At 50.6% G+C, this 55215-nt stretch carries 55 protein-coding genes and 1 tRNA gene (1 of these 56 cut by a window edge); 33 read left to right on the top strand and 23 right to left on the bottom strand.

The annotated features are described in order from the left end of the window. Nucleotides 1–951 carry the 3' portion of a threonine aldolase family protein gene (locus PsW64_RS04350; protein ID WP_063302805.1) on the top strand. The gene continues 87 nt to the left of window position 1, outside the view, so only the last 951 of its 1038 coding nucleotides appear in the window; its start codon lies beyond the left edge, outside the window; the stop codon is at nt 949–951. Nucleotides 952–1575: 624 nt separating this feature from the next. Here PsW64_RS04350 and PsW64_RS04345 read toward each other — a convergent pair. Further along, a complete protein-coding gene (locus PsW64_RS04345) occupies nt 1576–2040 on the bottom strand; it encodes an Hsp20 family protein (protein WP_057461817.1) in 465 nt (154 codons plus the stop codon). 343 nt (nt 2041–2383) lie between these two features. On the opposite strand from PsW64_RS04345, the gene PsW64_RS04340 reads away from it, so the two are divergent. Further along, nucleotides 2384–2752 carry a hypothetical protein gene (locus PsW64_RS04340; protein WP_063302804.1) on the top strand — a complete coding sequence of 123 codons (369 nt, stop codon included), beginning with the start codon at nt 2384–2386 and terminating at the stop codon, nt 2750–2752. Nucleotides 2753–2833: 81 nt separating this feature from the next. Here PsW64_RS04340 and PsW64_RS04335 read toward each other — a convergent pair whose 3' ends face one another. Then, the gene (locus PsW64_RS04335; protein ID WP_063302803.1) at nt 2834–3472 is read right to left on the bottom strand and encodes a pyridoxamine 5'-phosphate oxidase family protein; all 639 of its coding nucleotides are present in this window, start codon (nt 3470–3472) and stop codon (nt 2834–2836) included. Nucleotides 3473–3588: 116 nt separating this feature from the next. Here PsW64_RS04335 and PsW64_RS04330 point away from each other — a divergent pair, with 116 nt between their 5' ends. Then, nucleotides 3589–4530: an alpha/beta fold hydrolase gene (locus PsW64_RS04330; RefSeq protein WP_063302802.1), complete on the top strand. Its 942-nt coding sequence runs from the start codon at nt 3589–3591 to the stop codon at nt 4528–4530. On the opposite strand, the gene hisN is transcribed toward PsW64_RS04330, so the two are convergent. Continuing rightward, nucleotides 4527–5318: a histidinol-phosphatase gene (hisN, locus tag PsW64_RS04325; protein ID WP_063302801.1), complete on the bottom strand. Its 792-nt coding sequence runs from the start codon at nt 5316–5318 to the stop codon at nt 4527–4529. The genes PsW64_RS04330 and hisN overlap by 4 nt on opposite strands. Nucleotides 5319–5758: 440 nt before the next feature. On the opposite strand from hisN, the gene catB reads away from it, so the two are divergent. Then, nucleotides 5759–6382: a type B chloramphenicol O-acetyltransferase gene (gene catB / locus PsW64_RS04320; RefSeq protein WP_063302800.1), complete on the top strand. Its 624-nt coding sequence runs from the start codon at nt 5759–5761 to the stop codon at nt 6380–6382. A 23-nt stretch (nt 6383–6405) separates the two neighbouring features. On the opposite strand, the gene PsW64_RS04315 is transcribed toward catB, so the two are convergent. Beyond that, a complete protein-coding gene (locus PsW64_RS04315) occupies nt 6406–7221 on the bottom strand; it encodes an N-formylglutamate amidohydrolase (protein ID WP_082596602.1) in 816 nt (271 codons plus the stop codon). Between the two features lie 485 nt (nt 7222–7706). On the opposite strand from PsW64_RS04315, the gene cpdR reads away from it, so the two are divergent. The 4 genes from cpdR (at nt 7707) to PsW64_RS04295 (ending at nt 9536) form a co-directional block, all read left to right on the top strand. Beyond that, the gene (cpdR, locus tag PsW64_RS04310) at nt 7707–8063 is read left to right on the top strand and encodes a cell cycle two-component system response regulator CpdR (RefSeq protein WP_008551455.1); all 357 of its coding nucleotides are present in this window, start codon (nt 7707–7709) and stop codon (nt 8061–8063) included. Nucleotides 8064–8196: 133 nt separating this feature from the next. After that, nucleotides 8197–8271 (top strand) — tRNA-Val (locus PsW64_RS04305). Between the two features lie 191 nt (nt 8272–8462). Beyond that, nucleotides 8463–8588: a type B 50S ribosomal protein L36 gene (ykgO, locus tag PsW64_RS04300; protein ID WP_054662728.1), complete on the top strand. Its 126-nt coding sequence runs from the start codon at nt 8463–8465 to the stop codon at nt 8586–8588. A 90-nt stretch (nt 8589–8678) separates the two neighbouring features. Beyond that, complete coding sequence (locus PsW64_RS04295) at nt 8679–9536, top strand: tetratricopeptide repeat protein (protein WP_208980566.1); 858 nt, start codon at nt 8679–8681, stop codon at nt 9534–9536. Between the two features lie 21 nt (nt 9537–9557). On the opposite strand, the gene PsW64_RS04290 is transcribed toward PsW64_RS04295, so the two are convergent. Next, nucleotides 9558–10097, bottom strand: coding sequence for a TetR/AcrR family transcriptional regulator (locus tag PsW64_RS04290; protein ID WP_063302799.1), 540 nt, complete (start codon nt 10095–10097; stop codon nt 9558–9560). 80 nt (nt 10098–10177) lie between these two features. Between PsW64_RS04290 and PsW64_RS04285 the strand changes: the two genes are divergently transcribed. After that, nucleotides 10178–11113 carry an oxidoreductase gene (locus PsW64_RS04285; RefSeq protein WP_208980565.1) on the top strand — a complete coding sequence of 312 codons (936 nt, stop codon included), beginning with the start codon at nt 10178–10180 and terminating at the stop codon, nt 11111–11113. A 123-nt stretch (nt 11114–11236) separates the two neighbouring features. On the opposite strand, the gene pyk is transcribed toward PsW64_RS04285, so the two are convergent. Both pyk and PsW64_RS04275 read right to left on the bottom strand, forming a co-directional pair. Further along, complete coding sequence (pyk, locus tag PsW64_RS04280) at nt 11237–12667, bottom strand: pyruvate kinase (RefSeq protein WP_057462049.1); 1431 nt, start codon at nt 12665–12667, stop codon at nt 11237–11239. After that, entirely contained in the window at nt 12664–13149 is a 486-nt protein-coding gene (locus tag PsW64_RS04275) for a DUF1036 domain-containing protein (protein ID WP_208860363.1), read from the bottom strand. The genes pyk and PsW64_RS04275 overlap by 4 nt, the downstream gene beginning before the upstream one ends. 1002 nt (nt 13150–14151) lie before the next feature. Here PsW64_RS04275 and PsW64_RS04270 point away from each other — a divergent pair. Further along, the gene (locus PsW64_RS04270; protein ID WP_057462047.1) at nt 14152–14418 is read left to right on the top strand and encodes a DUF2312 domain-containing protein; all 267 of its coding nucleotides are present in this window, start codon (nt 14152–14154) and stop codon (nt 14416–14418) included. A gap of 238 nt (nt 14419–14656) precedes the next feature. On the opposite strand, the gene PsW64_RS04265 is transcribed toward PsW64_RS04270, so the two are convergent. The 3 genes from PsW64_RS04265 to PsW64_RS04255 form a co-directional block, all read right to left on the bottom strand. Next, nucleotides 14657–16348, bottom strand: a complete 1692-nt coding sequence (locus PsW64_RS04265; protein ID WP_063302797.1) for a DUF882 domain-containing protein — start codon at nt 16346–16348, stop codon at nt 14657–14659. A gap of 243 nt (nt 16349–16591) precedes the next feature. Then, a complete protein-coding gene (locus tag PsW64_RS04260; RefSeq protein ID WP_208980564.1) occupies nt 16592–18244 on the bottom strand; it encodes a L,D-transpeptidase family protein in 1653 nt (550 codons plus the stop codon). A gap of 286 nt (nt 18245–18530) precedes the next feature. Next, a complete protein-coding gene (locus PsW64_RS04255; RefSeq protein ID WP_063301032.1) occupies nt 18531–20087 on the bottom strand; it encodes a sigma-54-dependent transcriptional regulator in 1557 nt (518 codons plus the stop codon). A gap of 228 nt (nt 20088–20315) precedes the next feature. On the opposite strand from PsW64_RS04255, the gene PsW64_RS04250 reads away from it, so the two are divergent. From PsW64_RS04250 to PsW64_RS04240, 3 genes are all read left to right on the top strand, one after another. Beyond that, nucleotides 20316–22163, top strand: coding sequence for a M3 family oligoendopeptidase (locus PsW64_RS04250; RefSeq protein ID WP_063302795.1), 1848 nt, complete (start codon nt 20316–20318; stop codon nt 22161–22163). Nucleotides 22164–22341: 178 nt separating this feature from the next. Further along, complete coding sequence (locus PsW64_RS04245) at nt 22342–22974, top strand: hypothetical protein (RefSeq protein ID WP_063302794.1); 633 nt, start codon at nt 22342–22344, stop codon at nt 22972–22974. Nucleotides 22975–23012: 38 nt separating this feature from the next. Then, complete coding sequence (locus tag PsW64_RS04240; RefSeq protein ID WP_153042335.1) at nt 23013–23624, top strand: hypothetical protein; 612 nt, start codon at nt 23013–23015, stop codon at nt 23622–23624. A 53-nt stretch (nt 23625–23677) separates the two neighbouring features. On the opposite strand, the gene PsW64_RS04235 is transcribed toward PsW64_RS04240, so the two are convergent. Beyond that, entirely contained in the window at nt 23678–24133 is a 456-nt protein-coding gene (locus PsW64_RS04235) for a PaaI family thioesterase (RefSeq protein ID WP_063302792.1), read from the bottom strand. A gap of 366 nt (nt 24134–24499) precedes the next feature. Next, nucleotides 24500–24877 (bottom strand): VOC family protein, encoded by a 378-nt coding sequence (locus PsW64_RS04230; protein WP_063302791.1) that lies wholly within the window; start codon nt 24875–24877, stop codon nt 24500–24502. Between the two features lie 333 nt (nt 24878–25210). Between PsW64_RS04230 and purB the strand changes: the two genes are divergently transcribed. Genes purB through PsW64_RS04205 form a run of 5 tightly spaced genes read left to right on the top strand, consistent with a single transcriptional unit; the run spans nt 25211 to nt 29290 of the window. Next, the gene (gene purB / locus PsW64_RS04225; protein ID WP_057462039.1) at nt 25211–26539 is read left to right on the top strand and encodes an adenylosuccinate lyase; all 1329 of its coding nucleotides are present in this window, start codon (nt 25211–25213) and stop codon (nt 26537–26539) included. Between the two features lie 29 nt (nt 26540–26568). After that, nucleotides 26569–26928 carry a VOC family protein gene (locus PsW64_RS04220; protein ID WP_063290260.1) on the top strand — a complete coding sequence of 120 codons (360 nt, stop codon included), beginning with the start codon at nt 26569–26571 and terminating at the stop codon, nt 26926–26928. A gap of 54 nt (nt 26929–26982) precedes the next feature. Continuing rightward, nucleotides 26983–27783, top strand: a complete 801-nt coding sequence (locus tag PsW64_RS04215; protein WP_063302790.1) for a metallophosphoesterase family protein — start codon at nt 26983–26985, stop codon at nt 27781–27783. Then, a complete protein-coding gene (locus tag PsW64_RS04210; RefSeq protein ID WP_063302789.1) occupies nt 27770–28321 on the top strand; it encodes an RBBP9/YdeN family alpha/beta hydrolase in 552 nt (183 codons plus the stop codon). The genes PsW64_RS04215 and PsW64_RS04210 overlap by 14 nt, the downstream gene beginning before the upstream one ends. Before the next feature lie 60 nt (nt 28322–28381). After that, nucleotides 28382–29290 carry a heme-dependent oxidative N-demethylase family protein gene (locus tag PsW64_RS04205; protein WP_063302788.1) on the top strand — a complete coding sequence of 303 codons (909 nt, stop codon included), beginning with the start codon at nt 28382–28384 and terminating at the stop codon, nt 29288–29290. Here the strand turns inward: PsW64_RS04205 and PsW64_RS04200 are convergent. Next, complete coding sequence (locus tag PsW64_RS04200; protein WP_063302787.1) at nt 29287–30105, bottom strand: helix-turn-helix domain-containing protein; 819 nt, start codon at nt 30103–30105, stop codon at nt 29287–29289. The two genes, PsW64_RS04205 and PsW64_RS04200, sit on opposite strands and share 4 nt — an antisense overlap. 89 nt (nt 30106–30194) lie before the next feature. Here PsW64_RS04200 and PsW64_RS04195 point away from each other — a divergent pair, with 89 nt between their 5' ends. From PsW64_RS04195 to PsW64_RS04170, 6 genes are all read left to right on the top strand, one after another. Continuing rightward, nucleotides 30195–30608 (top strand): DUF3224 domain-containing protein, encoded by a 414-nt coding sequence (locus tag PsW64_RS04195; RefSeq protein WP_063302786.1) that lies wholly within the window; start codon nt 30195–30197, stop codon nt 30606–30608. Nucleotides 30609–30721: 113 nt separating this feature from the next. Then, nucleotides 30722–32092 (top strand): ABC1 kinase family protein, encoded by a 1371-nt coding sequence (locus PsW64_RS04190; RefSeq protein ID WP_063302785.1) that lies wholly within the window; start codon nt 30722–30724, stop codon nt 32090–32092. A 136-nt stretch (nt 32093–32228) separates the two neighbouring features. Next, on the top strand, nt 32229–32513 hold the full coding sequence (locus PsW64_RS04185; protein WP_208980563.1) for an aa3-type cytochrome c oxidase subunit IV: 285 nt from the start codon (nt 32229–32231) through the stop codon (nt 32511–32513). 157 nt (nt 32514–32670) lie between these two features. Continuing rightward, complete coding sequence (locus PsW64_RS04180) at nt 32671–33984, top strand: hypothetical protein (RefSeq protein WP_063302784.1); 1314 nt, start codon at nt 32671–32673, stop codon at nt 33982–33984. Between the two features lie 140 nt (nt 33985–34124). Then, a complete protein-coding gene (locus tag PsW64_RS04175) occupies nt 34125–34895 on the top strand; it encodes an acetoacetate decarboxylase (protein WP_063290251.1) in 771 nt (256 codons plus the stop codon). A 74-nt stretch (nt 34896–34969) separates the two neighbouring features. Further along, nucleotides 34970–35830: an alpha/beta hydrolase family protein gene (locus PsW64_RS04170; protein ID WP_153042334.1), complete on the top strand. Its 861-nt coding sequence runs from the start codon at nt 34970–34972 to the stop codon at nt 35828–35830. A 45-nt stretch (nt 35831–35875) separates the two neighbouring features. Here PsW64_RS04170 and PsW64_RS04165 read toward each other — a convergent pair whose 3' ends face one another. Beyond that, complete coding sequence (locus PsW64_RS04165) at nt 35876–36736, bottom strand: tetratricopeptide repeat protein (RefSeq protein ID WP_063302782.1); 861 nt, start codon at nt 36734–36736, stop codon at nt 35876–35878. Between the two features lie 197 nt (nt 36737–36933). After that, on the bottom strand, nt 36934–37158 hold the full coding sequence (gene rpsU, locus PsW64_RS04160; RefSeq protein ID WP_057462062.1) for a 30S ribosomal protein S21: 225 nt from the start codon (nt 37156–37158) through the stop codon (nt 36934–36936). 724 nt (nt 37159–37882) lie between these two features. On the opposite strand from rpsU, the gene PsW64_RS04155 reads away from it, so the two are divergent. Both PsW64_RS04155 and PsW64_RS04150 read left to right on the top strand, forming a co-directional pair. Further along, nucleotides 37883–38638: a class II glutamine amidotransferase gene (locus tag PsW64_RS04155; protein ID WP_057462061.1), complete on the top strand. Its 756-nt coding sequence runs from the start codon at nt 37883–37885 to the stop codon at nt 38636–38638. Nucleotides 38639–38822: 184 nt separating this feature from the next. Further along, on the top strand, nt 38823–40223 hold the full coding sequence (locus tag PsW64_RS04150; protein WP_208980561.1) for an MATE family efflux transporter: 1401 nt from the start codon (nt 38823–38825) through the stop codon (nt 40221–40223). Between the two features lie 73 nt (nt 40224–40296). On the opposite strand, the gene PsW64_RS04145 is transcribed toward PsW64_RS04150, so the two are convergent. The 3 genes from PsW64_RS04145 to PsW64_RS04135 all read right to left on the bottom strand — a co-directional run bounded on the left by PsW64_RS04145 (nt 40297) and on the right by PsW64_RS04135 (nt 42312). Next, a complete protein-coding gene (locus PsW64_RS04145) occupies nt 40297–41385 on the bottom strand; it encodes a 5-(carboxyamino)imidazole ribonucleotide synthase (RefSeq protein WP_063302781.1) in 1089 nt (362 codons plus the stop codon). Between the two features lie 87 nt (nt 41386–41472). Further along, nucleotides 41473–41976: a 5-(carboxyamino)imidazole ribonucleotide mutase gene (purE, locus tag PsW64_RS04140; RefSeq protein WP_063302780.1), complete on the bottom strand. Its 504-nt coding sequence runs from the start codon at nt 41974–41976 to the stop codon at nt 41473–41475. A gap of 123 nt (nt 41977–42099) precedes the next feature. Further along, nucleotides 42100–42312, bottom strand: a complete 213-nt coding sequence (locus tag PsW64_RS04135; RefSeq protein WP_057462025.1) for a YdcH family protein — start codon at nt 42310–42312, stop codon at nt 42100–42102. Nucleotides 42313–42710: 398 nt separating this feature from the next. On the opposite strand from PsW64_RS04135, the gene PsW64_RS27000 reads away from it, so the two are divergent. Beyond that, nucleotides 42711–42881 (top strand): YdcH family protein, encoded by a 171-nt coding sequence (locus tag PsW64_RS27000; RefSeq protein ID WP_082596622.1) that lies wholly within the window; start codon nt 42711–42713, stop codon nt 42879–42881. A 62-nt stretch (nt 42882–42943) separates the two neighbouring features. On the opposite strand, the gene PsW64_RS04130 is transcribed toward PsW64_RS27000, so the two are convergent. Continuing rightward, the gene (locus PsW64_RS04130; protein WP_063302779.1) at nt 42944–44590 is read right to left on the bottom strand and encodes an acyl-CoA synthetase; all 1647 of its coding nucleotides are present in this window, start codon (nt 44588–44590) and stop codon (nt 42944–42946) included. A 468-nt stretch (nt 44591–45058) separates the two neighbouring features. Here PsW64_RS04130 and PsW64_RS04125 point away from each other — a divergent pair, with 468 nt between their 5' ends. Further along, entirely contained in the window at nt 45059–45631 is a 573-nt protein-coding gene (locus tag PsW64_RS04125; RefSeq protein WP_063302778.1) for a hypothetical protein, read from the top strand. 55 nt (nt 45632–45686) lie between these two features. Here PsW64_RS04125 and PsW64_RS04120 read toward each other — a convergent pair whose 3' ends face one another. After that, the gene (locus PsW64_RS04120) at nt 45687–46445 is read right to left on the bottom strand and encodes a sulfite exporter TauE/SafE family protein (RefSeq protein ID WP_057462022.1); all 759 of its coding nucleotides are present in this window, start codon (nt 46443–46445) and stop codon (nt 45687–45689) included. Between the two features lie 203 nt (nt 46446–46648). On the opposite strand from PsW64_RS04120, the gene PsW64_RS04115 reads away from it, so the two are divergent. Next, complete coding sequence (locus tag PsW64_RS04115; RefSeq protein WP_063302777.1) at nt 46649–48562, top strand: propionyl-CoA synthetase; 1914 nt, start codon at nt 46649–46651, stop codon at nt 48560–48562. Nucleotides 48563–48664: 102 nt separating this feature from the next. Further along, on the top strand, nt 48665–49456 hold the full coding sequence (locus tag PsW64_RS04110) for an SDR family NAD(P)-dependent oxidoreductase (RefSeq protein WP_057462020.1): 792 nt from the start codon (nt 48665–48667) through the stop codon (nt 49454–49456). Nucleotides 49457–49555: 99 nt separating this feature from the next. Here the strand turns inward: PsW64_RS04110 and PsW64_RS04105 are convergent, their stop codons facing one another. Beyond that, on the bottom strand, nt 49556–51358 hold the full coding sequence (locus PsW64_RS04105) for an ABC transporter transmembrane domain-containing protein (protein ID WP_208980560.1): 1803 nt from the start codon (nt 51356–51358) through the stop codon (nt 49556–49558). A gap of 262 nt (nt 51359–51620) precedes the next feature. Here PsW64_RS04105 and rpmE point away from each other — a divergent pair, with 262 nt between their 5' ends. After that, nucleotides 51621–51845: a 50S ribosomal protein L31 gene (rpmE, locus tag PsW64_RS04100; protein WP_008551475.1), complete on the top strand. Its 225-nt coding sequence runs from the start codon at nt 51621–51623 to the stop codon at nt 51843–51845. 117 nt (nt 51846–51962) lie between these two features. On the opposite strand, the gene rcdA is transcribed toward rpmE, so the two are convergent. Together rcdA and PsW64_RS04090 are read right to left on the bottom strand one after the other, a co-directional pair. Further along, nucleotides 51963–52487 carry a protease adaptor protein RcdA gene (gene rcdA, locus PsW64_RS04095; RefSeq protein ID WP_057462019.1) on the bottom strand — a complete coding sequence of 175 codons (525 nt, stop codon included), beginning with the start codon at nt 52485–52487 and terminating at the stop codon, nt 51963–51965. A gap of 444 nt (nt 52488–52931) precedes the next feature. Then, nucleotides 52932–53135 carry a DUF1192 domain-containing protein gene (locus tag PsW64_RS04090; RefSeq protein ID WP_063302776.1) on the bottom strand — a complete coding sequence of 68 codons (204 nt, stop codon included), beginning with the start codon at nt 53133–53135 and terminating at the stop codon, nt 52932–52934. Nucleotides 53136–53298: 163 nt separating this feature from the next. Here PsW64_RS04090 and PsW64_RS04085 point away from each other — a divergent pair, with 163 nt between their 5' ends. Both PsW64_RS04085 and PsW64_RS04080 read left to right on the top strand, forming a co-directional pair. After that, nucleotides 53299–54306, top strand: coding sequence for an NAD(P)H-quinone oxidoreductase (locus tag PsW64_RS04085; protein WP_063302775.1), 1008 nt, complete (start codon nt 53299–53301; stop codon nt 54304–54306). Nucleotides 54307–54491: 185 nt separating this feature from the next. Next, nucleotides 54492–55211: a DUF1013 domain-containing protein gene (locus PsW64_RS04080; protein WP_063302774.1), complete on the top strand. Its 720-nt coding sequence runs from the start codon at nt 54492–54494 to the stop codon at nt 55209–55211. The last annotated feature ends 4 nt before the right edge of the window (nt 55212–55215 follow it).

Below are 55215 nucleotides of genomic sequence, written 5' to 3'. Positions count from 1 at the left end.
TATGGGGTTGATCCATTGAGCCGCTCTATTGAGCAACAGTTCAATGATCTCTTTGAAAAAGAAGTTGCCGTGTTTCTGGTTTCTACAGGAACAGCAGCCAATTCGCTGGCGCTTGCGACCTATGCGAAGCCGGGCGGGGCAGTGTTTTGTCATGAAGATGCACACATCAATGTTGATGAGTGCCATGCTCCGGAATTCTTTACGGCTGGCAATAAGCTGATTGGTATTGGTGGCGAACATGGCAAACTTACGCCTGATGCGCTGCGTACAGCGATGGACAAGGTGCCGGATAATAATCCGATGCATGGCCGTCCTGCTGCGGTATCCATCTCTCAGGTGACAGAGTTTGGGACCATCTACCAGCTTGATGAAATTCAGGCACTGGCAGATGTGGCCCATTGCCGGAATGTGCCGTTGCATATGGATGGCGCCCGTTTTGCGAATGCGTTGGTGTCTCTGGATGTCTCTCCTGCGGAGATGACATGGAAAGCCGGCGTGGATGTTCTGTCCTTTGGCGGTACCAAGAACGGTTGTTGGTGTGCAGAAGCTGTTGTGTTCTTCAACCCTGAAGAGTCTGAGGGCTTTGAATATTTGCGCAAGCGGGCTGCTCAGGTCTTCTCAAAGGCGCGCTTTATTTCTGCGCAATTTGAAGGTTACCTGAAGGACGATGACTGGCTGGCTTCAGCGCGTCACGCTAACGCGATGTGTATGCGTCTTGCCAATGGTATGCGCGATATTGAAGGCGTGCGATTGCCGATCGAACCACAGGCCAACGAACTGTTCCCAGTGTTCACCAAAACACAGGTGGCACGTCTGGAAGCTGCTGGCGCGAAGTTTTATGATATTCCAGCGGATTTCGTCTCAGAAGATGAAGTGTTCCTTCGCTTGGTGACCTGCTTTGCGACCACACCAGAGATGGTAGACGAGTTTCTGACGCATCTGCGTGGGTAATTGCGTCAAACAGCCTGTATCGCGATTGCATCTTATGATTGCGGTGTGGAGCAGAAGGGCATAGAATGCTGGTCTGCGGAGGGATATAAATCCGCAGACCAGCGGGGCACCTGCAAGGGGTTAGCAAGGGTGTTAGAGGCTAACCCTTGCGGTGTCAGTCCAGTGGGTTCAAGGCAAGGCCTTAAGTGAACTAACCTACCCTTCTTATTTTGCGTGTAACTTACCACTCGATAATTCTTAAGTGGCTGTGTGGTCGTAGGGAACGCAGAAATTCCAGAAAATAGAAACAGATGCAGAGAGAGTATCTCTGTGTTTGCTGACACGCGCATAAAAGAACGCCCCGCTGGGGCAAGCGGGGCGTTGATTGTGTCTGGCCCTTACTGGGGGGAGAGGCAGCCAGACAAATCCGCATAGGAGGATTGCGGAGGAGGAACCTGTTGATTTGAGTGAGATTGATTGGCAGGGGCGTGCCAATCAATCTTGGAGAGACATTGGAAAATCTAGAATGTTACAAGGGTGGCCACTCGCGAGGGGGAGTTTGGGAGGAAGGTTCCTCGCGAGGGCTTTGGGTTTTGAAGGCGTATTCTTATCTGAAAACCGGTTTCCGTTTTTCAGGAATAGGCATCAGTGGGCTACTGTTTCACCTTCAATTTGTTTGTGTTCTTTTTTGTCTCCAGCCGTGATGTTGATTTTGCGCGGTTTTTTTGCCTCAGGAATTTCTCTGATGAGATCAATGTGGAGCAATCCGTGCTCCAGACTTGCGCCAATCACTTTCACATACTCGGCGATCTGGAAGCGGCGTTCAAAAGCGCGGGAGGCGATACCTCGGTAGAGAACTTCTTTTTCGTCGCTTTCAGGCTTTTTCTCGCCGGAAACAGTCAAGACATGTTCTTTAGCTTCAATCGTCAGTTCATCTTCCTTAAAACCGGCTACTGCCATGGAGATGCGGTATGCGCTCTCTCCTGTGCGCTCAATGTTGTAAGGAGGATAGGCTGAGCCCTGTTGTTCCGTTCCTGAATCCAGCATGGAGAAAAGACGGTCGAAACCAACAGTGGAACGGTAGAGGGGGGTAAGATCGAAATGACGCATTTTATGTGTCCTCTTTTGTGTGACCAACTGGCCATCTGAGCAACGTTCACCATTCGCCGCAAAGCGCGCAGACGATGAAATTTCCTTTTGCTTACAGTGCCTTCCCGTTCGTGGCGAAGGTTCTAAGCGGTGTCAGACCCACTCTGTGGCGCCTGTGATTTTGAGATGGGGACGGGGCGAATAAGTTTCAAGAGTTTTTTTCAAATTAGGTGTTTTTGCTGGAATGATGCCCGCATTTTCAGATTAACAGAACCTGAACAGGCGCTTCTGATCCCGTACATCCGCGCCTTGTTACGTTCTCCTTGTATTCAGGCAAACCCTATTGCCGACAAGGAGAGAACAGATGAATGCTTTGAAGAAAAAAGTAACCGGACTGGCCGCTGCAGCTGTTGTTGTTCTGGGAGTTTCTGGTGCGGCGGCTCCGGCAAATGCAGGCGCTCAATTCACCTACGATGGACCAAACGTAAGCGTTCAGGTCACGCAGGCTCACTATAAGAAGAACCGTCATTGGGGACATGGGCAACACCATGCATTGAACAAGAAGCAGGTGAAACGCCGTCTACGGGCCTGGGGTTACCGGAACTTCAAAAAAGTAAAGCGTAAGGGCGACGTGTATATTGTAAAAGCCAGCTGGCAGGGGCAACACCGGGCACGTCTGGTTGTTGATGCCTATAGCGGCTGGATCATCAAGTACCGTTATCTGGGGTACTAAGAAGCATTCCCGAGATCTTAATCTGTTTATCCGTCTGACCTGCCTCTTTGCTATCAAGGCAGGTCTTTCGGTGTTTAGGCTCTAGTATGCTGTCTCTTTAATGCGCCCGGGATAAGCCTTGTCATAGGCGTCGCCGTCAAACTCCACTTTTGACAGTGCTTGCGCCATTTGTCCGGCAGTTGGAACCGTTTTGCGGTCTACCTTCGCATCTTCCGTCCATAGGCCTGAGCGGTAGATGGCTTTCTGACACTGGTAGTAGATGGTTTCGACTGTGACAACCATGATAGATTTCGGCAGTTTACCTTCTATCTTATGAGCTTCCAGCCGGAATGGGTCTGCAGAGATTTTGGCTTTTCCGTTGATGCGGATGGTTTCACCGACACCAGGGATCATAAACAGCAAAGAGACACGTGGATCCTGAACGATGTTACGCAAACTATCGATGCGGTTGTTGCCGCGACGGTCTGGAAACTCGATGGTTTTTTCATCAATGACCTTTACAAAGCCTGCAGGGTCCCCACGTGGAGAGCAGTCGGTGCCTTCTTCAGAAACAGTTGTGAGTGCGAAGAAAGGAGAGGTTTCGATAAAGGTTTTGTAGTGCTGAGAAATATAGCCGACTTCTTTATCGATAGAGATTTGTTTCGGGCTTCCATAGAGCTCTTCGAGCTGAGCTAGGCTGGTAATCTCGTGGGAAACAGATGTTAGGTCTGTGTCTTGCATGTAAATATCCTTGTTACCGCGTACTGAGATGGAAAAACTTCCAGAAATTGCGGTTGCGGCCTGTTGCTTGGAAAGGCTATCAAATTGAGAGTGAGAGAACTAGAGGTTACGCGCTGATGGTACTGGTCAACACGGATTTCAATCGGGTTCCAGAGGGAACGGAGTCTGGTTTTATCCAGACAGAAGACAACGTGAAAATCCGTTGGGCACGCTGGGCTCCGACCGCGTCTCCGCTCAAGGGGACTGTGACTGTTGTCCAAGGCCGTACCGAGTTTATTGAGAAATACTTTGAGGTTGTTGAGGAACTGCGGGCGCGTGGGTTCTATGTGGTGGCTTTTGATCTGCGCGGGCAGGGTGGTTCTGAGCGTTTGTTGAAGAACGAGCGACGTGGCCACGTTGAGAGCTTTGATGAGTTTGCTCTGGATTTGCACGCTGTTTTGGACAATGTCTCGCTTTCTGATTGCCCTGGGCCGCACTTCCTTCTGGCGCACTCAACCGGTGGCGCTGTGGTTATGCATGCTAACCGGCGGCTGAAGACCAAGATTGACCGTGCGGTGCTAACAGCTCCCCTCGTCGGCCTTGCGATGAAGGGGCGTATGGTCAAGATGGCAGGTGCGCTTGCCAAGACGCTTGTCTGGGTTGGCATGGGGAACGCTTTTGTTCCCGGCGGCAATGACAAGATCCTTGTCGACTATGACGGCAATACGCTCACGTCTGACCCGGATCGCTTCAAGCGCATGAATGCTATTCTTGAAGAAGCGCCTCAATTGGGGCTGGGTTCTCCGACGGTGAGCTGGTTCCGTGCTATGGGATTGGCGACAGAGCGCTTCAGAGAGCCTGAATTCCAGATTGAGTTCGGCGTGCCATCCTTAGTCATCGGCGCGGGAAAGGATCAGATCGTCTCGACTGACGATGCAGAGGAAGTCTGCCGCTCTTGCCCAGGTATGAGTTTTCTGGAAATTCGAGGATCTCGCCATGAGATTCTTATGGAGCGAGATCCTTATCGTGAGCAATTCTGGGCTGCATTTGATGCGTTTATTCCGGGAAGCGCGGACTAAACAGCTGCTTTTGCCAGCTTGGTGAGTAGCTCATCGTGGAGGCGCTTGTCGCCTGTGGCAAGCACCTGTCCGCCGTCTGCTGCATTGCCTCCGGTCCAGTTAGTGACGAAACCGCCAGCGCCTTCGATGATTGGGATGAGGGCAAGGATGTCGTAGGTGTTCATGCCGGTCTCAATGACTGCATCAAAGCCTGCTGCTGCCACCATGGCGTAGCCGTAACAATCTGTGCTGTAGCGGGTGAGGCGAGCTTCTGCGCAGATCGTGTCCCATACCGGGCGCTCGACTTCATTGAACAAGGCTGGCTCGGTCGTGGTGATGATTGCCTCTGACAAGGATGCGCAGCTGCGGGTTTTCAGGGTGCGCTTGCCGAGCGGACCAGTCATGAAAGCTTCGTTGCAATCGCCCCAAAAGCGCTCGCTGTTGTACGGCTGGCTCATAATGCCTTGAGATGCTTTGCCGTTGGTTCTGAGGCCAATCAGTGTGCCCCACAACGGGGTGCCACAGATGAAAGAGCGTGTGCCGTCAACTGGATCAAGAACCCAGACATTCTCTGCCTCTTCGCGGACCTTGCCGTATTCCTCACCGATGATGCCGTGATCCGGGCGCTCTGCTTCCAGAACCGCGCGGATTGCTTCTTCTGCTGAACGATCCGCGATAGTGACTGGATCAAAGCCTGCTTCCAGTTTGTTGTCTACCTCGTAGCCACTGCGGAAGTGCTGCATGGTTTTAGCATCCGCGGCGTCAGCAAGTTTGTGAAGAAAAGCATAATCAGGACTGGGAGAGGTCATATCAATTTATCCGGTAGGAGCAGTCAATTGCATGCGCACCATAGTCAGGATTTAGAAAAGTGCAAATGTCTATGGCTCTGAGACCGGTTTTAGTTCGTAAATGCTCTTGTTGAAACCATGCGTTGGTGTCTACGACTTACTGCTAAACTATCGTGTGAAACTCATACCAACGGCTATGATCCCTGAAAAATCAGGGTGTTGTCTCAAGGATACAAACTGGCCAATTCGTATAGGAACAGCCCGATTACGGAGCTGAATGCTTGACGTGTTTGCGATGCGATGCGAGTTTTATTGCAGCGCGACATTCAGTGTCTGCGCCGCCCTTCGCGAAGGGCGTTTCCTCCCTAGACTAAGGGCCGCCTCCAGATGAGAGCGGCCTTTTTTTTGTCTGGTTGTTAATGTTCTCCGTCGTAGGGAGGTGCAGGCAAGGGGAGAACAAGGTGCCGAATTTTTTTGAGAGTCCGTTTAAGGGAACCCCGCTTCAGGAGCAGGTGACCAATCCCAACATTATTGTTGGAAAGCATTCCTACTATTCTGGTTATTATCACGGCCACAGCTTTGATGAGTGTGCCCGATACCTACGCTCAGATGAAGAGACGCAAGACAAGCTGATAATCGGTGCGTATTGCTCTATCGGTTCAGGGGCAGCGTTTATGATGGCCGGTAACCAGGGACACCGTCCTGAATGGGCCACAACGTTTCCATTTCACTATTTTGATGAGCCTGCTTTTGAAGGAGCTCACGACGGTTTCAAACCTGCAGGTTCAACATGTGTCGGCAATGATGTCTGGATTGGTTCTGAAGCGATGATCATGCCGGGCGTGCAGATCGGTAATGGCGCATTGATTGGCAGCCGTGCAGTCGTGACTAAGAATGTACCGGCCTATGCTGTTGTGGCCGGTAATCCTGCAACAGTTGTGCGCTCCCGCTTTTCTGAAGAACAAGTTCAGATGCTATTGGAGATGAAATGGTGGGATTGGACAGATGAAGTCCTGAAAGGGGCCATGCCTCTTATGTGTTCCTCAGATATTGAGAGGCTTTACGACTACTGGCTTGGTTTTTAGGCAGTATGGACTGGGGCTGCAGGTTATTCTGCAGCCAGAGTTTCTCTGGTAAAGCTTTCCGTTACCATCTCGACCAAGGCAGTAATGAACTCCATCAGGTCTTTGCGCAGGTCGTGGAAACCTGAGTGTGGCTGGTGGGTGTGCTCATCCATGTAGAGTGCTCGGTTGATCTCAACCTGCAGCGCGTGCACGCCGCGTTCTGGCTTGCCGTAGTTTTCTGTGATGTAGCCGCCAGCATACGGGCGATTGAGAGCTACGTTATAGCCCATGTTTTGCAATAGTCCGACTGCACAGGATGAAAGCCAGGCAGAACAGCTAGTCCCGAACCTATCCCCAATGACGAAGTCGGCTTTGGGGTCGTGGTTCTTGTTTGAGTTGGCGGACGGCATTGAATGGCAGTCTACCAGGACTGCGAGACCAAACTTGTCCTGTACGTTGCTCAAAAGGCCACGCAGGGTGTTGTGGTAGGGCTTGTAGACTTGCTCAATGCGATCCAGCGCTTCTTCCGCCGGAATACGCGTGTGGTAGATTTCTCTGCGCTCACCCACAATGCGGGCGATAGTTCCAAGACCTCCTGCAACACGCAGAGAGCGCGAGTTGATGTGCTTGGGGAGCTTGCCTTCAAACATCTTTGGATCGAGCTCATAGGCCTCTCTGTTCACATCAAGGTAAGCACGCGGGAAGTTGGCTTTTAGAACCGGTGCACCTAGCTGCTCGACATCCTTGATGAGAAGATCGACAAATGCATCCTCGCTTTGTCTGATCTGGGTGGTGTCCAATCGAGAGGCTTGAAGGAACGACGAAAGGTACGCGCGCCCGGAGTGGGGGCTGTTAAAAATAAAAGGGACAGAATGTTCATCTGGGGAGAGTACCTCAAATGCGGGTACCTGAACTCCGGTGTCAAGCGCACTGCTGTAGTTCGCTATCGCCTTAATCTGATGATCTTCCAAAACTGTCACAGAGCCTACATTCCTTAATCACCGCAATCCCGCTCACTATAGAACGAGATCTGCGTATGGGCTAGACATTAGAAAGTTTGCTTATGAAATAGGCAAGAGATGCGCGAGTTTTTGCGTAGTTTGAGGGGGCGGTGTGGCGCTGGACCCTCAAACTACGCAGAAGTCTCTTTAGAAGTGAACCTGTTTCATTTGTCCCTATTGTTTTGACAGGTATTCCCGAGTAGTTTCCTGTTCCTAACAGCGTACAGTATTCGGAATCTGTCGGATTGCGAGGGGCGAGTGCGTCTGACATATTCTATTTATTTACGGGAGTGCTCTGAAAAGAGAACCCCGTCGCTGCACCTGGAGTTTTAAGGTTGTCGAACATGTCTCGAATTCTGCTCGCGGAAGACGATAATGACATGCGCCAGTTCTTGTCCAAGGCACTTGAGAAGGCTGGGCACACTGTTGTTTCCTTTGATAATGGAAAGAGCGCATACGAACGTATTTGCGAAGAGCCCTTTGCCCTATTGCTAACTGACATTGTGATGCCAGAGATGGATGGTATTGAGTTAGCTCGTAAAGCTACTCAACTTGATCCGGACCTGAAGGTTATGTTCATCACAGGATTTGCTGCTGTTGCGCTTAATCCTGATTCCAAGGCACCTCAGGATGCAAAGGTTCTTTCCAAGCCTTTTCACTTAAAAGATTTGGTACGCGAAGTGGAAAAAATGCTTGTTTAGTTAGTTTTGAGGGGTGAATGTGGAAAGAGATAGCAAATTTCCATTTTTGGACTTGCACGTTCTCAAAATTCCTCTTATACGCCTCTCCACCGCAGCGTTTAAGCGCTGACGGACGAGCTTCTTTGAAAGTTTCGGGCGTGTAGCTCAGCGGGAGAGCACTACGTTGACATCGTAGGGGTCACAAGTTCGATCCTTGTCACGCCCACCATTTTTCGTCGGTTAACATCGTTGATGTATATCCGGCGGAGCGGGCCTCGATCTTGGTCCTGCGCCGCTTCGTAAGAATGCAGCGCGGCGAGATCAGAGGTTGTACTAATGAGGCGCTTAGCGCCTCTTTTCACTGGCGGATCGTGGTACTTCAGGATCCCTATAAAATTGACCCTAACCGGGGGTAGGATAATGAAGATTAAGAATTCTCTTAAGGCACTCATGGGCCGCCATCGTGATAACCAGATGGTACGCCGCAAGGGTCGTGTTTACATCATCAACAAAAAGAACCCACGCTTTAAAGCACGTCAGGGTTAAGTTTTCTGCGCTGATTTAAACTAAAACAGCGCGAAAAACCCTTGGTTCTAAGAGTTGCGAGCCGCATGGCAAAAGTGAGATGCTTTTGCCATGCGGTTTTTTTTGTTTGCTCGCCCAAACAGCTCCGTCACAGGGGCATCGACGTTTCCACAACTTCAGCTCTCCGGTTTCTCGGTAGGGGGCTCTTTTCCACGACAATCTGACAGGTTGAGGCGTTGTGTTGGCTCTTGTGGTGCTGTCGCGCTTGCGTGTTTCCTGCTGCTTGTGGTGGGGGTGGAGCGTTTAGGTGCTTCTGAGCGTGTTGTGGCTGTTGTGGGTCCCGTAGAGGTTCAGGTCACTCGTGGACTGCCAAAGGGGCATCCTAAGCTCAATACCGGCCCTGAGGCTGCTCTTAATGGTCCTGCTGGCGGTCCTGCTCAGATAGGGCGGTCTGCACCCGGGCATGGTGTACCCGCTCACTACACGCGTGGGCAGCTTCTGGATGCCTTGTTCCTTGAACTGAGGGATGCGGATACATTGGGTAATGCGCAATCGATCTCACGGCGCATACACAGCCTCTTCATGCAGTCTGGGAGTCATACGCTTGATCTGCTTATGATGCGTTCTGCTAAAGCTATTGAAGGGAAAGAATACGGTTTAGCGCTTGATTTGCTGGACGCGGTTGTTCGTTTAGATCCCGGATATGTGGAAGGGTGGAACCGCCGGGCGACCGTATATTTCTTGAAAGAGGATCTGGGGCGTTCACTTGCTGATATTGAGCAAGTGCTTCGGATCGAGCCGCGCCATTATCCTGCGCTCTCAGGTTTTGCCATGATCCTTCGGAAAACTGGAAAGAACGATAAGGCACTTGAAGTGTTTCAGCATGTGCTGAACATCTATCCGTTGCTGGAGAATGCTCAGGACGCTGTTAAAAGCTTACGTGAGGAGCTGTGGGGGCAGTATCACTAAGCTTTCAAAGACTACTGGTTCTTAGTCTAGTAGGCGGTTTACAGCTCTGGTGATGCCTGATTTATATTCTGCGTAGTTTGAGACCGTTAGAGAGAGCCCCTTGGCGAGGGTGTAGAGGATGAAGGCGTCGTCTTCTGCCTGTTCTTTGCTTCGGTTCTCATGCGTCTCCAGGATCACATCCGCAATTTTGAGCATGACCCGAGGCATGATGCCTTTACCAACGGCAGACATGACCTGCTCACCCATCTGAACCAGCTCAGCGCCGTGGACAGAATTTCTCATCAGATCGACATGCTGACCTATGATCGTGTCCAAAGCGCGTAGGATGCGAGATTTGGAATCATTGGTCTTTTCTTCAAGAATATCCAGTGCCTGGAGTCCAACCTCTTCAGAATATTCCTCGATTATGGTCTGGAACAACTCTTCCTTACTTCCAAACTTTTTGTAGAGCGATTGGCGTGAGAGGTCGACCGCGCTTGCTACGTCACCGACTGAGGTCTTTCGGAAGCCATATTGAGCAAAAACGCCCAATGCCTTTTTTTTATCAAAGTTTGTTTTCATGTTTACCCAGTTGACAATTTTAGTAATTATTGTCAACTTTATTATGCGGCACGAACAGGTGCCGCGCAGTGGAGAATTTAATGAGCACAGTGAACAAGAGCAGCGCAGTATCCAACTGGACTGCGGATAAACTGCCTTCTCTTGAGGGTAAAACTTATATCATAACAGGCGGTAACTCCGGTATTGGCCTTGAAGCGGTAAGGATGCTTGCGAAAGCGGGTGGTGATGTTGTTATTGCCTGCCGGAATGCTGAAAAAGGTTCAGCTGCCCAGCAAGCGTTGCGAACTCAGGCGAAAGGAAGAGTAGATCTGGTCCAACTGGACTTAAGCGATCTCTCGTCTGTTCGCCATGCAGCGGAAATCGTCGCTTCACGATACACCAAGATTGATGCTCTCATCAATAACGCTGGTGTTATGCAGACACCGGAGTTGAAGAGTGTTGATGGGTATGAGTTGCAGTTTGCGACCAATCATCTGGGGCACTTTCTATGGTCAGGCTTGCTCAAACCTAATGTTGAAGCTGCAAAGGGTAGATTTGTTGTAGTTGCCAGCCTTGTGCACAAAATGGGGAAGATCAACTTTAACGACCTGATGATGCGTGAAAATTATGCGCCTATGAAAGCCTACTCACAAAGTAAGCTGGCCACTTTGATGTTTGGGCTGGAGCTTCAGCGACGTCTGTCGGATGCGGGGAGTGCTTCATTTGTAGCTATGGGGCATCCAGGTTACTCAGCCACTAATTTGCAGAGTACAGGTCCGACAGGTTGGATGAGCATGGCGTACAAGTGGATGATTAGCATGTTCGCGCAGTCTGCTGAGCGAGGTGCATTGCCAACGGTGCTTGCTGCGGCTGGAGTGGAAGTTGAGCCGAATGGCTACTATGGCCCGACAAAGCGCATGGAGACTGTTGGACCGGTTGGAAAAGCGCAGATAGCAAGCCATGCGCTGAACCCAGAGGTTGCTCGCCGTCTTTGGAGTGAGAGTGAATGGCTCACAGACTTCAAGTGGGCGTTTTAAAGCAAGGCTGCATTTTGTGAAGTTCGTTGCGTTGGAGCAAGCTCATTTAATCGATTGAAAGAAAAAAGCCCGTGATACGAAATCACGGGCTTTTTATTGCTTTAAGATGTGTTCTTTGACGACTTAAGCGTCTTTGGAACCCACGAATGCGATACGCAGCATGTTTGTGGAACCCGGGGTGCCGAATGGAACACCAGCGGAAACCAGAACGCGCTGACCTGGCTTTGCAAAACCTTCGGTGTTTGCAAGGCAGCATGCGCGGTCGATGAGGTCTTCCTCAGTCGCAGCATCCTGATTGGCAACACAGTGCAGACCCCAACCGATGGTCAGACGACGAACTGTGGAGATTTCAGGAGAGAACGCAATGATTGGTGTTGCAGGACGTTCGCGGGATGCGCGCAGTGCTGTACCACCAGATGCGGTGTAGGAAATAATCGCTGCCAGATCCAGAGTTTCAGCGACCTGGTGAGCTGCTGCAGTGATTGCGTCAGCGCCGGTTGCTTCTGGTTCTGTACGTTGAGCGTGGATGATGGAACGGTAGTTTTCGTCCTGCTCAACTTCCACGGCGATTTTGTCCATGGTTGTAACGGCTTCTGTCGGGAAGTCACCTGCAGCTGATTCAGCGGAAAGCATCACTGCGTCCGCACCTTCAAACACTGCATTTGCCACGTCAGAAACTTCTGCGCGGGTTGGCACAGGAGACGTGATCATGCTTTCAAGCATCTGCGTTGCAACAACAACTGGCTTACCAGCTTTGCGGCATGCGCGGATCATACGCTTCTGAAGGCCTGGAACCTGCTCAAGTGGCATTTCAACGCCAAGATCACCACGGGCAACCATGATTGCATCGGACAGCTCGATGATCTCAGAGAGACGATCAATTGCCTGAGGCTTCTCGATTTTTGCCAGAACGCCAACGCGGCCCTGAGTGGTGTTGCGAACTTCGATGAGGTCTTCTGGGCGCTGTACGAAGGACAGTGCGACCCAGTCAACTTTTGCATCGAGAGCTGCAAGAAGATCTGCGCGGTCTTTTTCGGTCAATGCACCAACAGGGATCTCTGTATCTGGAACAGAAACGCCTTTACGGTTGGAGATCTTACCGCCCACTTCAACAGTGGTCACGCAGCGCTGTGGAGACGCTTCAGTTACACGCAGGCAAACTTTGCCATCATCTACAAGAAGGCGGTGGCCAACTTCGAGGCTGCCAAGAATTTCTGGGTGTGGGAGGTATACGCGGGATGCGTCACCTGGAGCGTCGTTTGCGTCTACAACAAAGGTTGCGCCATTTTCTAGAACTGGCTTTGCGTCATCTGCGAAAGTGCCAACGCGCAGTTTAGGACCCTGTAAGTCAGCGAGAATGCCGATTGGACGGCCTACTTCTGCTTCTACTTCGCGGATGCGACCAACCAAATTGTTGAGAACTTCGTGGGAGGAATGGCTCATGTTGATGCGGAAAACATCTGCACCTGCAAGCCATAGCTTTTTGATTGCTTCTTTTTCGGAAGACGCCGGGCCGAGAGTTGCTAGAATTTTGACCCGTCTATTACGCTTCATCGTCCACCTGTTCCTTGCTCTACCGGCTCCGTCAGCTGGACCGTCCAGCTGCTTTGCTCGCCTGTATCTATTTCAAAGAAACCTGTTCGCTCATAACCGCGAGCGACACAGTCTTCTATACCGCGAATGGTGAACTTTTTTTGACGTACACACATATACGCCTTGCCATCCCATTCGCCATTTTGATCCGTTTGTACTGCGTACAAGTAATAGTAGCGTGACGCCAAGTCCCCGGACACCAGTGTGTCGCAGGTGTTTTTGTCGATGGTCCACCATCCTTCGGTGATCCAATCGGCGCCATCGCGGTAGCCTATTGCGATGTTAACTGTGCTTTCGGTCTTATTGCATGCACGAAAGTCCGCTTTAGCAGAGGGGATCTGCTGAAAGCTCAGAACTCCAAAAGCAACACAGGCAAGAGCCAGTGAATTTTTCCGAAAACGGTTTATTACAGCAGATGCGAAGTCGTTTCTGGATGTTCTCATAACAGTCATATGTACAGCTACAAACGGCAGTTTAATGCGTTCAGTTGATGCCCTTGTCAACGTGGTTCAGCCCATGGCCGACGTGATTTCGAGCACGACTAAAGGGTAATACAGGTTGTTCTGAGTAAAGAACGTTGCCCCAGCTCACCATTGACCATGCAAAAACGGCAGGATGATGAATTGGCTTAAACCCGACATGTCATGCTTTGGTTGCGCCACCCTTACTCTGGATGAGTGTGGACGACCCCCGTCAACATTTGAAATATGATCCAAAAGTCGGACCTTACCTCTAGGAATCTGAATATCTTTATTGGCCTGAGTTCTACATGGAATCAAGCGAAAAGCCAAAAAACAGTGTTACCTCCCACAGTTCCTCCCTTTTTTGGCTGTGATTTTTTGAAAGATAAGACAAAGAGATAAACATCATTTCGGACAATTGTCCGGTTTGGACCGCTCAATAATGAGCATCAGGAGATTAGCAAAACTCGTATTACGTAGCGGAGCCGAAAGTTGTTTCTTGATGCTGCGACACTTTGTCGGGTTTTGATTGAGGCAAATGTTCCGCTGAATGGAAATCTCGAATTTGTTATCTTAAATTTCCGAGTGAAGACTTTTAGTTAGCAGGCTGGTTCGCTGATATATTTAGCTGGCGAATTTGTCGCGCAGATTTATCTTTGGACAATTGTGAGTATGTTTTGACTGCGGTATCAATGCGTACGTAGCGGCACTTATTTTTATGGCAACCTGTAGGGGCTACCTGACAATGAATGTCAGATAGAGAAAACAGGCCACAATGCTAAGGTGAATTTCCGTCAGGTGAGTGCCAATAGATTGTGCGGCAATTGAGGCAACTGTTTTATATTCCCATTGAAATTCAGTTCATCCCCCAGAACCTGTAAAGGTTGCTGAAAAGAGGTCGTGAGCGGTTGACCCGTGTGCTCAGTTCTGGCAGCAAGACAACAAGGTTAATGGTGTTTCGCACGAACGTAAGGTGGATTTCATATGTCAGATGCCGGTGGTGTAGCAGCAGATCAGCTGCGCGCATTTATTGAACGTATTGAACGTCTTGAAGAAGAGAAAAAAGTTATCGCGGATGACATCAAGGATGTTTACGCGGAATCTAAGGGTAACGGCTTTGACGTGAAGGTGATGCGCAAAATCGTTTCTTTGCGTAAGCGTAAGCCGCATGAGCGTGAAGAAGAAGAGGCAATCCTCGATCTTTACCTGCATGCGCTCGGCATGGCTGGCCCAGTAATGGAAGACGCATAAGCGCTCCAACTGGTGAGAGCAGCGCGTGTGTATGCGCGAGCTGCTTCTTAGCACGAATTCTGAAAGAGGCTCCTTACTGCGGTGAGGGGCCTTTTTTCGTGGTTTTGGAGTGGTGAGAGGTGCCCGAGCGGGCAGTGCTGATTGGCTTTGCTGATATAGGCTGAGCTAGCTGAGGGCAGGGGAATGCTTTCACGGCATTTAGATGCCGCGCTGCCGAGCATTCATTACAACGTGATGCCTATCTGGAGGAGACTTTCATCTCGCCTGTGTAGATTGAGTCCAGCCATGCGATTGCTGATCCGCGGTTGATCCGTTTGCGAATTGAGCGATATGGCGTTTGGGTCAGAGCGTCCTTTAAAACCGTTGTTACAGGGCTCATCAGAACTGCCAGTTGGTTCTGGTCTGGATGCTGCATGGTGATGGTACGACGGTTTCTTGCTGTCCATGTAGGATCAAGCATCAGCACTGCGTTTGGCTCTGGAGCTGAATGGAAACCTACCAACGGTGATCCGTAGACCGGGGCCTTTGTCACAACAGTCTGTTGAGCTGGTTGTGATTTCGGCATCAAATCTGGCAGACGCTGCTCTGCGAAGAGTGCCTGTGCGGAGAGCGCAGTTTTTTTGTTGAACTTGCTCTTTGGTAGATCTGCAGTCGCGGCAGGAGAGGCGTAGGCAAGCTGTGCGCCTACAAGAGGACGCAGGCTGTCAGGTGTTTGCTCGCCAGTTGCTGCAATGATCGCTGCAATGCCATCCTTTGGTGTTTCCACTTTTGGTGGAATGACTTGAGCCCGCTTTTGAGCTGCAGGGGTGGCCGCCGGCAAAGCGGCGACCTGAAGGATTTGTTGCGGTTTTATGCGCGGACGAGCGGAGGCAAACAGATTGAGATTCTGCTCCGTTGGTGCAGGCGCAACCTCACTCTCATCCTGTGGCTTTGCATATGGTGTTGCTGAAGCCAAAACAGCAGGAGAAGCTGCTTCTGGAACCGGGCTTGCTGCTGGCTGAGTTGCTAGCAATGCCACTTTAGGCTGCGGAATAGCGTTGAACTCGGTTTCTACCCGGCGGCTTGGATCTGGCTCACGCACTTTTGGTGCTTTTGTTGCCGGAGTTGGTGCCGGTTTGCTTTCTTCGTTACTGCCTGAATTGCTGAACAGGCGGGAGAAGAAGCTTCCGCCACTGTTGGGCGAGCTTGCCCGGGCACTTGCTTTTGAAGATGACGTGGAACGACTGGCAACGCTGGTTGAGCGGCCTGAATCTTTCCGTTTTACAGCAGCAAGTGTCTGCTTGTAACGCGCCATTGGTTTTCCATCGGAAGGGACATGAATGGTGTCACCCTTTGGAAATACCTTTGCCAGTTGAGAGCGACTCATGCGTGGCCAATGGCGTACAGAGCCGGTGTCCATGTGAACAAACGGCGTGTTTGAGCGCGGGTAGTAGCCAACGCCGCCAACATGCTGACGCAAACCAAGCGCACGTAGTTTGGCTGTGCTTACACCGGGAATGAAGAAGTCCATTGCGCGGCCTCTGGTGTGCTGGCTGTTTTTAGCCACACCGCTGGAGCGCTTACGGAGCATATTGTTGGTTTTAGGCGACCGATAAGCGGAGACAACATGGATGTACTTGCTTGTGCCTGCTTTCTGGTAAACTTCCCAGATGAGGTCAAACAGTTCAGGATCCATTTTCGTTGGCTCTTTTTGGCGCCAATCCCGAAGGAAATTGTTGAGCTTGCGAAGGCCTTCTTTGTCATAGCGGCCATTCCGCTTGAAGGTGATTTCCGCCCGCTCTTTCGTGTGGGTGAAGTACAGCTTGAGCGTGCGTGTGCTCGCACTGGCCGAAGCAATTGAGGTGAGGAAGAACGCACAAAGAACCGCTGCGACCAGCACTGAAATGCCAGGCAGACGTTTACCAAAGTCCGAGCGCCCGAATGCAATCATGTCACGCAATTGAATCTCGCTTTCGCGTTATCGGCTAAAACCTTACCCCAGAGCCCCACCTCTTTATCTAGTGCGGACAAGGTTAATGAGCCTTTACTTTAGTTACAATTAACGCGAACTAGTGACTTCACGGCAACAATCCAAGTTTTTTGCCAGAATCCGCTATTTACATGCGACAAATGCGCGCGAATCCGCACGCATAAGTCGTCATATTACTGTGGATACATGTGGATAGTGACAATTTTAAAGATTCAGAGCGTCGATCGTCGCCTGGTTATGTCCGTAGATATCCGGACGTCTTTGCAGCTTTCCAGCTTCATCCACAAATGCGGTGAAGTAGGAGATATGCACCGGGATATCCCTTTGCAAATTCACCTGGGTCTGCTTCTTGCCGACAAGTGAGCGGATGTAATTACCTGTCATCGTGTTTTGCGTGGCCATCAAGGCGTCAGCAAACTCAAACGGGTTCTGCACGCGGACACAGCCGTGTGAGAAGGCGCGCTCAGACCGGTTGAACAGCGATTTGGACGGTGTGTCGTGCAAGTACACGTTGTGCTTGTTCGGGAACATGAACTTGATTTTGCCTAGCGCGTTGCCGCGTCCCGGACGCTGACGGATGCGGATCTGCTTGAAGGTCACGGCATCCCAGTTCACACGGCGAGGATCAACGATCTTGCCGCCATACACGATCTCGTAGTTGCCCTTTTGCAGGTAGCTTTGTGGGTTGCTTGCGCGCAGTTCCGGCAAAAGCTCTTTTGATGCGATGGAGTATGGGACGTTCCAGTATGGATTTACGATCACATGCTGCATCTTGTCTGAAAAGACCGGTGTTTTGTTGGAGCGTTTTCCAACAACGACGCGGGTTTCATAAAGAACAAAGCCATCCATGTTCAAACGAACCATGAACTCTGGAATATTCACGCGCAGATGGGTTTCGCCCAGCTCGCGCGGCATCCAGCGCCAGCGTTCCATGTTTGCAATAACGTCATTGATTGGGTCACCGCTAACGCGCCCATTGAGGGCAAGCAGTGTGCGTGGGCCAACCGCGCCATCTGGATGCAAGCCGTTTGCAGCCTGGAAGGCTTCAACGGCATAAGCCAGATCCTGCGTATAGACGTTCATTTGAGATTCAACTGTCGGAACACTCAGGCGTTCGCGAAGAACGGCAACGCGGGAGCTTTTTACTCCAACTTTCAGGACTTTGCCGGCTGGAATGACAACTTGCTTTTCAAGGCTGCCATTTTCAGTGTGTTCTCTTAGTTCGGCAAGCTGCTTTTTCAGCGCTTTGTATTCTGGATGCGGAGGGTTGAAGGCCGCAAGAGTTTTTGCCGGAGCAACCGAGTGCGCTATGGATGTCAGCGCTTCAATCGGGTCTGGCCTTTCCGGACGAAGGGTAATGTCCTCGGAAATCGCATAGGGGCTGACGCGGCCAGCCTGGGCATCCTCTGCGTATTTGAGGATCGAGTGGGTCAGCTCAAGTTCTGCTTCCGCGATTTGCTCTGGGGTTGCTTTGCCATCTGCATTGAAGCCTGCTGCTGGCACCGGGTAGTCGGCGGCGTGCAGGCCTTCTTTATCGGCTGATTGCAGAGTTTCCATAACGGACAAAGCACTGGTGGAGAGCTTGCCTTTCAGGATCCAGGCGGGCTGGAAGCTTCTGTTTTCGTAGAACAGTTTTGCGGCAGCTGCTTCGCGTTTTGCATGGAAGTTCTGGCGGCGGTGTTTTTTGCTAAGCGCCTGCTGAATTTCCTGCGCAACAGGATTTGACTGAGCGAGGTTTACTTGCTCGAGCTGCTCGTCAAAATTGTCAGGAATTGCGGCTTGCGCAGAATACATAGTTGACGAAAGCGCAATAACTGCCCCTGCGAGCAATGCTGATGTGCTCGTTCTACCAAACATTTATGACTACCCACCTGATAACTCTTTGATCTTTATAGGCACAAGAAGAGTGCCTCAAAAATTAAGAGTGTTGTTTTGCCCAAACTTATATTTATTACGCATATACACTAATGCGTTTTGAGATAGCACGACAGCGTGATGTTTTAAATTCAAGGATCAGTGATATGAACTTAAACCCACGGTTTTTTGTTAGTCGCTATGCTTTATCGATTTATTGAGATGCACGCGTGCCTGTGGCTTGCGCGAGGCTTACTCATTCGCTTCCAACCATCCTGCAAACTAAGCTTTAGTGCGCAGTTTTGCTTTCCGGAGTTTCTTCCAGACCATATTCCTTCAGCTTGCGATAAAGCGTTGAGCGCCCGATGCCCAAACGCTTGGCAACCTCGGTCATGCGGCCTCCGTAATGGGAGATTGCTGTCCGGATCATTTCCTCTTCAACACTGATGAGCGTACGCACGTGGCCCTCGCCATCGAGTGATCGCATATATCCAAAGGGAGGTTGCTCCGCGTCGAAGGCTGAAACGGCCTCGACCTGAAGAAATCGTTCGTCCTGCTGTTCCTCCCATTTACTCGCTACACTTAGGGATGAAGAATAGACGTCAGCTTGCGGTTCTTTGTTTCCGGCAGGCGGTGCTGCCGCGTAACTCATTGGCGTATCAGTCGCTTGAGCTATTTGCGGGAAGTCATCGCATGTCAGGCTTGGACCATCGCACAGGACAACGGCGCGGAATACTGCGTTTTCAAGTTGGCGAATGTTGCCAGGCCAGTCATAACTCTTAAGCATATTGACCGTGTTAGATGTGATGCCCGTGACTTGAGGCTTGCTTTCTTCTGCAGCAAAACGCGCAAGGAAATGACGGGTAAGCTCAGGAATATCCTCACTACGATCTCGTAGGGGAGGGATCCAAATTGGGAAGACGTTGAGGCGATAATACAGATCTTCCCGGAACTTACCTTCTTTTACCTGATCGATCAGACGTCGGTTTGTTGCTGAGATCAGGCGGAAATCTACTTTTATCGGTTTGCGCGCACCAACTGGGTCAACTTCCCCTTCTTGCAGCGCGCGCAGGAGTTTTACCTGTACTTCCAGTGGGAGCTCGCCGACTTCGTCTAAGAAGAGGGTCCCGCCGCTGGCTTCCTGAAACTTGCCCATGTGTTTATCGACAGCGCCGGTGAATGCACCTTTCTCGTGACCGAAGAGAATGGATTCCACCAGATGATCTGGAATAGCGCCGCAGTTTACGGTGACAAACGGCTTGGACCGGCGCTCGCTGGAACCTTGAATAGCGCGCGCAATCAGCTCTTTACCAACACCAGACTCGCCTTCAATGAGGATCGGAATGTTGGAGGAGGCAGCTCTTTCGCCCAGCCGCAGGACACGATCCATCGGCTCAGACCGCGTGACGATATTATCGAAGGTGAGGGTGCCTTCTGTGTGCTTGCGGATGCGGGTGAGTTCACCTTCCAGCGTCGCAACTTTGAGTAGGTTGGTGATGGACACCTGCAAGCGCTCAGGACGGCTTGGTTTTACAACGAAATCCTGTGCACCAGCACGCATAGCTTCAATGACAGTTTCAATGCTGCCGTTGGCTGTTTGAACAATGACAGGTACTGCATTCTTAGCGTCGCGGGTTTCTTTCAGGACCTGAAAGCCGTCCACTTCTGGCATCATCAGATCAAGGATAACCAGATCGATTTCTGATTGGGCAGTTCCTGTAAGGATTTCCAGCGCTTCGCGACCATCGACACAGCTTTTGGAGCGGTATCCGAACCGCTTTACGGCTTCTTCCAGCAAGCGGCGTTGGACCGGATCGTCATCTACGATCAAAATGCGCTGTGCCATGGGAAATCCCTTCAAATCGATTGGGCAGTAATGCATAGTGTGCCAATTCAGGTCATCCTGCACCCAATTTGGTAAACAAATTGCTCACTTCATTTTGGGGATCTTGTTAAAAGACGCCATTGCATGTGTAAGGATTGGACGCATATTAAAACAGTGTACTGCAGAACTTGTTTTGCAGACCTCAGGTTTCTTTTCTGGCGCAATGCCATCCCATAATCGGACGCTCATATGACACTCAAGCACGTCACTCCATTTTCCATCACCTATCAAAGCGCTGATGCAGCCACGGCAGGCTCTGCCCTTGGTGAACTGCCGGAGTGGGACCTTTCAGTTTTTTACAGCTCTATTGATGATCCTGCGATTGATCAGGATATGGCGCGTGCGAAAGAACTGGCAGAGCAGTTTGAAGCAGACTGCAAAGGCAAGCTTGCTGAAATTGCAACACGTTCTGGCGATGAGCTCGCCGAAATTGTGCGTCGTTATGAGGAACTTGAAGATCTGATGGGGCGTATCGGCTCTTTTGCCGGTCTGGCTTACACCAGCATCACAACAGATCCAGCTCGTCAGAAATTTTATGGCGATGTGCAGGAAAAACTGACGACTGCGAGCCTTCATATGCTGTTCTTCTCGCTTGAGATGAACAAGATTGAAGACGAGGTTCTGGAAAAAGCGCTGAACTCTGAAAAGCTGGCGTATTATCGCCCCTGGCTGGAAGACCTGCGCAAAGAACGCCCGCATGAACGTAGTGAGGAAATTGAACAGCTGTTTCATGAGAAGCACGTGACCGGTGCTGCCGCCTGGAACCGGTTGTTTGATGAGACAATTTCTGGTTCTCGTTATGAGATTGATGGTGACGAGCTTTCTATTGAGCAGACCTTGAACTTGCTGCAAGGACCTGATGGGGACATGCGCAAGAAGGCTGCCGAAGCGCTTGCAAAAACGTTCGGCAAAAATCTGAGCATCTTTACGCTGATCATGAACACGCTGGCGAAAGATAAAGATACTTACGACCGCTGGCATAACTTTGATGACATTGCTGACAGCCGCCACCTTGCCAATCGTGTTGAGCGTGAAGTTGTTGATGCGCTGGTTGATGCAGTCCGCGCTGCTTATCCGCGTTTGTCGCACCGTTATTATGCGATGAAAGCCAAGTGGCTTGGCGTTGAGAAAATGAACTTCTGGGATCGTAACGCGCCATTGCCACAAGCTGATACGCGCGATATTCCATGGGATGAAGCAAAAGGCACGGTTCTGGACGCTTATGCGAAATTCTCGCCGGAACTTTCCGAAATTGCAGAGCAGTTCTTCGATAAAAACTGGATTGATGCTGCATCTCGTCCGGGTAAATCACCTGGTGCGTTTTCTCATCCGACCGTGCCAAGCGCACACCCGTTTGTGCTGATCAACTATCAGGGCAAAATCCGCGATGTGATGACACTGGCGCATGAGCTTGGACATGGTGTTCATCAGGTTCTTGCAGCGCCAAATGGTGCGCTGATGGCGCCGACCCCGCTGACACTGGCTGAGACCGCTTCCGTGTTTGGTGAGATGCTGACCTTCAAGGACCTGCTTGCAAAGGCTGAGACACCTGAAAAACGTCAGATCATGCTGGCTGCCAAAGTGGAAGACATGCTGAACACGGTTGTGCGCCAGATTGCATTCTATACCTTTGAACGTCAGTTGCATGAGCTGCGTAAGGAAGGCGAGCTGACCGCTGAGCAGATATCTGCGATCTGGATGGGCGTTCAGGAAGAAAGCCTCGGTGAGGCGATTGACCTAGAAGGCGGCTATGAGAACTTCTGGACCTACATTCCGCACTTCATCCATTCGCCGTTCTATGTTTACGCCTATGCCTTCGGTGATTGCCTCGTGAACTCGCTCTATGCGGTTTACAAAGAAGCCGAGGATGGCTTCCAGCAGAAGTATTTTGATCTGCTGAAAGCGGGCGGCACCAAGCACCACAGTGAACTGCTCGCTCCATTTGGCCTGGATGCAACCGACCCGGCCTTCTGGCAGAAAGGCCTTGCCGTGATCGAGCGCTTTATTGATGAGCTGGAAGAGATGGATAAGGCCTAAGCTAAACTGAGTTTGATATTTTTAAGAGGCGGGGGCTATTGCTCTCGCCTTTTTTTGTTGCGCGTTGGCGAGGGAGTTTTCCCAAGCTTACTTAGGTATTCAGTCAGATCTCATGGGCGCTGGCGCTCAATTTTTGGTTTTAGACTGATGCTTTAATATGGGTGAGTGGAGCGGAATCATGCGCATATTTATTGCAATGCTGGTAGTTGCATTCACCCTGAGTGCTTGTGGGGCGTATAAGCCCACCAGTAATCAATCGCATCTAGATAAGTTCCCGATAGATAAGACTAAGAATTATTTGATTTGGCGCTATGGCAGTGTTGAATCCGATCTGGCTTCGGTTTTCTGCAAGGTGAACGCTTCGGGTGAGGTTGACGATTGTGAAAATAAAGAAGCAAGCAATAAAAATAGGCTGACCTTTGAGGCGTTTGAAGGGCTATTTGGGTCTTATCGGGTCACTTTTAAGTATGATGACGACTACTTCCTGATGACTTACGCTGTGTCTGCGCGTTCTGGCAAATATGCGTTTGTCTCTGGAGACTCTGGTCAACGAAGTCGTATTTTCAAGATTGGTGATGCGACATTTGTAAGCAATTTCAAACCCGGCACGGTGACAGTTGTTCCCTATGGGTGGGAGCATCGGCGGAGCGCGTCTGACCTGAAACGTACTGTCGAAGCTGGCCTGAAACAAGCTTTCGGCGAAAGAGCGAGTGTACTTGATGTGCAGGTTGCCCGCAAAGTTCCAATCGATTGTACCAAAACTAGTAGTGGTTTCTGGGAGGGGACTGAAACTAAGTGCAAGTTGAAGTGATTTTTGCGGTCCGATCGTTCGTTGCTTGGAGAGGCTCTATGAGATTTAAAAGGATACCATTGCTTCTGACAGTGATCGTGCCTCTAAGTGCGTGCGGAGGCGGCTTTGATGCTGAAGACGTGGCATCGGAGACCGACTTGTGGAACTGGTCGATTTTTGAGAAGGCTTGTATTTCATCGAGCGCGAAGGGACGAGATAAGTATCTCAAGGCTGAAGGATGGAAAGTTGTTTCCTCTTCAGGTGGTGATCTCCCATTGGTTTCGATCGCTGAGAGCCGGAATTTTAATCGTAAGACTACGAAAGCGTATCGCTCTCGAAATGGCGACAGTGTGCTTGTTCTTGGAGAGTATAAGTCAACAGATGCAACTGAAGCTTCTCCAACATGTTATTTTGCTACAAGTATGAAGTACGGCTCTGTCAGGTTTTTTGACGATAAAATTAAAAGCTATGTCTTTGATGGTTATAAAAGAGATGCGGGTTCTTTCTCAAAGAGCGTAAGGATTTCTGGAGGCGTCAATCGAACCAGCTGGATTAATGAGTTAGAGACAGCCTCCGATGGAAAGCAATTATTTGACGTTGCTGGTGTCAGCTTTGTTTCAGGTGCGCAGGGAAGCATGGCACCTTCACTTGTTTTGCGCGTGAATAAATAACTCAGAGCATCAGGGCCTGCTCGGCGAGATCAGCCCGCTCTCGCCTCACTGATCTACTGTTGAACGTCGGCTCTTCCGCGGACGGACATCATGGTGCCCGATAGCGTGGCGACTTTCTTTTCACTGCCGTCTTTGCTTGCGTAGGCAGTGGCGTTGACGAAGGTGATTGTGCGGCCTGGTTTCTCGACCTTTGCGCGGAATACAAAATGCTCACCTGCAGCAGGGTTCATCAGATTGGTTTTGAGTTCGATAGTAAGTACAGCAGCATCTTCATCCATCAGAGAGAAAGCTGCGTATCCGGCTGCGCTGTCGAGGGCTGTGGTGACGATGCCAGCATGGAGGAAGCCGTGTTGCTGGGTAAAATCTTTGTTGTACGGCATGGTCAGCTCGACGATGCCGGGTTCTACTTTGGCGATTTCAATGCCCAATGAGGTCATGGCTGGCTGGCGGGCAAAGCTGTCTCTTACTTTCTTCTCATAGCCTGCAAACCGAGGCGTAAACTCACTCATTTTATCTCCGAAAATGTCTATCTGAATATGTCAGGTGGCGATTATGCCAAGTCTTAATGCGTTATGTTCGAACCACAGCGAAGCATAAGGAGAGGCGAAATTGCCCTTGCATTGGGCAGAGAGAGTTCCATCGTCGCGGAGGAAAAATGTACTTTCGATGAAATGCGCTTGCCTGTCTGGGGTGTCGAATTCCAGGTAACAGGCTCTGGTATTGGCTAATTCACTTGAAGGCACAGTCACTCGCAAACCTCACTGGATTATTGAGAGGAGTGTAGAGGGAACTGAGTAGCTTACTGAAGCTCAACGTTTGTCGGAGTTATAATATGACTTTGCTGGATCTCTTGTTTGCTGCTGACCCTTTGCCCACTAGCGGTGTTGGTCTATCAGGATAGGGTTTCCATCCGGATCAATCACAGTAAAGCTTGCCGGACCAGATGTGGTCTCGTCTGCTTCTTGTCCGTGAACTTCAATGCCATCAGCTTTCAAGCGCTTTTGGAGTTCCCTCACATCGAGGAACTTATCAAGGGCTTGTGCTTTCTGATCCCATCCTGGATTGAAGGTGAGCATGTTCTTTTCAAACATTCCCTGAAACAGCCCGATGATTGTCTCGCCATTTTTCATGATCGCCCAGCCATCTGTACCATCACAACCGGGATCGCATGCGAAGCCGAGCTTTTGATAGAACGAGATTGATGCTTTAATGTCTTTAACCGTCAGGCTGATTGAAAATGCACCCAGTTGCATGTGACTTCCCCCTCAAGAACCACTTTGAAACGTCTTAGATGCTCAGCATAAGGAAAGTTTTGCAGAGCTCAAGTTGGTCATAAATTAGTATGCAACAGATGCCACCCAAGGGGGATTTCCATTCTGGATTTGATTGTGTTTCGTTGCAGACAAGTTGACTGAAAATTACAGGTTCTTTTTTCGGGTGATGAAGAAATATTCATAGTGCGCATAGCAGCGTTGAATTCTCTAAAAAACGCGTTTTTTCGGCATTGCCGGAGCTTTCTGGCATTGTTCTAGGGAGCCTGTCCTGCTACATCCTGCGACAGAATTGTAACGCATACGAGGACTGGCATGATCCCGCGCTATTCGCGTCCTGACATGGTCGCTATTTGGTCTCCTGAAACGAAATTCCGCATCTGGTTTGAGATTGAAGCTCATGCTTGTGATGCTCTGGCAGAGCTGGGTGTGATCCCAAAAGAGTCTGCTGAGAAGATTTGGGAGAAGGGTGGTCCAGCTACCTTCGATATTGCGCGGATTGATGAGATCGAGCGTGAAACCAAGCACGATGTAATTGCGTTCCTGACGCATCTTGCTGAAATCGTTGGTCCGGAAGCACGCTTTGTGCACCAGGGCATGACCTCTTCTGACGTTCTGGACACCTGCTTCAACGTTCAGCTGGTTCGCGCTGCAGACCTTCTGCTGGCCGACATGGAAAAGCTGCTGGCCGCTTTGAAGCGCCGTGCTTATGAGCACAAAGACACCGTAACTATCGGTCGTTCCCACGGTATTCATGCTGAGCCAGTGACCTTTGGTCTGAAGATGGCGCAGGCGTATGCTGAGTTTGACCGTTGTAAGAAGCGTCTTGAGCTGGCTCGTGAAGAGATCGCGACCTGTGCTATTTCCGGTGCGGTTGGCACATTTGCAAACATTGACCCGCGTGTTGAAGAGCATGTTGCTGAGAAGCTGGGCCTTGGTGCAGAACCTGTTTCCACTCAGGTTGTTCCTCGTGACCGTCATGCCATGTTCTTCGCAGTTCTGGGTGTGATTGCGTCTTCCGTTGAGCGTCTGGCGACTGAAGTTCGTCATTTGCAGCGCACAGAAGTTCTGGAAGTTGAGGAGTTCTTCTCCAAAGGTCAGAAGGGTTCTTCTGCGATGCCGCATAAGCGGAACCCGGTGCTGACCGAGAACCTGACTGGTCTTGCTCGTATGGTTCGCTCTTACGCATTACCTGCGATGGAGAATGTTGCACTATGGCATGAGCGCGATATCTCGCACTCTTCTGTTGAGCGTATGATCGGTCCTGATGCGACTGTAACGCTGGACTTTGCTTTGGCGCGCCTGACAAACGTTATGGAAAATCTGATGGTTTACCCAGAGCGTATGATGGGTAACATGGATCGCCTTGGTGGTCTGGTGCACTCACAGCGCATTTTGCTGGCACTGACACAGGCCGGTGCGTCTCGCGAAGACAGCTATCGTCTTGTTCAGCGTAATGCGATGAAGGTCTGGGATAGCTATCAGGTTTCTGGCGATGCGAAGGTGGACTTCTTGACTGAATTGCTGGCGGATGAAGACGTTCGTAAGCATCTTTCTGAAGAGCAAATTCGTGAGCGCTTTGACCTTGGTTACCACACCAAGAATGTCGATGTGATCTTCAAGCGGGTCTTTGGCGAAGCCTAAGGCGTCCGTGCACAGCAGTGGAGGGGAAGATGAAGCTTTATGGTCTGCGGATTTTCGTGAGTGATATCGAAAAGGCCAGGGAGTTTTATGCCGAAACGCTCGGCCTTCCTCTTAACTGGGATATGCCAGAGCTTGGCGCGTTTGGTGCCAAGCTCGACAATGCAGAGCTCATCATCGAGCAGGCACACAACGAGGAAGACCAAGAATACATTGGTCGTTTTCTCGGTGCATCTCTTCAGGTTGATGACATTGTTGATACTTATGAGCGCCTTTGTGAAAAAGGTGTTGCCTTTACCAACCCGCCTGAAAAACAGGTTTGGGGCGGAGTTCTTGCACATTTTCATGATCCGTTTGGCAATGTTTTGACACTGCTGGGCGAACCTCGCTGACAACATGGTCCTTCTTGGTCTTAATGGGACTAATGCCGTTCAGGAGTCATGACTATGAGAATTGCGGTTATCTCGGACATTCACGGTAACCTGCCTGCTCTGGAAGCTGTTCATCGCGACATAAAGCGGAAGTCGCCAGATCTGGTGTTTAATCTGGGTGATTGTGTTTCGGGGCCGTTGTGGCCAGAGGAAACAGCTCAGTACCTCATTGCGGAAAACTGGCTGACTGTGCGCGGCAATCATGACCGGCATTTGGTGGACCATGTCCAATCCAAAATGGGGCTAAGTGATGCACATGCTTATTCGCTGCTTTCTGACGAATCCAAAGCGTGGCTGAAGCAACTGCCAACGCAAATGGAGCATGTCGAGAATGTGTTCCTGTGCCATGGGACGCCGTCAGCTGATAATGTTTATCTCACCGAAGAACTTTGTGGGGATCACACCAAAATTGCATCACCAGAGTATGTGTTAGAGCACGTTGGAAATGTAACCTCACCGCTGGTTGTTTGTGGGCACTCCCATGTCCCTCGGGTCATCTGGTTGGAAACGACCGGACAAATCGTGATGAACGCAGGCAGTGTTGGGCTGCCAGCCTATGATGATGACAAGCCTCATGCACATACGATGGAAGTTGGAAGCCCCCATGCGCGGTACATGATTGTGACCCGGGTTGGGACACGGTGGTCCTTTGAAGAGCGGATGGTGAACTACGATTGGGACCATGCCAGCAGAAAAGCTGCGCGTAATCAACGTGGAGATTGGGCTGGCGCTTTGAAAACTGGGTATTTTCGTCCTATTAAGCTGCCAGACTTTTTAGCACGACCACGTATTGAGGAACCTTATGAAGATTTCTGAGGCGGACATTCTCATTGTCCCCGGCCTGCATGGCTCCGACGCAAACCACTGGCAAAGCCGTTGGGAAACAAAATTCTCCACTGGTCGGCGCGTTGAGCAGAGCAGTTGGAGCAAGCCAGACCTTGAGGAATGGGTGAATGCCGTTGTGAAGGCGGTCGAAGAAGCCACGCGCCCGGTGGTGCTTGTTGCGCACTCTGCTGGTGTTGCTGCAGTGATTCACGCTGCACCTCGTATCAAGAATTGGGTGAAGGGTGCTTATCTGGTTGCGCCTGCAGATGTAGATGATACCTCATGTGTGCCGGCTGAGTTGCATAGCTTTGGTCCGTTTCCAACTTCCCCATTGCCGTTCCATGCCAAGGTTGTGGCAAGCCGCAATGATCCTTATTGCACCTTCGAGCGTGCGGAGCAGCTTGCCAAGCTCTGGAATGCACGTTTGCAGGATGCTGGTGAAAGTGGCCATATCAATTCTGAGAGCGGTCAGGGGCCGTGGCCAGAAGGCATTATTTCTTTTGCTCATTTCATGAAAGAGCTCGGGTAATCCGTATAGGTTGAAGAACGTCCTCCTTCCGGTGCATGTTTTGTATGGGGAGGGCGTTTTATGTCGCGATTTGCACATACACCTTATGATGGCTCTAAGAGACCGTTTACCGTTGGGCTCGAGCCTCTTGATTTGAGAGAGTGGATTGAGCCTGATGAGTTTTTAGCTGCGCACCTTGATGAAAAAGAGCGGCTCATCGCTGACCCTAAAGCCTTCGTGTTTGCTGCAGAGGCGGATACTGAGGCAGCACAGCGCGAAGTGGCAGACCTCCTTGTTGCTCATCTGCCTGCCCAGTTTCCTAACATTTATGAGCTTCACTCTGATCACTCTCTTATCGTGAAGAATACAGGGAAGTGCGTTGATCTATCGTCCTGTTCCGAGGCGCCATTACTCGCGATTTCCCGCCTTGTGCAGGAAGATCTAGTGCTGATGCGCAAAGGTTATGACGGGTATAGGCTTGTCGCAGCGAGCTTGTGTTTTCCTTCCAGTTGGTCATTGGCGGAAAAGTTTGGCGGCTCTATGAGTGCGATCCATGAAGGGGTGCCGGACTTCAATGGGCACCGTATGGGGCTCATGGTTCAGCGTATCTTTGAAAGGCTGGAGGTAGATAAGCCAGTTTGGCGACTGAACTGGTCTCTGTATACGGACACGGAGCTACACCATCCGGTTTCAGGTTTGCGCGATGAAGTTCTCTGCGAGCCCGATCTGGCATTTGAACAACTCTATGTGCGCGTCGAGAAGCAGACATTGAGGCGCCTGCCGGACAGCGGCGACATCCTCTTCACCATCAGGGTTCACCACGATCCTGTTCATAGCCTACTAAAACATCCGGATGGTGACCAGCTGGCCCAAGGCCTAAAAACACAGTTGCTTGGGCTGACCGCAGAGCAGCTGGACTACAAAGGCATCAAAGCGCATGCATCAACTATCGCACAAGCGCTTGATATGGTTGCAGAAGAACGTGTTTAAACTGGTTGAGACTCTGGCAAGTAATGGCTTGGTGTGTGGCCTGTCAGTTTCTTGAAGGCGTTGCTGAAGTGGGCGTGGTCGAAGTAGCCCAGGGAGTGGGCCAGATCTGTCAGGTTGAGGTCTTGCCCTTTGTTGATAGCGTCAACAGCAGCCAACATGCGGTAACGTTCGATCACCCATTTGGGATGAACGCCTACGTGGCTTTGGAAGAGGCGTTGGATTGTTCTTGGCTGGAAACCTGAAGTTCTGGAGAGGTCTTTCAGATTACTGACCTCGTCCGTTGTCGCGATGGTATCGACGAGTGCACGGGCATCCTTCGCTTTAGATGTCAAGGGATGCTTATGTGAAGTCAGGAGGTTGTCCATCTGAACAGCGAATGCGGTTGGCTCATCTGCAGATTCTAGCTGTGAAACTAGTTTTTGTTCGGAAATGTGGAGAAACGGCTCGATGTTCTCGTGGGTGTTGAGGAGCGAAGAGGGGTTGTATCTGAAAAAATCTGCGAAGGCTCCTGGACGAAACTTCACGCCAAACACCCGGCCTTTCTGCTGCAAGGAATAATGGAATACGCCTGTGTTGATGCCAAACACGCCTGTCGTCTGCAAGGTGTCGATGACAATATGTTGAGATGGGTGGGGCAGGTTAGCTTGCTTATATGGAGGCTTGCCTCGAAGGTCCCATGTGACCAGCCAATAGAATTCGATGGCATCTTGCAATGGTTCAGCTGGGGTGAGCCAGTCCAGATTGAAGTGCTGGAGGCTGCGTTGCTGGTTTAGCAGTCCGCTGATCTGAGTTGAGGTGTCATCCTGATTTGGCATAGGCGTAAAAGATAGCAGCTGTCGCGCTTTTACAAGCCCTTCTGATTTTGACGCAGTAGGTATTCCGCTCTGAATGCAAGGAGCTGAACATGGCAAAGATTAAATGCACCTACAAAGTTGAAGAATGGAAGGAAGAGACTGCAAAAAAACTTTCCAAGATGAGCAAGATCACGTCGGTTCGTGCTCATGGCCCCGTCAGCGGAGAAATTGTTGGGCAGGTGAACATGTTTTACCTTCTGGCCTATGTAGCTGAAAAAGAGGGCAAATACTCAGGGTACACACAGGTCTCCGGTCGATACGGTTCGCGTGAGGGCACGTTCCTCGTTGAGGAGAACGGGGTGTTTGCTGCGCAGACTGTTCGCTCTTCGATGACTGTGGTGCCCGGTTCCGGGACTGGAGGATTTGAAGGCGTTTCTGGTCGGGGGGAGTTTGTTACCTCTCATGGTAACGCCGTTGAGTGCAGGCTTGAGCTGGAGTTTGTGGAGAGTGTTGAGCAAGCCTGAGCAAAGATGTGATTAGGTAATCTCCAAAAGTGCCCTTGGGTTCTCTGCGTTTTCTGCTAGGTTTTGCAGTGCACTATATATTGCAATAAGAGTGTGAGCCGCAGGAACCCCATATGCCTTCATCTCGTGACCGGGAAGCAAACAGAATGACCGCCCGCCTTGGCCGCTATGCCAAGGTTGGTGGAAATATGAGTGGCATTGCAGCCAAGCTTGCAGCTGGCAAGCTCTTCGGCTGGGATCAAGACCCTGCGAAGAATGCAGCTTCCATCGCAGAATCCCTTGGCGAACTCAAAGGACCGTTAATGAAAGTGGCGCAGCTTCTTTCAACGATTCCTGATGCCGTGCCTCCTGAATATGCAGCAGAACTGGCGAGCCTTCAGGCAAATGCACCTCCCATGGGGTGGGCTTTTGTTAAGCGACGCATGCGGGCAGAGCTTGGCCCGGGCTGGCAAGGCAGGTTTGATAAGTTTGAGAAGGAGCCTGCAGCAGCGGCTTCTCTTGGTCAGGTGCACAGAGCGTATGATCAGGATGGGGCGATGCTGGCCTGTAAGCTTCAATATCCGGATATGGATAGTGCGGTTGAAGCTGATCTGAATCAGTTCGACATGTTGCTTGCTCTGCATCGACGATTTAGGCCTGCGATCGAGACTTCTGAAATTGCGAAGGAAGTTGGTGACCGATTGCGGGAAGAGTTGGATTATCGACGGGAAGCGCGGCATTCAAAGCTCTATGCCAATGTTTTTGCTGCAGATGAGCAGATCCAGATTCCAGAAGTGTTTGAAGATTTGTCAACGCGGCGGTTGCTTTCCATGAGCTGGCTGGAAGGACGTCCGCTTCTGGCCTATCGACAAGAAAAGCTGGAGGCGCGTAACAAGATTGCGCAAGTGATGTTCAAGGCATGGTGGCACCCGTTTGCGCATTATGGTGTGATCCATGGCGATCCCCATCTTGGTAACTACACGATCTTTGAGGATGGCGGAGAGCCGGCTGGTGTGAATTTGCTGGATTACGGATGTGTGCGCATCTTCCCTCCAGATTTCGTGCAAGGCGTGGTGGATCTGTATCACGGTCTGCTTGAAGATGATCAGGACCGCGTGGTTGCTGCTTATGAGACATGGGGTTTTGATGGACTGACGACTGAGCTTATTGAGACTTTGAATATCTGGGCGAGTTTTATTTTTGGCCCGTTGCTCAGCGATAGAGTACGCTCGATTGCCGATGGTGTTTCTCCAGCGGCTTATGGGCGGCAAGAGGCGTTTCGTGTGCATCAGTCCCTCAAAGAGCTGGGGCCGGTGAAAATACCTCGTTACTTTGTTTTTATGGACCGGGCGGCTATTGGGCTTGGATCTGTATTCCTTCACTTACGAGCTGAGCTTAACTTCCATCAACTGTTTAATGAGCAGATTGATGGGTTTGAGCTGGATGCGTTGAGTGCCTATCAAAAGAACCAACTGGACTTATGTGGTTTGACTGGCGAAGATTGAGGCACATACTCAGGCCGTTGGAATTATCCCCGGCACCTAGGTTATTTCCAGAGCGGTTCTTTAGGGAAGTTGCGTCACCGGACCATGTGATGTTAAAGACTCGTATCAGGAAAACTACTTGTTTCGAGGGGGAAGCATGGCTGACGGGAGCGCGTCTGTTATGGACTATGAGGAACACGAGAAGACCTACAAGAACTTTATCAACTTCTCAAAGGTTGGAATTCTTGCAGCTCTCACATTTGTACTCGTTATTGCAATGATTGGATTTGGTGGTACTGCCGGGACGGTTTGGGCAAGCATCACTACAATCGCAACAGTGATTGCAGTTGGCGTTGGCATGGCGTCTGGTGACAGATCGCACGTTGTACCGGGAATCGTATTCCTGCTTGCTTGTGTGGTAACAGCTGTGCTGACAATCTAAGAAACCTTCAGGTTTCAAAGGTTTTGAGAATCGCAGGAGCAGTGTGCTTCTGCGATTTTTCGTTTCAACCCCGAAATTTGCCAGAGGCGCTGCCCTTTTCTGATCATTATTGAAGAATAGAGCCTTTAGTAAGAGTTGTTCTGAGTTCGGGTATCATATGTCTACTGCGCAAACTGTTCGCGTTCTTCTGCGCTGTTCCTTGCTGCTTGCAATCTTTATCGTGGTTGCAGTTGTCTCATCACCATCTCATTCTGCCTCGACTGATCTTGGTTTCTCCCAGATCCTGAAGGAAGAAGGCGTTTCTGCGCGTGGTAGCAACTACGAGATCGTGCCGCCGGTGTTGCGGAATGGGACATTGCTTGTTTACAGCCTCAGGGTTCATGGCAAGACTTATAAGGTGCGTGGTACGGCGACATTGAAAAAGCGCATCAATGAACTGCATGCGCTGAAGGGTATTCAAGAACTGGATACGGTTTCTCAAGCGGGTGAGGGCGTTGTGACTGCCGTTGCCAAGCCTCTGACATTTCTCGGCAGTCTTGTAACCTCTCCCAAAGAGACACTGAGTTCCACTGCTGATGGCGTCGGCCTGTTGCTGAATGGGACTGTGAACACCATTACTGGGAATTCCGGAGCGACTGCTCCTTCCAAAGAAAGTGGTAAGAAGACTTCTGCGGTTGAGAGTGTTGCTGCGGCTGTAGTAGGGCGAGATAGAGCCCGGCGCTATATTGCTGTTGCAGCGAATGTAGACCCTTACACGACGTTTCCTCCACTCTCTGACGCGCTTGATAAGGCTGCCTGGGCCTATGCGACTTCCAACCGCCTGACCAATCTTGCAACTGTGTTTATTCCGGGTGGTGTTGGGACGGCGGTTAGTGGAGTTCTGGCGACAACCAACTTCAGTGAGGCCCTCAAGGCCAGCCCGACCGTTGCTGATGAGACGATGCGCGAGATGCTTGGTGAGATGGCTATTCGCCAGAGCAGCACACGAGCATTCCTGAGCGCTACGTCTATGACGCGCGGTGAAAAGATGATTTTTGTCGCAAGCCTACACTCTTTGAAAGGTGTTCGAGGGCGAAGTGATCTGGTTGATCAGGCAAGCCGGCAGGGGCTTTCTCAAGAGGCGGGATATTATTATCTGTTGGGTCTGATGATGATCGCTGATTATCATATTGATACAGAACGTCTTGCTTCTGTTGAGCTGTTTGAGGGAATTCCGATTGGTACGACCAGAACGGGGCGTAAGGTTGCCTTTGTTGCTGGTGACCGAGTTGGCTGGAGTGTTGATCAATCAACAACCACACTCAATATCGCAAGCCGTGTAAATCAAACCCATTCGGGCACTGGAGCGAGTGAACTGCGCGTGTTGGGATTGGTTCATCCGACGTTAAAAGCGGAGCTTGGTGCGTTGAACTGGGTTATCCGCGAAAAAGCTCCACTGGCTACTTTCAAAGAAATTGACGTAACAAGCTGATTAAAAAAGTGTTTGGGGTGAGCTCTGAAAGTGTCACCCCAAAACCCAAGGGGCAACATCCAAAATATCGGTGCTTATGGTGAGAGCGCGCTGGCTGTGATTTGGCCGCGGTTCACACTCTTTCATGATCGAGGTGGTCCATGAAAATTGCCGATATTCTTGAACAGGCTTCTATGCCGATTGCTTCTCCTGCTTATCCCAAGGGGCCATACAGGTTTATCGACCGCGAGTTTTTTGTGGTCTCCTATGAAAGTGACCCTGACGCTATTCGTGAAGCTTTACCTGAGCCTTTGGAGCCGGATGGTTCCAACACGGTGATGTTTGAAGTGATCCGTATGCCCGATTCTGCTGGATTTGGAGATTACACCGAGTCTGGCATCGTGATTCCAGCCAAGTTTGGAGATCACCCTGTGAACTTCACTCAGCAAATGTTTCTTGATGATACTCCGCCGATTTTTGGTGGGCGTGAGATCTGGGGTTTTCCGAAAAAGCTAGGCCATCCAGAGCTGAGTATATCGGGAGCAACATTGACCGGCCATTTGGTTTTTGACGATGTGACGATTGCTATTGCGACCATGGGGTACAAGTACCAGCACCTACTTTATGATGTTGAGCATGGTACGCAGTGTCACCCTGATGCGATCCTCAAGAAGCTTCAGAAAACTCAGGTGAATCTGAAACTTATCCCAGACGTTGACGGCTCTTTGGCTATCGCTCAGTTGGTTGCTTATGAGGCGTCTGATGTGACGGTGAAGGGCGCGTGGTCTGGTCCGGCGAGTTTGCAATTGTTCCATCATGCCAATGCGCCAGTGGCTGAGCTGCCAATGCTTAAGTCACTCGGCGGTGTTCATTTTATTACGGACCTCACGTTACCTTATGGCCGGGTAATGTATGATTACCTGAAACCTTAAGTGATGCGCTATTTCGGAGGTGCTGCATGCGAGGCCACTTCAGGATCTTTGAGTATTTGATTGGCAGCTTATTCATGTCAGCTCTGCTGGTCTCGCAGGCCGCCGGGTTTGAGCTGAAGCCTTATAAAGATGAGCTGTTTGCTTATCCGCGGGTTCTGGATCAGGCGATGGACGGGGCGTTCCTGCGGCTTGATTATCAGATCCAGCGTGATTTGCGGGACCGGGATGAAATACCAGAGCGGCGGGTTGAAGGCAGATATGTTTCCAGCAGGCCTTCCTGGTATGTGCGGGAGCGCTCAGTTGTGCTTGCGGGTAGTAAGCGTAAGCATATCCGAGTTGGGAAACCTGACGCTGATACCAAGCTGTTGCTGCTTTATCTACATGGTAAGGGGGGCAATCGAAAGCAGGGGAATGCTGATTGGACGTTTGGTGGTAACTTCAATCGCTTGAAAAACCTGATGGTGCGCAATAATGGCGTTTATCTGTCTCCTGATGTGAAGCTCGAAAGCCCCAGAGGCACCCAGGAAATTCGCGAGCTGATTGCGCGATACCGGACAGAAGCACCACAGGCCAAAGTGATTGTGGCCTGTGGTTCCATGGGGTCACAGGTCTGCTATGGGCTTGCGGATCAGGCCGGTGTTGTTGGGCCGCTATCCGGCCTCATATTATTGGGTGGAGCGACGGATCGGCGATTGTTGACCAGTGAAGCCTATAAAACAGGCGTGCCGATTGTGTTTGGCCACGGTAGTGCTGACAGGGTTTACAGCTGGGAGAAGCAATATCAGTTGTTTAAGGCAGCCATTGGCAAAACCCAGCGGTATCCGGTGCGCTTTCGACTGTTCGAAACGGGCTCTCACGGGACGCCCATTCGCATGATTGACTGGCGTGATGAGATTAATTGGATGCTGTCGATATCTTCGGGAACAAGGCAATAAAAAAGGCCGGAGTATCCGGCCTTTAGAAGCGATTTGTTTGCGAGCTTAAGCTTGCGGAACGCCTGAAGACGTTGACAGGCGCTGAGAGCCTTCCTTCGCAATCTGGTTTGTCGAAGAAATCTGCAGAGCTCTGCTGTAGGACTGGCGTGCTTCTGTAATCTGCCCCAGTGCTTCTTCTGCGCGGCCACGGTTCGCCCAGGCAGATGCGGACTTGCCGTTAAGCGCAATCGCTGCATTGAAATCTTTGAGTGCAGATTTTGGATCGCTCAGAGAAAGGTAAGTTACACCGCGCGCGATCAGAGGTGAATATGCGCGGGAGTTCAGGCCAACAGCCGACGAAAAGTCATTGAGAGCTGCTTCTTGCAGACCTTGTGCCTGATAGATGAGGCCACGGTTGTGATAGGCCTGCGCATCGCCGGAATTTAAGCGAATGACTTCGTTGTAATCACGAAGCGCTGCTGTGTTCTGACCGATAGAACGGTAGGTGTTGCCACGTCCGTTCAGGGCCTTCACGTAATCTGGTTTGATGGAAAGTGCTGAGCTGTAATCCTGAACTGCCTGAGACGTGTTGCCCTTGCGGCGTTCTACCAAAGCTCGGTTTGCGTAAGCCTGATAAGAGTTTGGTCTCAGCTGAAGAGATTTGTTGAGGTCCTCAATGGCCTGATCAAGGCGCCCAGCTTTTGCGTATGCAATGCCGCGCTTGTTGTAGGCGTCGGCATCGGTTGGATTTGCGTCAACAACAGCACTCAGACTATCGATGTTGGAGGAAGAGCCAACAGCTTTGTCGATGGGCACATTCTGATAAACAAGGCCAGATGAGTTGGATTGGCATGCTGCAACGCCAAGTGCGAGCAGACACGCACAGATGCCTTTAGCCAGTTTATTGTTCACGAGAATGTGCCCCATTCTTAAAGAGTCCTTGCAATGACACGATAGCCTACACTTTAGTGTGGCAAAAAAAGGTCAAATGAACCAGCAAAAACAACAAACGGACCAACCGATTTACCGGTTAGTCCGTTCTGAATTCTAGCTTCGGTCCGCTCACACGCTTTTCGTCAAACATAGTTGAGCCTTAGCTGTGTGATGTCCCGAGTGCCGCCGGATTAACGACGACCTTTGCCGACCAACAGGCCTTCACGCTGAGCGCGCTTGCGAGCCAGTTTGCGAGTGCGGCGGATTGCTTCTGCCTTTTCGCGAGCCTTCTTTTCAGATGGCTTTTCGTAGTGGCCACGAAGCTTCATTTCACGGAAGATGCCTTCACGCTGCATCTTTTTCTTAAGCGCTTTAAGCGCCTGATCGACGTTATTATCGCGAACGAGAACCTGCACGCGTTTATCCTTACCTTCGAGCATTCTGGATTACGTATCCAGAACGACATAGATGAAATGATTGATAGCAACACTTAGCGCATATGCACGGGTCACAAGAACTCCGTCGCCGCTGATGCGTCGCTTCTTGACGGGGTAACTAACAGACTGCGTGGGGGCTGTCTACCTCCTTACTTGAGAATCTATGTTAATTTATAGATGGGAAAGGGGGGAATACCTCTTGTGGGACAAGGCAATCTCAGCAGCGTTTGCTCATTTTCTTCAAAATGGCGCATTGGCACGCTCGTGTGTGAAGTAAAAGATAAGTAAAAAATGCTTTCAAAATGCATTGTAACTTCATCTGTAAAATTATTTTGAAAAAATACAACCCTTGATTGCGTATGGTTGAGTCTCTCTTTTGCCGCTGAAAAAAGTCACAGGAGCTTTTCTGAACAGTGGAAATCGAGGTGGAAATTTGAATGGAATTTGCTTCAAACGTCGTTCGTCATGTCCGACTTCGAAACTGAGTCGAGAGAGGCCATCCTACTCGCGAGAGCTGTGAGTGGAGGGCTCTCTTTAGATCCACGGAACGATCCCTGAGAAAACTCGTTACTCTAGTTATAGGGAAGGGGTTTATACGTGGTGATGGATCATGCATACTCTAGTGACCTCATTTGGGTAATCGACCAGAAGAAAGAATAATGTAATGTGCCGCTGGCTTGCGTACCGTGGAGCTCCCATTTTCATGGAAGAGCTGATTTCAATGCCCAATCATTCTTTGATTGCGCAGAGCTTGCATTGTGCGGAAGCCAAGGTAAACACTAATGGTGACGGCTTTGGGATTGGTTGGTACGGTCACAAATCAGAGCCGGGACTTTATCGTGATACGCAACCTGCGTGGGGTGATGAGAACCTTCTGAGTATTACCAAGCACCTCAAGTCCTCTTTGTTCTTTGCTCATGTGCGCGCATCTACGGGCACTGCGACCTCTCGTTCAAACTGCCATCCGTTTGCTGTCGGCAAATGGATGTTCATGCATAACGGACAGATTGGAGGGTATGATGATATCCGACGCCAGATTGAGAGTTTGATCAGCGACGACTTTTATCGTTACCGGCAGGGTACAACGGACAGTGAAGCGCTGTTTCTTGCCATGTTAAGTCATGGTCTGGATGTTGATCCTGTGGGGGCCGTGCAACAGGTGTTCACGAAAACACTTGAGATTATGCGTTGCAATGATGTCATTGCTCCATTGCGTGTAGCGATGGCCTTGACTGATGGTGAGCGCCTTTATGCTGTGCGTTGCTCTAGTGATAAGATTGTTCCAAGCCTGTATTACCGCTTACATAACAGCAACTTGAGTGTTGTCTCTGAGCCTTTGGAAAAGGGCGGGCAAGGTTGGTATGAAGTGCCTTGCGGACACATCATGGTCTATGGCGGTGATAATGCGCCTTGCTTTATTCCTCTGGACATTCCTGAAGAGTTTTGCAAAGTAGCGTAATCGACATTTTCACTAGCGGTATTGCTTAGGCAAGAAGCCACTGGGACTTTGTCGGTCTGTTTCTATGATAGGAAGTTTCCTCCCAGCGAGGCATTGCGGTCAATTGCAGGACCCAGCCTTGTTTATGTTCTTGAGAGGCTCAAGTTCTGGAGGGGCTCCATGCCCTTTTCTTCAGGAGCTTATGATGACGCGGGTTGAAAGCACCAGCGTTGCCAAACCCACATCCATGTCTGCATGGTGGGGGGAGTCCAATGCAACGCTTATTTTGGGATTGCCTTTGATCGGTGCGCAACTTGCGCAGATGGCAATTAATGCCACCGATGCATTGATGATCGGTTGGCTTGGCGCAACAGAGCTGGCAGCATCCGTGCTGGCTTTGCAGTTGTTCTTTCTGACATGGCTGGCAGGACTTGGGTTCTTGCAAGCCGTTATGCCATTGGCATCCAGAGCCGAAGGTAAAGGCGACGTGCGTAATGTGCGGCGTGCTTCGCGCATGGGCCTTTGGATTTCGCTCATTTATACGACTTTTGCGATGGTCGTGCTGTGGAACGGTGAGAGTCTCTTGCTGGCTCTTGGGCAGGACGCAGAAGTTTCTGCCATTGCTGCGGATTATCTGCGCATTGTGCAGTGGTCGATGTATCCATCTCTTTTTGTGGCGGCGCTGCGTAGCTTCCTTACCAGTATTGAACGTTCGCAGATTGTTTTGTGGGCGACTGTGGTGAGTGCTGTGGTCAATGCACTTCTCGATTATGTGCTGATCTTTGGCTATTACGGCTTTCCTCAACTTGGCATTCTAGGTGCCGGGATTGCGTCTGTAGTGACTGCGTTGGCATCCTGTGTGATTTTGATTGCCTATGTGTTTTGGGAAGAGAAGTCTCGCAAATATGAGGTGTTTGTTCGCTTTTGGCGTGCTGACTGGCCTGCGTTCTTCGAAATCCTGCGTCTCGGCTGGCCGATTTCCCTCATGTTGGTTGCTGAAGTGGGACTGTTTGCAGCTGCCGCTTTGATGATGGGGTGGATCGGGACACTGGAGCTTGCTGCTCACGGTATTGCGGTTCAGCTCTCTGGTATTGCGTTTATGATTCCGCTTGGCTTTGCAAACGCTGCTGTGGTGCGTGTTGGTATCGCATCTGGCCGTAGTGATGCTGATGCTATTACGCGAGCCGGTTGGGTCGCACTGATCTGGTCTATTGTTATTGGCCTGCTTGGTGCGGTGTTGTTTGTTGCGATCCCTGACACGCTGATTTCCTTCTATCTGGACACCAGCAATCCAGACGCAGCTGATGTGATCCGCCTCGGCGTGCCGCTGGTCTTTATTGCAGCAGTGTACATGGTTGTTGATGGTATTCAGGTGGTTGCTGGTGGTGTTCTGCGCGGTCTTTCCGATACGCGAATACCAATGGTGATTGCGGTGATTGGTTACTGGATTATCGGTGTGCCGCTTTCCTACGTGATGGCGTTCACCTTTAACTGGGGTCCAGAGGGGATCTGGGTTGGTTTGGCCAGTGGTCTCTTTATCACCGGCATCCTGTTGCTGATCCGGTTCCAGAAACGCGATCAACTTGGTCTGGTTAGGCTAGGATAGTCTGGTTTAAATAAGAAAAAGCCCCCGAAGATGAATAGATCTTCGGGGGCTTTTTCTTTGTAGGATGACGCGATCAGGATTTTGGAGAGAGGCGGTTGATGTGGCCCATCTTGCGGCCTTCCCGTGTCTCTGCTTTACCGTAGAGTGTCAGACGAGCGTTTGGCTCCAGCAGTGCTGATTCCCATGAGTTCACATCATCACCAATCAGGTTTTCCATGATGACGTTGTGTGCTCGGGTTGGCCTGCCAAGTGGCCAGCCTGCAACAGCGCGAACATGCTGTTCAAATTGAGAAACCGGACAAGCGTCTTCTGTCCAGTGACCTGAATTGTGAACGCGTGGCGCTATTTCATTGACCTTCAGCTCTGTAGCCTCGCCGTCTCTGACGACAAACAGTTCTACACCCATCACTCCGATATAATCGAGCGCAACGGCGATGCGGGTCGCCATATCGATGGCTTCCTGAGCGGTTTCTGCCGGGATGTCTGCAGGTACGCTGGAGGTCTTCAGAATGTGGTTCTTGTGGTAGTTGTCCGCCGGATCATAGCATTTGACCGTTCCATCCAGGCCACGAGCGACGATGATGGAGATCTCTTTTTCAAACGGGACGATGCCTTCAAGGATAGATGGCTGATTGCCAAGCTTGCTCATGGCGCCTTCGATATCCTCAGGTGTACGGATCATGATCTGGCCTTTGCCATCATATCCAAAACGGCGCGTTTTCAGTACACCCTGACCGCCCAACTCCATGAGCGCAGCTTCCAGCTCTGCCTGCGTGTCGACTTTTATGAAGGGAGCGACCTTTGTTGCCGCTTCTTCTGAAAGGAATGTCTTTTCTGCCAGGCGATCTTGGGAAACTTTCAGTGCACGTGGACCGGGGCGAACTGGAACAAACTGCTCCAGAATGCGGGCTGTCTCGCCGGGGACATTTTCGAACTCATAAGTGACGACTGAAACGCTTTTCGCAAACTGGGTGAGCGCCTTTTCGTCTTCGTAGGCCGCAATAGTCTTCTTTTCTGAGACCTCAAAAGCGGGGCTGTTTTCATCCGGGCAATAGATATGGCACTTCAGGCCTATCCTGCTGGCGGCTTGCGCGATCATGCGGCCAAGCTGGCCTCCACCCAAAATACCAATCGTGTCGCCAGGACGTAGTGTGGAACCCATTTCGAAAACTTTCCAGATGTTAGGGGCCAGATGTTAGGGGCGGCTTGATACAAATGAGGCGCCTGCAAGTGGGCGCCTCTGAAACTCTTACTCTTCCGGGTTGACTGGCTTCTCGGCCACAGCCTGACTTTGCTTTTCGCGCCAATCATCCAGGTTGGCAGCGATCTCCGGATTGTTGAGTGCCAAAACAGCAGCTGCCATTAATGCTGCGTTGACAGCACCTGCACGACCAATGGCAAGAGTGCCGACCGGAATGCCTGCTGGCATTTGAACGATGGAAAGGAGACTGTCCTGTCCCTTAAGGGCGCGCGACTCAATTGGAACACCAAACACTGGCAGCGGTGTCATGGATGCAGCCATGCCCGGAAGGTGGGCTGCTCCGCCAGCGCCAGCGATAACAACCTTGAAGCCCTTCTCTTTTGCTGTTTTGGAAAACTCTACCAGACGGTCCGGGGTGCGGTGAGCTGAGACGATGCGAGCATCATAGGAAACTCCCAGTGCTTCTAGCGTATCTGCAGCATTTTTCATGGTTGGCCAATCGGATTGGCTTCCCATGATGATAGCGACTTCTGGCTGGTCTGTGCGGTTCATAAAACGGGCACCCTCTGAGCGTCTGGGAAGAAAGCGCGGATTATAGAAATAACACGGCGTGTTTCAAGCCAATTACAACAAGAAATGCCAATAGTATACGAAGGTTAGAGCTCTGCCTCTAATTTAGGCAATAATGTCAGGTAAGAGCTGTGTTTCCAGTACCTGAATCTGGTCTCTTAGCATCAGTTTTTTCTTCTTTAAGCGTTGCAGCTGGAGAACATCTGCCCGTCCCGTTTCAATGAGCGCTTCGATGGAATGATCAAGATCCCGATGCTCCTGTCGCAACTCAGCGAGCTCGGAACGCTTGCTATCCTGATCGAGAGTATCTTCCGTCATCGTTTTGTCCTCACATGACACATATCGGTCTGTGTGCAACGAGACCCATCATTGATCAAATCTGGTGGGGCGCGTTGTCGCAATTCACCGCTCGGCAACAGTATACCGAATGTGCAGCGGTGATGAACAAGAGTCTCTCGATTTTTACAGGAAGTGTTGTCTCATGACGGATTTACGCAGCGTATATATAGGGTTGAATACTTAGTGAAGTTCTCTTTTGAGTGGAATATGAAACCCATTAAATTTACTGGGTCATTTATAAGTTCCCTAAGTTTTTCATGAATTAGCGATCTCGCGTTGTAGAGGCCCCAAAAAAACAGCTAATCATAGTTCGACAACTCAATAAAATGGTGCCATCATCCACCTGTAACAGAGACAATGTAGGAGGATCAAAACCTATGTCCATCCGTGAGCATTTGACTGAGCTGGAACGCCGCCATGCTACCATTGAGAGGGAGCTGGAAACAGCCAAGCACCATCCTTCGATGGATGAGATCGAACTAGGCAATCTAAAAAGGCAAAAGTTGAAGCTTAAGGATGAGATCTCGCGAATACGAGTGACAGGGTAGCTTCCTTTTTCTTAACCGAATAGAGAATGCGTCGCTTTTAGCGGCGCATTTTTTGTTTGGGGTCAGCCGATCTTTTTTGCTTCTTCGCGCAGTACGAACTTCTGGATCTTGCCTGTTGAGGTTTTCGGCAGGTCTGTGAAGACAACAGTTCTTGGTGATTTGAAGCTGGCCAGATGCTGTTTGCAGTAGGTTACGATATCGTCTTCCGTCACACTGCTGTTCTCTTTCAGCTCCACAAATGCACAGGGAGTTTCCCCCCACTTGTCATCGGGACGGGCAACCACTGCTGCTGATGAGATTTCCGGGTGTTTGTAGAGGACTTCCTCGATCTCAATGGATGAGATGTTTTCACCTCCTGAGATGATGATGTCTTTGGAGCGGTCTTTGAGCTGGACGTATCCGTCTTCATGCTGAACGCCCAAATCTCCAGAGTGAAACCAACCGCCGTTGAAGGCTTCCTGTGTTGCGGAGGGGTTCTTCAGATACCCTTTCATTACAACATTGCCCTTGAACATGACCTCGCCAATGGTTTCTCCATCAGCAGGGACTGGCTTCATGGTTTCGGGGTCGAGAACAGCGAGATCCTGCAAAGCGACGTAATTGACGCCTTGTCTGGCTTTCAATGCTGCTTGTTCTGATGCTGGAAGTTCATTCCAATGATCATGCCATTCGTTGACGACGGCTGGGCCATAGACTTCTGTCAGCCCATAGAGATGGGTAACATTGAAGCCTTCCTCTGCCATCGCTGCAAGAACAGTTTCAGGTGGTGGTGCGGCGGCGGTGAAAAACTCGACATCATGGGTGAGTTTGCGCTTTTGGTCCTCGGGGGTGTTGAGCAGCGTGGACATCACGATTGGTGCACCACAGAGGTGCGTGACTTTCTCATCTGCCAAGGCATTCCAGATAGGGGCTTGTCGTACTTGACGAAGGCAGACATGCGTTCCGGCAACGAGGGATAAGGCCCATGGGAAACACCAGCCATTGCAGTGGAACATTGGCAGTGTCCAGAGATAAACCGGTTTTTTGCCCATGGCTGCTGTGATGATGTTTGCTTGCGCGAGAAGATAGGCACCACGATGATGATAAACGACGCCTTTCGGGTTTCCTGTTGTACCCGACGTGTAGTTGAGTGTGATTGCATCCCATTCATCCGCGGGAAGTTGCCATTCAAAATCAGCGGAACCGCTGGCAATCAGCTCCTCGTACTCCAACTCTCCAATTGCGGGCGTTGATTGAGGGAATTCTTTGTCGTCGTAAAGCACCACTTCCGGCTTCACCGCTGCCAGCTCCAATGCTTCGGTCATGACTTTCGAGAACTCACGATCCACGATTACGAGCTTGCTCTCTGCATGGTTTAGCTGGAATGCGATGATAGCGGCATCGAGGCGGGTGTTGAGTGCGTGGAGAACGGCTCCAGCCATTGGTACGCCGTAATGAGCTTCAAGCATGGGTGGTGTGTTGGGCAGCATGACAGACACGCAGTCATTCTTGCCGATACCTCGCTTTTCCAGGGCGCTCGCGAGTTTAATAGAGCGCTCATAGAACTCCTTATAGGACCTACGAATCTTGCCGTGAATGATGGCTGTGTGGCTTGGAAAAACTTTTGCAGCTCTCTCCAAAAAACTGAGTGGGCTTAATGGCGTGTAATTTGCTTCAGTTTTTGGGAGGTCTTTGTCGAAATATGATGTGTTTGGACTACTGTTTTTCATGAAATTCCCCAGGCATTCAACTTCCGCTCAAGAGAACTGCGAAGATCCGTTGAACTGGCTATCAGCTTTCCCAAGATAGTTATTGGCTCCGATGAAGAGCTTGGAATTAAGAGTGTCGCATATTTTGATATATCTGAGTATAGGCGCAGGGGGTAGTTCAGATGACTTAGATGTTAGTCTGAGGATCTTCTTGTTATTAGACTTTCATCTATAAGTATTTTTGAGATGTTTTGTGGATTGGTGTCGATATATTCGGCGAATTTAAATGCGGTGGTTGCAACTGGCGCCTTAACTTAACGGCAAAGGTGAAATCTTGTTGCGTTTTTGGGCAAGACAAACGCTCGCGACAATTTGCAACACCTCAGAAGTCTTCCCCGTTTGCCTTTCGATTTGTAATGTAGACCTGTCTGATAAAAGAATAAATCGCGACCCGTTTGATACGGCGAGTGATGAACAAGCAGGGCTCGCATGACCGTAGTGACACCAAATCGACAGGGGAAAATCGCCTTATTCTTTGGCGTGGTTTTCTGCGCGATTACCGTGGCTCTGACGGGTTACATTTTCACCCTCGGACCACAGCGATCACAGGATGCGCAGTGGTTTGTTTTGTTGGTGGCGTTCCCTGTTCTGATCCAGCTGTATCTCAATCGTGCAGTCATTTTGAATCACTTCCGTGATCATTGGTATCTTTGGGCCATATCGACAGCTGTTTGTCTGGTTGTGGGGCTCCAACTCAACTTCGGTCAGCTCAATTCGACAGGCAGTATGGCAGATCAGCTGCGGACCTATTTCTTCTCGTGGGTCGAAGGGCAGCCGCCAAGCTCAGAATATGCAGGCAATCCATCAGATGCATATAATGCAAAGCAAGTTCGGTATCGGATTGTTTCGCCTGCGCGTGGTGATCTGGATCTGACCGATCCCTCAGGTTTCTTTCACAACCGAGTGACCTGGAAGACAATGCCGGATGCCGCTTTTGAGGTCGACGGGCCGTTTGGTCTGATCAAGCGCGTGCTTTATGATGGCTTGGGTGAGCGCGACTGATACTCAAGTCGCTGATGGCTTATCTACGCCCTATCTCTGCATAGTATAACATGTCTTAAAAGCCTGATGCGCCGTCCCAAATCAGCTTGAGTGCGATAACAAACAGGGCTGCATACGTGATCTTGTAGAACAGCTCTTTGTTGATGTGTTTTACGATCTTGATTCCCGCCAGTGTCGCCAGAGGGGCGAGCGGTAGCAATACAAGAGATGTCGCGATGTTTTTGGCGTCAAACTGACCAAGGGCGAAGTAAGGCAGCACTTTTGAGAAATTTACGACCGAAAAGAAGATGACTGCGGTACCTGCCATGACTGGTGGTGCCAGTCTGAGTGGCAAGACATACATTTGAAATGGGGCGCCGCCTGCGTGGGCGATGAAACTGGTGACGCCAGAAACTGTACCCCAGAACCCTCCTAAAAGAACATTCTGCGGCTTTGGCGGTTTGTTGGCTTTGTTGTTGAACCAATAATCGAGCACAAAGACCAAAGCGATTGCGCCAGTGACCAATCTGATGTGGGTTTCAGAGATGTAGGCTGCCGCAAAATAGCCGATCAGAGTTCCTGTCAGGCCAGCTGGTATAAGAATGGCCAGTGTTTTTCTGCAAAAGATTGCCCGGTAAGAGAAAAGACCGACTGCGTCCATGACCAGCAGGATCGGGAGGAGTATTCCTGCTGCCTGCACAGGTGGAATTGCCAATGACATAAGCGGCACACCGACAAGGGCGAGGCCGCCTCCGAATCCTCCTTTGGCCATGCCAACAATGAAAACAGCAGGTATTGCACAGAGGTAGAAGAAGGGATCAGTAATTGGCAGCATGATTTGTTTCCCGCAAGGGTGCAGGCAAGTCCTTTTTATTTAAGAGAAAACTAAGAAATAGGCGGGTTGAAAACTATATGGTCATCTTTAGTTATAAGCCGATTTTCTAATATAGCAAAACTTGCCTTTAGGGCATTCAGGGCTCAGTCTTAGCCGAACCTGTGGACAGGTACTATGCAGGGGTGCATGGGAGGAGAGCAGCTATGACAAGCCGATACCACGACATCTACAATGGATGGAAAGAAAACAAAGAAGCCTTCTGGGATGAAGCTGCTAAGGGCATTGACTGGTTCTCGCCCTACACCAAGACATTCGATGCTTCGCAAGGCACATATGGACGATGGTTTGTCGGCGGTGAGTGCAACACCTGCTACAACTGTGTTGATCGCCACGTAGAGCATGGCCGCCCAGGACAGCCAGCGATCATTTACGACAGTGCTGTTACTGGTGAGAAGCGCACCTACACGTATCTTGATGTGCAAGAGCAAGTGGGAGCTATGGCAGCGCTGCTGCGTGAAAAGGGCGTTGAAAAAGGCTCTATGGTGCTGATCTATATGCCCATGATCCCTGAAGCGACGTTTGCGATGCTCGCCTGCGCGCGGCTTGGTGCGATCCACTCTGTTGTATTTGGCGGTTTTGCGGCTCAAGAGCTTGCTGTTCGTATTGAAGATTGTAAGCCTCAGGCTATCATCAGTGCATCTTGCGGCATCGAGCCGGGGCGTGTGGTTGAGTATAAGCCGCTGCTGGACCGCGCCATTGAACTGTCCTCCCATAAACCTGATTTCTGTTTTATTCAGCAACGCGAGCAAAAGGTTGCTGGCCTCATTGAAGGCCGTGACTTTGATCTGGGCGCGCTGATGGAAACTGCGGTGGCCGAGAAGATGACCACTGAATGTGTTCCTGTTGCTGCGACTGATCCACTTTACGTGCTCTACACTTCCGGTACGACCGGACAGCCGAAAGGCGTGGTGCGTGACAATGGCGGGCATATGGTTGCCCTCAAGTGGTCCATGGAAAACCTCTACGGTATTGATCCGGGTGAAGTGTTCTGGGCTGCGTCTGATGTGGGTTGGGTGGTTGGCCACTCTTACATCGTTTATGCGCCACTGCTTCATGGGGCCGCGACTATTCTTTATGAAGGTAAGCCGGTTGGAACACCGGATGCTGGCGCGTTCTGGCGGGTGATCTCAGAGCATTCCGTGGTTTCACTGTTTACCGCACCGACCGCTTTCCGGGCGATCAAGAAAGAAGATCCGGAAGGTAAAGAGCTGGCGAAGTACAGCATTGCTGGCCTGCGGTCGCTGTTCCTTGCAGGAGAGCGAGCTGATCCGGATACAATTTTATGGGCAGAAAACCTGCTCGGTGTACCTGTCATCGATCATTGGTGGCAGACAGAGACTGGCTGGTGCATCGCTGGTAACCCTCTTGGCCTTGGTAAGCTGCCTATCAAGCTGGGTAGTTCCACTGTCCCAATGCCGGGATATGATATGCATGTGCTGGATGACGAAGGGAATGAGCTTGGAGCGGGGGAGCTAGGCAATATTGTCGTGAAGCTGCCGATGCCGCCGGGATCGCTGCCAACTCTTTGGAATGCTGATGATCGGTTCAAGGAAGCGTATCTCACAGAGTTCCCCGGCTATTACAAGACGGCAGATGCCGGTCTTATGGATGATGACGGTTATCTCTTCATCATGGCTCGTACCGATGACATCATCAACGTGGCCGGGCACCGCTTGTCTACGGGTGGCATGGAGGAAGTTCTTTCTGAGCACCCGGATGTGGCTGAGTGTGCCGTGATTGGGATTGCCGACAATCTCAAGGGCCAGTTGCCATGTGGTTTTGTCGTTTTGAAGAGTGGCGTTGAAAAACAAACTGCTGTGATTGAGAAAGAGCTGGTTGCTTTGGTGCGCGAAAAAGTTGGTCCTGTTGCTGCCTTTAAGCTGGCGATTACCGTTGAGCGCCTTCCCAAAACGCGGTCTGGCAAGATCCTTCGAGCGACCATGCGGAAGATTGCAGATGGCGAAGAGTTCAAGATGCCAGCAACAATTGATGACCCTGCTATTCTCGAGGAAATTGCTGAAGCGATCTCTGTTCGTGGGGTGGCATCTGTTAGCTAAATTCAGAGGAACTAAGCAGTTTTACTGGAGAAGTGCATCGACATGTTTAGGCTTTGAGATTATGGTCGGCGAAATTTCGGCATTGCCAGAGGTATCTTCAAAGTGAAACTAGAGAAGAAAGTTGCGATTGTAACCGGTGGCGCTCAAGGCATCGGTTACGCTATTGCGCAGCGTTTTTTGCAAGATGGCGCCAAAGTCATGATCTCCGACTCCGATGAGCGGGCCGGTGAAGCGGCTCAGGAAGCTCTTTCCGAGTTTGGGCATGTGGCGTTCTGCCATTGCGACGTCAGCGTTCGCCTTGATGTGCGCAATATGGTTGCAAACACTCTGGATGAGTTTGGCGACATTGATGTGCTGGTTAATAACGCTGGCATTACAGCAGCTGGTGATTTTCTTCAGCTTTCTGAAGATGATTTTGACCGGGTTTTACGTGTCAACTTGAAGGGGGCATTCCTGTGCTCTCAAGCTGTTGCACGGCATATGGTCGAGAAAGTTGAAGAGGGCGGTTCTGCTGGCTCAATCATCAATATCAGCTCCGTAAACAGTGTTTTGGCGATCCCTGATCAAGTTCCTTATACGATCTCCAAGGGTGGCTTGAACCAGCTGACGCATGTTTCGGCTGTGGCGTTGGCAAAGCACGGCATTCGTGTAAACGGTATTGGGCCTGGTTCCATTGAGACACAGATGCTCAAGAGCGTTGTGCAGGATGCGAGCAAGATGGAAACGGTTCTTTCCCGGACGCCGCTTGGTCGTTTGGGACAACCTGCTGAAGTGGCGAGCATTGCTGCGTTCCTCGCTTCAGAAGATGCAAGTTATGTTTCCGGGCAGACCATTTTTGCTGATGGTGCGCGCATGCCGCTGAACTATACAGTGGATGTGAGTGAGCCTGAGTAAGCTTCGCAGATAGAATTGAAAAAGCCGCGCTTGATGCAAGCGCGGCTTTTTTTATGAGTGTTTTGTCTGAAAGCCAGATACGCTTGTCTGGAGTGCGCTCTAGCTTGCTTTTTCCTGAGAGTTGAGCGCTTCTGCTCCAATCTCAAATTGCATTCTGGCGAGTTTTGCATAAAGGCCGTTTTGAGCGACCAGTGTGTCGTGGGTGCCTTCTTCCACGATTTTTCCGCCGTCCATCACAACGATACGATCTGCTTTGAGGACCGTTGCCAGACGATGTGCGATAATCAGTGTGGTTCGGCCTTCCATAAGCTTATCGAGGGCTTTTTGGACAATGGTCTCGCTTTCGGCATCCAGTGCGCTGGTGGCTTCGTCCAGCAGCAAAACAGGGGCGTCTTTCAGAATGGCACGAGCGATCGCTATGCGCTGTCGTTGGCCTCCAGAGAGAGTTACTCCGCGCTCGCCAATGAGTGTGTCATAGCCGTTTTTCATGTTGTTGATGAAGTCATCAGCCAACGCGAACTTCGCAGCTTCAACAATTTGCTCTCTGGACGCGATCTCTTTGCCAAATGCGATGTTTTCTGCAATTGAGCTACCGAAAATAGCGGTGTCCTGAGGGACCAGAGCGATGTGCTCGCGTAAGTCTCTTGGATCAGCAGAGTTTAGTTCGATGCCGTCGAGTGTGACCTTACCTGCAACCGGATCGTAGTATCGCATCAAGAGCTGGAACAGCGTGGACTTGCCTGCGCCACTTGGGCCGACAATAGCAACTGTTTCGCCCTTCTTGACGGAGAGGTTCAAGCCCTCCAGGACGCCAGCTTCTTTTGCTGTTGGGTAATGGAAGTCGATATCATCAAACTCAAGCTCGCCAATGGCAGGAGAGGGGAGAGTGACTGGATTGGCTGGTGCATTGATTTCGGATGGGACATGCAACAGTCCTGTAATGCGGTCTGCTGCGCCAGCGGCTTTTGCCAGTTCGCCCCATACCTGAGAGAGTTCGCTCATAGCCCCGGCAGCAATGATGGAATAGATGAGGAACTGTGTGAGCTGACCGCCACTCATACGGCCATCAATCACGTCCAGTGCGCCAACCCAGAGTACTGCCACAATGCTTGAGGCGATGATCAGGATGATTGTAGCGATCAGGAATGCGCGGGCGCGGGTGGCAATGAGAGCAACTTCATAGGTTGTCTCGATATCTCCTGCAAAGCGATCTGAAACGCTCTTTTCATTGGTGAAAGCCTGCAGTGTGCGAATGGAACCAAGTGCTTCTGTTGCATAAGCAATTGCGTTTGCCAGAGTGGATTGCGCATGGCTGGTTCTGTTGCGAACCGCACGGCCAAAGCCAAGCAGAGGCAAGACAATGAGTGGGATCGCAAGCAGCACAAACAAGGAGAGGCGCGGGCTGGTGATGACCATCAGGGTCGTCGAACCAGCGAACATCAGCAAGTGTCGAAGAGCAATAGATGCGCTGGCTCCGAATGCTGACTGAATGAGGGTTGTATCGGCTGTCAGGCGCGAAATGATCTCACCGGACTTTGTTTTGTCGTAGAATGAGGGGGATAAATAAGTGAGGTGACGGAACACGTCAGAGCGTAAGTCCGCTACGACTCGCTCACCAATCATCATGACCATGTAGTAACGAAGAGAGCTGGTGAGGGCGAGTAGCGCGATTACAAAAATAATGACAATGAAATAATCGTCAATCAAGTTGGGGTTGTCGCCGGTAAAACCGTAGTCAACCATGTAGCGGACGGCAATTGGCAGTACCAAAGTGAGGCCAGCTGCCGCCAGCAGAGCAAAGGTTGCCAGAACCAGACGGGCTTTGTGCCTTAAAAGATAAGGGAAAAGTGTTGCGAGTGGACGCAAGGTCTTTTCCCGATTGTTTGAGTCCTGCTGGCTCATGCCACCCCCGGATATCTGCGAAATCATTTAAGTTTATCGTATGATGCAGTAGATGTGTCCCGATAGTTTTAATTGCAAGCGCTTTCTCTGGTTTTCTGCGGGCTGTACCCTCTTGTTTCCTCGGTTTGGATGGGGTATAGACGCCTTCACAATTGTGCCGTTCTTGGAAAAGCGCGGCTTCTTTCTACCGATGCTTCAGGCCAGCCCTAAGCCCATCTTTTGATTGAGGCGGCTCAGCCGTTGCTGACAGGACAGTTTAGTCATGAAACAGGACATTCATCCAGATTACCACACCATCACTGTAAAACTCGTTGATGGTTCCGAATTCACCACCCGTTCTACTTACGGTAAAGAAGGTGACACCCTGCAGCTCGACATCGATCCGAGCTCCCACCCAGCATGGACTGGTGGTGACCGTCAGCTCATGGACCGTGGCGGTCGCGTGTCCCGCTTCACCAACAAGTTTGGTGGCTTCCTAGGCAAATAATTGCTCTGAAGTTTGCGAAATTAAAAAACCCGAAGCGTTTGCTTCGGGTTTTTTTGTGCGCGTTTGAGGAGTGCGCAGGGTTGCTAGCGGAGTTTGGCGCTAGCGAAACTTATCAGGCTATTTAAACGCTGCTGTGATTTGAGAGAGCTGATCACCTACTGGATTGGAGGTGTTTGCCGCTTGCTCGCGCAGGAGCTCCTCCTTGAGCATGCTATCGACGTGCTTGATGCGTCTTTGCAGGTGGAATGAGGTCTCGATCAGGGTGCGAAGTGTTTCAGGCAGGTCTGGCCAGGCCGGGTTCTGCATTTCCTTGGTCGCATTATCGACGCGGATCTTGTTTTTCTCATTCTGAGCTTCTGCTTGTACAATCTCACCGTCATTTACTGCCCGTTGCAGCAGAAGCCAGGAGGCCATCTGCATGAGGCGGGTGGTGAGGCGCATGGACTCGGTTGCGTAAGCGAGAGAAGCGGCGGAGCCAAGAGCTTTGCTCTGTTTTCTTCCCGGACCATCAAGATAGGATGCAGTGTCTTCAATAAGGCCCATCCCTTCGCGGAAAAGCTCCGTGAAGTTTTGGGAGGACATGAGCCGTTGAGCGAAGTTGAAGGTGTTCTCTGGCCCTGTTTCAGTTTTGAATTCACCCATCTTAAAAATCCCTTCAATAACTGCGTTAGGTTTCTCTCACTCGCGTCCTTTAAAATCCCAGTCTGAAACAATTACGGCTCGAAAATTGAAGTGAGCCTTTTGGAAAGAATAAAACTGTCTCGAAATGGAGCAAGAGATCTTACTTCAATCTGAGCGGAGCAAAGCCCGTGCCAACTCATGGTTGTGAATAGAGTGATTAAACCGGGGCAGGGTGTTGCCTGAGCAGAAAAAAAAGAGCCGCATCGGTGCGGCTCTGAGGTGTTTTAACAGGGAGGCGTCAAGCAGAGTGAATGTTCACTCTGGTTCCAGATCAACTGGAATAACTAAGTTCTAATTTAAAATGGTTAACGATACGTAAACTATAAGTATCCAATTCATTTATTTGCAATTTGTAGCTTGCATTTATATGAATTTGAGTAAGTTTTTGTTTTAAACTTTGTTTTATTACTTAAAGAAGCTTTCGGCTGATGAGTTGGCGCTTGATTTTGTTTCGATCTCATTCTCAACGCGCACGATCTCTGCCTTAAGCTGCTCAAGATGCTCAAGATGCTCATTTAATTCGTGGATTGAAAGGTTCGTGAGGGGCTCTCCCACCATTACCCCGGAGGTTGCTGGGCGAGGTGTGTCATCATCATCGAATAAACCCATAGCGTTATGTACTCCTTGTGTTTGCCTTGGGGTATTCTCGGTATCAAAAGAGCGAGAATTCACCTTTGGTGGGGTAGACGGGCACTTGTTGACTACTATTCTTTACCTAATTGAGAAGGTGAGCAAGCAGCAGTTTCGCTATTTGCAAAAATCGAGGCAGCTTATGACAATAGATGATCGTTCAGCACAAATGAAAGCCGTTGTAATGAACGGTGTCGGAGGTTCGGAAGTCCTTGAAATCGCAGAGGTTGAAGTCCCCAGGCCTGGTGTTGGTGAGGTGTTGATCAAGGTTCATGCGGCGGGGGTAAATCGTCCGGATGTCATTCAGCGGACGGGAGCATATCCGCCTCCTCCTGGGGCTTCTCCTTTGCTGGGATTGGAAGTTTCTGGTGAAATTGTGGAGTTGGGAGAAGGTGTTGCTTCTCACAGCTTAGGGGAGCGGGTTTGTGCGCTGACGCCGGGTGGTGGGTATGCGCAGTATTGTGTTGCGCCTGCTGCGCATGTTCTGCATGTGCCTGCGGGGATATCTATGGAGGAAGCTGCCGGCATTCCGGAGACTTTCTTTACGGTGTGGTCCAATGTGTTTGACCGTTTGGGGCTTCAGTCTGGTGAGAAGTTCCTTGTTCATGGCGGGTCTTCCGGGATCGGGACAACGGCTATTCAGTTGGCAAAGGCCTTCGGCGCTGAGGTGTTTACGACGGTCGGGTCTGATGTGAAAGCGCAGGCTGTTCGCGAGCTTGGGGCGGACTATGTGATCAACTACCGGACGACCGATTTTGTGAAAGAGATTGGTAACATTACAGCTAAGCAGGGGGTTGAAGTGATCCTTGATATGGTTGGTGGTGATTACGTTGAGAAGAACTGGATTGTTGCAGCAGTTGATGGACGTATCTGCCAGATTGCGACGCTTCATGGGCCTTCGGAAAATGTCAACTTTAGCCGATTAATGATGAAGCGGCTGACGCACACCGGTTCAACACTGCGACCACGGACCAACGCGTATAAAGGTCAGATCGCTGAGGCTCTTCGTGAGAAGGTCTGGCCATTGCTGGAAACCAGCCGCGTCAAGGTGGTTTTGGATAAGGTCTTTGATATCAGCGATGTAAAGGCCGCGCATGACAGGATGGAAGGTTCCGGCCATATCGGAAAGATCATCCTCAAGGTTGGCTAGGGAAAGTGCATAGGCCGGTTTTGAATTCTCACAGGTTTCCTAAAGATGGTGGAGGCCCGTGTTGATCTGGTTTGCTTTTGGGAAAATGTGAGCGTATAGTGCGCTCAAGTTTCCCAAAAACTCTTATGGAATTCGGCTTCGCCACCTTTGATTAGGCTGTGGAGCACTCAGGAGGGATTTATACAATGTCCAACGCGCCGCTTATGCCAAAGGCAACAGCCGTATGGTTGGTAGATAACACCGCTCTTGGCTTTGATCAGATTGCTGCGTTTTGTAAGCTGCATCCGCTTGAAGTGAAGGCGATCGCTGATGGTGAAGCTGCTCAGGGCATCAAGGGTATGGACCCTGTTCTGGCAGGTCAGCTGACCCGTGACGAAATTGAAAAAGCGTCAAACGATCCGCGCTACCGTATGCAGATTTTCGAGTCCAAAGTGCGTGTTCCAGAGAACAAGCGCAAAGGTCCTCGTTACACCCCTGTTTCGCGTCGTCAGGATCGTCCGAACGCAATTTTGTGGCTTGTACGCTACCATCCTGAGCTGCTTGATGCTCAGATCATGCGTCTTGTTGGCACAACCAAGCCGACGATTGAAGCAATTCGTACGAGAACGCATTGGAACTCTGCGCATCTTGATCCGATGGATCCTGTTACTCTGGGTTTGAGTTCTCAGATTGAGCTGGACATTGAAGTTGAGAAAGCTGCGAAGAACGCTCCGAAACCGATTGAAGGTGAAGAGCCGCAATCCCTTCTGCCTGTTGATGAAACAACAAGCGAAGAAGCAATGGCTGCTGCGTTTGCGACACCTGCGCCGAAGACCCGTGAAGTTGAAGAAGCCGTGGATGCAGATGCTGTGTTCGCGAACTTCAAATCCACTGGTGACGGTGATGAGGACGAAGACGAGCGCTAGAGCC

It is taken from the genome of Pseudovibrio sp. W64 (assembly GCF_001623145.1).
Taxonomy (GTDB): domain Bacteria; phylum Pseudomonadota; class Alphaproteobacteria; order Rhizobiales; family Stappiaceae; genus Pseudovibrio.
Note: the sequence above shows the minus strand (reverse complement) of the source record. Positions and strands in the feature narration are given on the sequence as shown.

Excerpts from the sequence above, each read along its gene's own strand:
- PsW64_RS04295 (WP_208980566.1), top strand. The coding sequence starts at position 8,679 with ATGCGGTTTTTTTTGTTTGCTCGCCCAAACAGCTCCGTCACAGGGGCA.
- PsW64_RS04165 (WP_063302782.1), bottom strand. The coding sequence starts at position 36,736 with ATGGGGCACATTCTCGTGAACAATAAACTGGCTAAAGGCATCTGTGCG.
- PsW64_RS04135 (WP_057462025.1), bottom strand. The coding sequence starts at position 42,312 with ATGACGGAAGATACTCTCGATCAGGATAGCAAGCGTTCCGAGCTCGCT.
- PsW64_RS04180 (WP_063302784.1), top strand. The coding sequence starts at position 32,671 with ATGTCTACTGCGCAAACTGTTCGCGTTCTTCTGCGCTGTTCCTTGCTG.
- PsW64_RS04235 (WP_063302792.1), bottom strand. The coding sequence starts at position 24,133 with ATGAGTGAGTTTACGCCTCGGTTTGCAGGCTATGAGAAGAAAGTAAGA.
- PsW64_RS04195 (WP_063302786.1), top strand. The coding sequence starts at position 30,195 with ATGGCAAAGATTAAATGCACCTACAAAGTTGAAGAATGGAAGGAAGAG.
- PsW64_RS04220 (WP_063290260.1), top strand. The coding sequence starts at position 26,569 with ATGAAGCTTTATGGTCTGCGGATTTTCGTGAGTGATATCGAAAAGGCC.
- PsW64_RS04255 (WP_063301032.1), bottom strand. The coding sequence starts at position 20,087 with ATGGCACAGCGCATTTTGATCGTAGATGACGATCCGGTCCAACGCCGC.
- PsW64_RS04190 (WP_063302785.1), top strand. The coding sequence starts at position 30,722 with ATGCCTTCATCTCGTGACCGGGAAGCAAACAGAATGACCGCCCGCCTT.
- PsW64_RS04090 (WP_063302776.1), bottom strand. The coding sequence starts at position 53,135 with ATGGGTTTATTCGATGATGATGACACACCTCGCCCAGCAACCTCCGGG.
- PsW64_RS04270 (WP_057462047.1), top strand. The coding sequence starts at position 14,152 with ATGTCAGATGCCGGTGGTGTAGCAGCAGATCAGCTGCGCGCATTTATT.
- pyk (WP_057462049.1), bottom strand. The coding sequence starts at position 12,667 with ATGAAGCGTAATAGACGGGTCAAAATTCTAGCAACTCTCGGCCCGGCG.
- purE (WP_063302780.1), bottom strand. The coding sequence starts at position 41,976 with ATGAACCGCACAGACCAGCCAGAAGTCGCTATCATCATGGGAAGCCAA.
- PsW64_RS04130 (WP_063302779.1), bottom strand. The coding sequence starts at position 44,590 with ATGAAAAACAGTAGTCCAAACACATCATATTTCGACAAAGACCTCCCA.
- PsW64_RS04120 (WP_057462022.1), bottom strand. The coding sequence starts at position 46,445 with ATGCTGCCAATTACTGATCCCTTCTTCTACCTCTGTGCAATACCTGCT.
- purB (WP_057462039.1), top strand. The coding sequence starts at position 25,211 with ATGATCCCGCGCTATTCGCGTCCTGACATGGTCGCTATTTGGTCTCCT.
- cpdR (WP_008551455.1), top strand. The coding sequence starts at position 7,707 with ATGTCTCGAATTCTGCTCGCGGAAGACGATAATGACATGCGCCAGTTC.
- PsW64_RS04170 (WP_153042334.1), top strand. The coding sequence starts at position 34,970 with ATGTCAGCTCTGCTGGTCTCGCAGGCCGCCGGGTTTGAGCTGAAGCCT.
- PsW64_RS04150 (WP_208980561.1), top strand. The coding sequence starts at position 38,823 with ATGACGCGGGTTGAAAGCACCAGCGTTGCCAAACCCACATCCATGTCT.
- PsW64_RS04105 (WP_208980560.1), bottom strand. The coding sequence starts at position 51,358 with ATGAGCCAGCAGGACTCAAACAATCGGGAAAAGACCTTGCGTCCACTC.
- PsW64_RS04230 (WP_063302791.1), bottom strand. The coding sequence starts at position 24,877 with ATGCAACTGGGTGCATTTTCAATCAGCCTGACGGTTAAAGACATTAAA.
- PsW64_RS04245 (WP_063302794.1), top strand. The coding sequence starts at position 22,342 with ATGCGCATATTTATTGCAATGCTGGTAGTTGCATTCACCCTGAGTGCT.
- PsW64_RS04175 (WP_063290251.1), top strand. The coding sequence starts at position 34,125 with ATGAAAATTGCCGATATTCTTGAACAGGCTTCTATGCCGATTGCTTCT.
- PsW64_RS04265 (WP_063302797.1), bottom strand. The coding sequence starts at position 16,348 with ATGATTGCATTCGGGCGCTCGGACTTTGGTAAACGTCTGCCTGGCATT.
- hisN (WP_063302801.1), bottom strand. The coding sequence starts at position 5,318 with ATGACCTCTCCCAGTCCTGATTATGCTTTTCTTCACAAACTTGCTGAC.
- PsW64_RS04240 (WP_153042335.1), top strand. The coding sequence starts at position 23,013 with ATGAGATTTAAAAGGATACCATTGCTTCTGACAGTGATCGTGCCTCTA.
- PsW64_RS04260 (WP_208980564.1), bottom strand. The coding sequence starts at position 18,244 with ATGTTTGGTAGAACGAGCACATCAGCATTGCTCGCAGGGGCAGTTATT.
- PsW64_RS04340 (WP_063302804.1), top strand. The coding sequence starts at position 2,384 with ATGAATGCTTTGAAGAAAAAAGTAACCGGACTGGCCGCTGCAGCTGTT.
- PsW64_RS04345 (WP_057461817.1), bottom strand. The coding sequence starts at position 2,040 with ATGCGTCATTTCGATCTTACCCCCCTCTACCGTTCCACTGTTGGTTTC.
- PsW64_RS04205 (WP_063302788.1), top strand. The coding sequence starts at position 28,382 with ATGTCGCGATTTGCACATACACCTTATGATGGCTCTAAGAGACCGTTT.
- PsW64_RS04335 (WP_063302803.1), bottom strand. The coding sequence starts at position 3,472 with ATGCAAGACACAGACCTAACATCTGTTTCCCACGAGATTACCAGCCTA.
- PsW64_RS04080 (WP_063302774.1), top strand. The coding sequence starts at position 54,492 with ATGTCCAACGCGCCGCTTATGCCAAAGGCAACAGCCGTATGGTTGGTA.
- PsW64_RS04125 (WP_063302778.1), top strand. The coding sequence starts at position 45,059 with ATGACCGTAGTGACACCAAATCGACAGGGGAAAATCGCCTTATTCTTT.
- PsW64_RS04285 (WP_208980565.1), top strand. The coding sequence starts at position 10,178 with ATGAGCACAGTGAACAAGAGCAGCGCAGTATCCAACTGGACTGCGGAT.
- PsW64_RS04275 (WP_208860363.1), bottom strand. The coding sequence starts at position 13,149 with ATGAGAACATCCAGAAACGACTTCGCATCTGCTGTAATAAACCGTTTT.
- PsW64_RS04185 (WP_208980563.1), top strand. The coding sequence starts at position 32,229 with ATGGCTGACGGGAGCGCGTCTGTTATGGACTATGAGGAACACGAGAAG.
- PsW64_RS04200 (WP_063302787.1), bottom strand. The coding sequence starts at position 30,105 with ATGCCAAATCAGGATGACACCTCAACTCAGATCAGCGGACTGCTAAAC.
- PsW64_RS04250 (WP_063302795.1), top strand. The coding sequence starts at position 20,316 with ATGACACTCAAGCACGTCACTCCATTTTCCATCACCTATCAAAGCGCT.
- PsW64_RS04115 (WP_063302777.1), top strand. The coding sequence starts at position 46,649 with ATGACAAGCCGATACCACGACATCTACAATGGATGGAAAGAAAACAAA.
- PsW64_RS04290 (WP_063302799.1), bottom strand. The coding sequence starts at position 10,097 with ATGAAAACAAACTTTGATAAAAAAAAGGCATTGGGCGTTTTTGCTCAA.
- PsW64_RS04085 (WP_063302775.1), top strand. The coding sequence starts at position 53,299 with ATGACAATAGATGATCGTTCAGCACAAATGAAAGCCGTTGTAATGAAC.
- rpmE (WP_008551475.1), top strand. The coding sequence starts at position 51,621 with ATGAAACAGGACATTCATCCAGATTACCACACCATCACTGTAAAACTC.
- PsW64_RS04155 (WP_057462061.1), top strand. The coding sequence starts at position 37,883 with ATGGAAGAGCTGATTTCAATGCCCAATCATTCTTTGATTGCGCAGAGC.
- PsW64_RS04210 (WP_063302789.1), top strand. The coding sequence starts at position 27,770 with ATGAAGATTTCTGAGGCGGACATTCTCATTGTCCCCGGCCTGCATGGC.
- PsW64_RS04145 (WP_063302781.1), bottom strand. The coding sequence starts at position 41,385 with ATGGGTTCCACACTACGTCCTGGCGACACGATTGGTATTTTGGGTGGA.
- ykgO (WP_054662728.1), top strand. The coding sequence starts at position 8,463 with ATGAAGATTAAGAATTCTCTTAAGGCACTCATGGGCCGCCATCGTGAT.
- PsW64_RS04215 (WP_063302790.1), top strand. The coding sequence starts at position 26,983 with ATGAGAATTGCGGTTATCTCGGACATTCACGGTAACCTGCCTGCTCTG.
- rcdA (WP_057462019.1), bottom strand. The coding sequence starts at position 52,487 with ATGGGTGAATTCAAAACTGAAACAGGGCCAGAGAACACCTTCAACTTC.
- PsW64_RS04330 (WP_063302802.1), top strand. The coding sequence starts at position 3,589 with ATGGTACTGGTCAACACGGATTTCAATCGGGTTCCAGAGGGAACGGAG.
- PsW64_RS27000 (WP_082596622.1), top strand. The coding sequence starts at position 42,711 with ATGTCCATCCGTGAGCATTTGACTGAGCTGGAACGCCGCCATGCTACC.